Origin of the sequence: Shewanella subflava, assembly GCF_025971955.1 — a bacterium.
Lineage (GTDB): Bacteria > Pseudomonadota > Gammaproteobacteria > Enterobacterales > Shewanellaceae > Shewanella > Shewanella subflava.
The window spans coordinates 1-57,671 of sequence record NZ_JAPDMX010000011.1; the positions used below are offsets into that span (position 1 = coordinate 1).

Below are 57,671 nucleotides of genomic sequence, written 5' to 3' on the forward strand. Positions count from 1 at the left end.
CGCACTCTTAATAAAAGCAGGCGTGCCAGTTCAAGTCTGGCCTCGGGTACCATTATTAAACTTGCTTGCAAGTGATGGATAAATAAGCCTCAACTTAGTTGGGGCTTTTTTATGTCCGCAATTTAACGATACAAAATCCCTCGCACTCTTGATAAAAGCAGGCGTGCCAGTTCAAGTCTGGCCTCGGGTACCATTATTAAACTTGCTTGCAAGTGATGGATAAAATAGCCTCGACATTATCTGGGCTTTTTTATGGCTCAAATTTGATTTGGCTCAACGTCAGCCATTGCTCATTTTCACAAGCGATATCATTAATAGTTTGTCTTTCAATGGCGACTAATGTGATTAATGTTAAGACAAATATAAACAGGCCTGAAACAATTAATGTTGCAGGCCTGTTATTGTGTTAAATATTTTACTGACTATCAGTAAAATGACGACTTAACTTGTCAGCGGATTTTGGCTAGCAAGGTATTCGTCAAATGTACCCTGAAAATTGATCAATTTTTTATCTTTGACGTCAATGATGCGTGTCGCTAGCGAAGAGACAAATTCTCTATCGTGGCTGACAAATATCAAAGTGCCTTCAAACAGTTTTAGGGCTTGGTTGAGCGCCTCAATCGCTTCCATATCCATATGGTTTGTTGGCTCATCCATGACTAGCACGTTGATATCCATCATCATGAGTTTACCGAATAACAGGCGGTTCTTTTCACCACCAGAGCAGTTGCGGACTTTTTTGTTGGCATCGTCTTCGGTAAATAACAAACGGCCTAACATACCGCGAACCATTAAATCGTTATGCTTGGGTGTGCGCCATAATGACATCCAATCAAAGAGACTCATGTCATTGTCGAAATCGGCGCTGCTGTCTTGTGGGCAATAACCAATCGCGGCATTTTCAGACCACTTAATGCGGCCATGATTATGGGATATTTCATTAACTAAGCAACGAAGCAGGGTGGTTTTACCTACGCCATTTTCACCAATAATTGCGAGCTTTGAACCGGCTTCGAGAATGAGGTTACCATGTTCGAATAACACTTCGTCAAAACCATGGCCTAATTCCTCTAAAACAAGTGCTTGACGGTGTAGTTTTTTACTTTCAGTAAAGCGAATAGACGGGGTGATCCGGCTTGATGATTTCACCTCATCTAATTTAATTTTATCCATCTTTTTGGCGCGTGAGCTGGCTTGTTTAGCTTTTGAAGCATTGGCACCAAAACGATTAACAAAGTCTTGTAGTTCTTCTATTTCAGCACTTTTTTTCGCATTTCCTGCAAGCAATTGCTCGCGCAGTAAGCTGGATTGGGCAAGGAAATATTCATAGTTACCTGGGTAAATCCGCAGTTCGCCATAATCAATATCCGCCATGTGCGTACAAACTGAGTTTAAGAAGTGACGGTCATGTGAAATAATAATCATGGTGCATTTACGTTTATTGAGCTCTGTGCCTAACCAGCTTATGGTATGGATGTCTAAGTTGTTGGTAGGTTCATCCAATAGCAATATATCAGGGTTAGCAAATAGAGCTTGTGCGAGCAACACACGTAATTTCCAGCCGGGCGCTACCTGCTGCATTAACCCAAAGTGAAAAGACTCCTCGATACCAGCTTCTAATAAAATTTCACCGGCACGGCTTTCTGCTGTGTATCCATCCATTTCAGCAAATTGGCTTTCAAGATCGCCTACACGCATGCCGTCCTCATCGGTCATTTCTGCTTTGTTGTAGATGAAATCGCGCTCCTGCTTTACTTTCCAAAGCTTAACATCACCCATGATCACCGCATCTACGACGCTATATTGTTCGAATGCAAATTGGTCTTGGCTTAGCGTGCCGACTTTTAACCCTGGTGAAATGGAAACATTACCCGAGGTTGGGGCAAGCTCGCCGCTAAGGATTTTCATGAAGGTAGATTTACCACATCCATTAGCGCCGATTAAGCCATAACGATTGCCATGTCCGAACTGAGCAGAGATGTTTTCAAACAATGGTTCAGGACCAAATTGCATAGTAATATTTGCGGTAGAAATCAAAGCAAGTTTCCAAATGAGTGGTACAGAATATTTATCGACAAGCGGCTAGGTTTAGCATTGTGAGAATAAAACTGATATGAAAGAGTATTTAGGGCGCGAATTATACAGGTAAGTGGTCAATTGTCGATTTATAATGCAATAGAACAATATGGCATGAGATAAATCAAAGCCCTAAATTGATAGGGCTTTATGCTGATGGAGATATTGATAAGGTTATTTCGCGGTGTTCATTGCCGTTTCGCGATCTATTGTCACATCTAAATCAGTTAACAGGCCGTTATCGATTCCGTAAATCCAGCCATGAACTGAAACATTCTGGCCTCTTTCCCAAGCTTCTTGCAATATGGGCGAAGAGGTGACGTTAGCTACCTGCTCAATAACGTTTAATTCACATAAACGATTAAATTTAGTTTTCTCATCTAACTCGGCTAACTCAGCCTGATGCATACGGTAAATGTCTCGCAAATGTCCTAACCAATTATCAATTAATCCCAGACGTTGATTCTTCATTGCCGCTTTTACACCACCGCAGCCATAATGACCGACGACCATGATATGTTTTACATTCAAAACATCAATGGCATATTGCAATACGGATAAGCAATTTAAATCAGTGTGGATGACCATATTGGCAATATTACGGTGTACGAAAACTTCACCAGGCATCAAATCGATAATTTGATTGGACGGAACGCGGCTATCTGAGCAACCAATCCAAAGGTATTCAGGATTTTGTTGTTTTGCGAGTTTTTCAAAAAATGATGGGTCTTCTTGATTTATGCGTTGTGCCCAACGACGATTATTATCGAAAAGCGGTTTAAGCAGTTTCATAGTCACTCACATGGCAATAGCACGATAAAATGACGTGCTTATTGTAATTTTCTTACGAGTATATCAGTAAAGTTGGCAGATCTGGTCTATCCAATTTAAGTTAATTTTAATCATTGTGAAAATCAGCTCAAGTAAAATATGCTTAACAAAGAGTGCAATGCTTATTACTGAATCATCCGGCTTCTATTAACTGAGGTACCCCAAATAAGGTCTGATTGAAAGTTAAACAGCATATAAAAAAGCGAAGTAATATGATTACTTCGCTTTTTATAGTCAACCTAAGCACTAATTATGGTTGAGCGGGTTGCCATTCTTCCCATTCGGGTTTCATACGGTTTTGTAACTTAAACTCGCTTGATGGGCTTATGCCATTGATATTGGTTGTGATGTCTTTTGTTATTACAGATATACCACCCGATAACAAGGTTTCTAACGAGCCTGTTTCAATTTGTGCACCTGAGAATATACCTACTTCAAGTTTAATCCCAGATGCATCCCAGAATTGGCTACTGGTATTGACTAAATGCGTATATTCAGAGCGTATATGTGCAAACATTAATACCTGTTGGCCTGTTTGGGATAGGTTATATCCATCAATTTGACCAATTGCAATCCCTCTAAAAAAGATAGGTGTACCCACTTTTATTGACCCTAATTGTTTGTCAATTAAGGTAAAAGTGAGTGCATCTTTAGGCGTGTTAGCATCATAACGCGCGGCTAGTTTCGCCTCAAACTGGTGTGTCATTGATTCGCTATCTCCGGGTAATACCCCAATGTAAGCGCCAGTAATTAGAGTATCTACATCTCTAATGCCCGCTAAAGAGACTTGCGCGTCAACGACAAAGTACTCGGTATTTTGTTTACTAAAATGTGTAGCATATTCACCATATAAATAGGCACTGGCAATTTGTTTTGACAAATCTTTTGCCAGCTTAACTTGTTTTACTTCACCTATTTTGTGGCCTCTAAAACGAATAGGGGAATTAGCTTCAATCTTGGCACTTGCAGGTAGAGTGATGGTAATCGGTTTAGCCTGAGTTAAGGCTAGATGCTGGTTATCATAAAGCTGATCATTAATGGTGATACCCGCTTGAGAGGATAAACTGTCAATATTGACCGATTTGAAAATTTCGTCATCGATAAATCCTAACGAGATACTGCCTTTAATGGCACCTGCAAGCGGCGCAACATCAATTTTAACCCCGGCTAAACTGGCGTTAACTGACATGGCTTCATTACGCCAAAAAACGGTGTTAGCTTGGAGTAACTGCTCGAATTGTTTATCGATTGCTAAATTGAGCGAAAATAGATCTGTTGTGGCTTGCCACTCTATTTTTGTAATTTGGCCAATTTGCATTTTCTTATAGTAAATGGGGGCACCTTCACTCAGGCTTGCACCATCAAGGCTGTTCAACACCAATTTAATTTTTTGCTGTTCGGTAAAAAGTTTCTGTGCGGATTCAATACTGTCATAAATTTTAAATTGACTGCCTGATTTGGCTAATTTTTTCGACTGATTCGGTACTAATGATACCGCCCCTTCAAGTAGCGTGGTGACATCACGGGTTTCAAACTTAATATTGTCAAGAGAGGCATCTAATTTAATCGCTTTCTCACTGATGAAATAACTTCCTTCAGTGACAAGCGATTTAAATTCAGGAAAAATCTCTACTTGATATTGCACCGCTGAAAAATCATCCGTCAATTGACTTGATATAACTGTACCTATTGGTAACTGCTTGTATCTCACTTGAGCGCCAATAGACATACCTGTGTGTGAGTCAGATAATAAGGTTAAAGACAGTTTTTGTTGAGTGAACAAATCGGGTGGTGTCTGTTCTAATAAGAAGCTTGTCGGCAATTCATCGGAAGCCGTTCCTGGAAGTATATTGATTACATTCCCCGTGACTAAGCGTGATAAATGTTTCATGCCAGACAGTGATATGTCAGCACCAGAAATCCAAAAACGACTATCTGAAGTCAGTAACGAACGATATTGTTTTTCAAGCGATACCTGTAACGATACACCTGAATCGGTTAAAGATACTTTTTCGACTTTACCGACCACGACACCGCGATAAATCACACTAGCGTTAATATTAATATCTTCTGCTTGATCGAGATGTAAATTAAAAACTAAACCACCATTTGCTTGTTCTTCATCAGCATATAATGTGAATACATCACCGTTTTCGGCCTGCTCAATCTCTGTCCCAGTATTAAAACTGATCCCGCCAGCCAGAATGGATGCCAGACTCTCGCTATTGATTTTTACCCCCGCTAAAGAAGCATCAATTTTTAATCCTGATGCATTCCAAAAATGCGAGTCAGTATGAACAAGGTGGGCGTATTGTTCTTGAATAAAGGCACTGATGATGACATTTTCACTGCCAGATAGGCGATAACCTACAACACTTCCCACGGGGATCTGACGATAAAAAATCGATGAGCCTACGTCAATTGAGCCTAATTTTTCTGCGTGTAACTCTATTACAATGCCTTCGCTGCCAGGAGTGATTGCAGGCGCTTCTCTTTGGGCTTCAAAATGAGAACGTGATTTGCCATCACCTGGTTGTATGGCGATATAATTACCTGAAAAAAGCGTTTCTAAGCCTTCAACGCCTGTAATGCTGGCTTTGGGTTTGACCAGCCAGAATTGGGTGTTGTCATTTAAAAACGGATCTGCGCGATAATCCATCACGACTTTAACATTTACGCCATTCAAATCTTTATCAAGGCTCACATCAGTGACTTTACCTACCGTTAGACCCTGATATTTTACTAAGGTTTTACCCACATCAATACCGGTAGCACTAGGAAAATGAATAGTGATTTCTACACCAGATTCTTTAATGCTTTTTATGCCTAACCAAGCACCGAGCATTAACGCGACAATCGGCAATAACCATATGGGCGAGAAAAGTTTTTTCTTTACAACTTTTGGTGATTCAATTTGTGTCATTATGCGTTTCCAAACGGTCCCATAGTAAGCGTGTGTCTAACACTTTTGCTGCGAGTTGAGTGAGTAAAATAACTAATGCAAATGCCGTTGCTGCTGGTGCAGGCTTTGCGTCTAACAATTGCCCCATATTAACTAATGCTACGGTCAAAGAGATAACAAATAAATCTAACATTGACCAGCGGCCAATCCACTCAATAATGTGAAAGCCGACCATCATTTTGCGTTTTGAGATTGGGATATTAAAACTGATCGCACATAAATAGAGTCCAAGACCAAATATTTTTAGCCAAGGAACAAGAATACTGGCGGTAAATACGATGATGGCAATTGGGAACATACCTGATTTAACCAAATGTGATATTCCACTAAAGATAGTGTCATTGGTAACCACACCTCGATTGGTTAATAACGTGATGGGATAAATATTTGCCAATATCAATAAAATTGTCGCCGTTACCAGTAAGGCCCAGCTCTGTTGAACACTTGCATAATTACGCGCACTTAATGGCGATTGGCAGCGGCTACAGTTTTGCTCTGTTAGCGCATTAACTTTTTTACAGGTCGCACAAAGGCACAGTCCCATTTTGAGCCCCTGCGGAGTGTCATTCAGGTTTTCATCAATGGCCATGGGATGCTGAGTATCTGGATCAGAGGGTAAAGTATCATTTTTCAACATGGACATAACTCCACATATGCTCGAGGTTGTATTCTCGCTGTAAAAAAAGGATCGCTAAAAAAAGTAAGGTAAAACTTAATGTGCCCATACCAAAATAGACATCAGAAAAGTCTGATAATTGAAATGCGGAAACAAGAAAGCTGATCACATAAATTTCTAACATGGTCATTTGTGACAACAAACCATGATTTTTAAGCAAACGACGATAAAAATTTTGCCAAAAAAGGGTCGTTAAATTCAATTTAATGATTAAGACTTGCATTAAAACTGACAATATTAATAGTGCTGGAGCAATCACCGCAGAAGCGAGCACGGCCAAGCCTACGACCCAATAACCTTGTCCCCAAACTTCAACCGCTGTTTGGTAAACCGTGGTTGTCCGCACGCTGCCAAGAAAATTGATTTCAAGCACCGGCAAAAGATTAGCAGGAAAAAAAACAATCAGCGCGGTAATGCATAATGCAAGCAACCCGTTTAAGGAACAATAAGGTGTGTCATACAAGGCTGTATCACATCGAGGGCACAGTGCTCTGACATTAGAAGGCAACGCGCGCTTTCTAATAACAAAGTCACAGGAGCGACAAAGTATTGCTGCTTTAAATGATTTGGGTTCAGACATTATCGTTTTTATTAAGGCTATCCATCATCAATAAGTGCTTTATATTATACGAAAATAGCAATTTATATTAATAATATCGAAACAAAAGTGAAAACAAGTCAATTTTCTATTGCATCTGCCCCTTTAACTATGTCAATCTTTTACTGTATATAAAAACAGTGGAGATGCGTTCATGGCAGTAATTACCCAGTTTGTCGTGGTAAGAGAAGGGGTTGAGAAGATGACATTTACATCGAAGAAAGAAGCTGATGCCTACGATAAAATGCTTGATGTAGTAGACAGTTTAGTGCCTTTCCTGTCAGCTTCTGATGTAAATTTAGATGAAAACACTTGCGAACAATTAGCATTTTACCTTGCCAATAACAAAGATGAGTTAAGTAATTTACTGAAAGGTGTCGTCAAAACAAAAGCCGCAGCTGAGCCAAAACCTAAAAAGAAAACGATTAAACAAGATTAATTTTCTTAAGTTACAACTACTGGTAGTCTGTGCAGATTAGTAGATGACGTCGGTTTAGGTTAAAGGAATACAAATGAAAGCAGCGTTTTATGACACACTTATTCGTCAAGCAGAAGCCTTACTGGCAGATGAAGATGATTTAATTGCAGCAATGGCCAATTTTTCTGCATTGATTAACGATAATTTACCGGATTTAAATTGGGCGGGTTTTTATGTTGTTAAAAATGGCGTGTTAGTTCTCGGGCCATTTCAAGGTAAAGTTGCTTGCACCAGAATAGAATTTGGTAAAGGGGTTTGTGGCACTGCAGCTGCATCTAATAAAACGCAAAGAGTGGCAGATGTGCATCAATTTGAAGGACATATTGCATGTGATGCTGCGAGTAATTCCGAAATAGTTGTACCTGTTAGGCAGCATGGTCAGGTAATAGCGGTACTCGATATTGACAGTCCATTACTCAATCGTTTCGATGAAGATGATCAAGTTGGCATTGAAATGTTAGTAAAACAGTTTGAAAATTGCTTATTTGGTTAAAATCCCAGCAATATGAGGCAAATGATTGTCGCAATCGCCGCAGCGAGCTTTATAATAGCCTGCACCAAGGTGTGCTATTTTTTACAATAGCCCCAAAGAGAGACTAGTCTAAACCGCTGCAAATTTGTTAAGCTTTGTTTCCAAGGCTTTAGCAATACAGTTGTTAGTGCTAATTTATAGGTTAAGTGTCAGAAATACTGAAATACTTAGCAAATGATGAACGACTATTGGCTAAATAACTTTTTGCCATCTTTAGTCCCCTTATTTAACGTGGAAGTAAAAATGGAATCAACAGACAAGTTGACCGACACCAACGCAATTTTAGCGTATTTATATGAAACCTTTCCTGCATGTTTCATCGCGGAAGGCGACACAAAGCCATTAAAAATTGGTTTATTTCAAGACTTGGCTGAACGGTTAGCTGATGATTCTAAAGTCAGTAAAACACAACTTCGTGTAGCTTTACGTCGTTACACTAGCAGCTGGAGATACCTCAAAGGTGTTAAAGCTGGCGTGCAACGTGTCGATTTAGATGGCAACGATTGTGGTGAGTTAGAGCAAGAGCATATTGACCATGCTCAATCCACGTTGAAAGAAAGCCAAGATAAAGCCAAAGCAAAGCGTCAAGCGCAAGCGCCAAAGACTGCTAAAAAACCCGTTAAGAAAATGGCTGCTAAGCCTCGCCCAGCAGTTAAGAAAGATAAGCCTGCAGTAGCTGTAGTTGCTGCGCCAGTGGTCAATTTAGTTCCAGCAAAAATGGCAGATTTATCAACTAATCAACGTGTAAACGTTAAATTAGGTGCATCGCCAGTGGCAGGCACGATTACCGACATCAAAAAAGAAGATGTACATGTCCAGTTAGATTCTGGTTTGAGCATCAAAGTACGTGTTGATCACATACTATTATAAACATTAAAGGAGTAACTTGTTGATGCGAAAACTCACATTGGCCGCTTCAATTGCTTGTGCATTAGCAGGTTTCTCTGCATGGGCAATTTCACCAACGATTCAAATCAGCGAGTTACCTAAACTAGCCCAAGAACCTCAACATCAAGTCGCTAGTAAACGAGTCACTAACTTATTTACCCGTGCTCATTACCATCGTTTTGATTTAGATGACGCTTTTTCTGAGCAAATCTATGCTCGTTTCTTAGAGCAACTGGATTATCGCCGTAATGTGCTAACACAAGCAGATATCAATGGTTTTGATAAATACAAATACCAGTTTGATGATATGGTCAAAACGGGTGATATTGCTCCTGCTTACGAAATGTTTGATGTTTTGCAGGCGCGTCGTTATGAGCGATTTGCTTACGCGTTAACGCTACTAGAAAACGAGTTTGATTTTAGCCAACAAGGCGACGCTTACGAATTTGATCGTAAAGAGGCCGCTTGGCCAAAAGATGATGCAGAGCTAAATGAGCTATGGCGTCAACGTGTAAAATACGATGCGCTAAACCTTAAGCTTACCGGTAAAAAGTGGGATGAAATTGTTGATATTCTTAGTAAAAGATACAACAACGCAATCAAACGTTTAAGCCAAACCCATAGCGAAGATGTCTTCCAAACCGTGATGAATTCGTTTGCTAGAACGGTTGAGCCTCACACTAGTTATTTATCGCCACGTAATGCGGAACGTTTCCAAATGGAGATGAACCTCAGCCTTGAAGGTATTGGTGCCGTATTGCAAATGGATGACGATTATACCGTCATTAAAAGTTTGGTTGCTGGCGGGCCTGCCGCTTTAAGTGAAAAATTGTCTCCCGATGATAAAATTGTCGGAGTGGGTCAAAAAGGTAAAGAAATCGTTGATGTAATTGGCTGGCGATTAGATGATGTTGTTGAACTGATTAAAGGGCCCAAGGGCAGTGAAGTTGTACTGCAAATTTTGCCTAAAAAAGGTGGCGCTAATGCCCAACCTTTTAATGTCACAATCGTTCGAGATAAAATCCGTTTAGAAGATCGCGCAGCAACATCTAAAGTGGTTGAGCCTAAAGAAGGTGAATTTGCCAACCGCAAAGTGGGGGTTATTCAGATCCCAGGTTTTTATATGAACCTTTCTGAAGATGTCGCCAAAGAACTGACCAAATTGAAAGAGCAACAGGTTGAAGGCGTAATAATCGATTTACGTGGCAATGGTGGCGGTGCATTAACTGAAGCAACATTGCTTACGGGTTTATTTATCGACATGGGACCTGTTGTTCAAATCCGTGATGCAAACGGTAGAGTGAACCAGAACAGAGATAATGATGGTAAGAGTGCTTACGATGGTCCGTTAACCGTGATGGTTGATCGTTACAGTGCTTCTGCTTCCGAAATTTTTGCTGCAGCACTTCAGGATTACGAACGAGCCTTGATTGTAGGTGAACCGACCTTTGGTAAGGGAACAGTACAACAACATAAGAGCTTAGGGCGAATCTATGACATGTATGAGAAACCTATCGGCCATGTTCAATATACGATTGCAAAGTTTTATCGAATCAACGGCGGCAGTACGCAGCTTAAAGGCGTCACCCCAGATATTCTTTACCCAAGTGCACTCGAGCCTGGTGAGTATGGTGAGTCTGAAGAAAAAAATGCGTTACCTTGGGATAAAGTGCCTGTTGCGCAGTACAGTACTTTAGGCAATATTAGACCTGAGTTAGTCACTCAGCTCACGACTAAGCATCATCAACGTATTAGTAATGATGTTGAATTTGGTTATATTAATGAAGATATCGCTGAATTTAAAAAGCACCATGATGATAAGACTATCTCACTAGTCGAAAGTGAACGTATTAAATCTCGTGAAGATGACGACAAACGAGCACTTGATAGAACAAATGAACGTCGCGTGGCTGATGGGCTTGCAGTGGTTAAGTCATTAGATGATATTGAAGATGATAAGGATGCAAAAATTCCGGATCCGTTCTTAGATGAAACAGCACTTATCATGTTGGATATGGTTGATGCAGAAAAGCTAGCCAAAGCGCCTATTCAATAGTTAAGCATAATCAATTAAAAACGCGCATTAGCGCGTTTTTTGTTATAAAAAATAAATTTTAAAGGGATGATAATGTCTGAAGCTCAAGTCAAACATTTAAAAGACTACACTGCACCAACGTTTACAATTAATCATATTGATTTAAATGTCATTTTAGATGGTGAAAATACCAAGGTTGTTGCTTTAAGCAAGGTAATTCGACGCAATGCGCAGCCATTAGAGCTGATTCTGGATGGGGAGCAGCTTAATTTAGTTTCTGTAAAATTGAATGGTAAAGGCTGTGAATATCGTCAAACTGATAGCCAATTGATCATTAAAACCAATGAGTCTGAGTTTGAATTAGAAATCATCACCGCACTCAACCCTGAGGCAAATACCAGTCTAGAAGGTTTGTACATGTCGGATGGCGCATATTGTACTCAATGTGAAGCTGAGGGGTTTAGACGAATCACATACTTTTTAGACCGTCCTGATGTATTAGCTACCTATTCGGTAAGAATTGAAGCGGATAAAGCTGAGTTTCCCTTTTTGTTAAGTAACGGAAATTTAATAGAGCAGGGAGAGATGCCTCGCTCTGGACGTCACTTTGTTCGTTGGGCGGATCCATTTCCAAAACCATGTTATTTATTCGCTTTAGTGGCAGGAGATTTTGATTTACTGGAAGATCATTTCATCACTATGTCAGGCCGCAATGTCACCTTGCAGGTATTCGTGGATAAAGGCAATTTACATAAAGCCGATCATGCAATGGTTTCGCTTAAAAAGTCGATGAAATGGGATGAAGAACGCTTCGGTCTAGAATACGATCTTGATATTTATATGATTGTTGCTGTTGATTTTTTCAATATGGGAGCGATGGAAAATAAAGGCTTAAACGTTTTCAATACCAAATATGTTTTAGCGGATAAAGCCAGCGCAACAGATGAGGATTACCATGGTATCGAATCTGTAGTAGGTCATGAATATTTTCATAACTGGACAGGTAACCGTGTTACCTGCAGAGACTGGTTTCAACTTAGTTTAAAAGAAGGGCTAACCGTTTTCCGAGACCAAGAATTCAGCTCTGATTTAGGTTCGCGAGCGGTGAATCGTATTCATGCCATTAAAGTGATGAAAAACCAACAGTTTGCGGAAGATTCTGGTCCAATGTCGCATCCAATTCGTCCGGAATCAGTTATTGAGATGAATAATTTTTATACTGTGACAGTATATAACAAGGGTGCTGAAGTCATAAGAATGCTGCATACCATTTTAGGCGAAACGGCTTTCCAGGCTGGCATGAAGTGTTACTTTGAACGCCATGATGGACAAGCCGTAACCTGCGATGATTTTGTTAATGCAATGGAAGAGGCGAGTGGTAAAGACTTACAACAGTTCCGTCGTTGGTATTCTCAAGCAGGCACGCCCTTAGTGATTGTTGAAGATGAGTTTAATGCAGAGTCAGGGCAATATACCTTGACGATAAAGCAATCCGTTGAGAGCCAAGGCGTTAAAGGACAAACACTGCATATTCCTTTTAGCCTCGAGTTATTAAATGTTGATGGTGATTCAGTCATTAATCAGGTACTACACGTAAAAAAAGCCACACAGCAATTTACGTTTGACGGATTCAAAGCCAAACCTGTTGCATCATTACTGCAAGATTTCTCTGCGCCAGTTAAACTTCAATATGAATTCGGTTTTGATCAGCTGGTTCATACTATGCGTTTTGCAAGCAGTGAAGTTGCTCGTTGGGAAGCGTCTGTGCAATTGTTCAGTCAGTCAGTGTGGGAGAATGTCGCTCAACTTTCAGCGAAAGAAGTAATGTCGGTTGACTCGCGAGTGATTGAAGCATTCAGAGGTGTCATTCTTGATGCAGGTTTAGATCAAGCTTTAGTGTCTGAGATTTTAAATTTTCCAGCGGCTTCGGCTTTAATTGAACAAGTATCATCGGTCGATCTAGATGGTTTGCAAATGGCACGTGAATTTGTTGTCGAAGAAATTGCGAGTGCAACACAGGATGAATTACTTGCACGATACCGTGAATTATCTGTTATAGATAACCCATCCGCGCGTGCTTTTAAGAACGTTGCTTTATGCTTACTGTCCGCGGTGTCTCAAGAATATGAAACACTGGTTATTGAACAGTTTAACGCCTCCAACAATATGACCGACAGCCTAGCCGCCCTTAAAGCTGCAACGACAGGACAGTTCGATTGCCTTGACACATTGTTATCTGATTTTGAAACCACTTGGCACACCACACCATTAGTGATGGATAAATGGTTTACATTACAGGCTTTATCAAATACAGATGATGTGATTGATTCGATAAAACATCTCACTCACCACAGTAGCTTTAGCTTTAGTAATCCCAATCGCGTGCGTTCGCTAATTGGTGCATTTGCTTCAGGAAATACTTATCAATTCCATCGTAAAGACGGTTCTGGCTACGCGTATTTAACCCAGATTCTGATCAAGCTAAATAAATCCAATCCGCAAGTGGCATCTCGTATGATCACGCCGTTGATCCAATTTGCGAAATTTGACCGAGCAAGGCAAGATTTAATGAAGCAGGCTCTTGTTACATTACAAAAATTACCAGACTTATCGAAAGATCTTTATGAGAAGGTGAATAAAGCTCTACACTAATTCGTCATAAATCTATTGAGGGGAGAGTTTTTCTCTCCCTTTTAACTAACTGACTTAATGCCAACAGTAACAAAAAATGTTCATTCTAGTGTGAAATATTTGATAGCAACGTTTCACTTTTAGACTGAAAAATGACACCTGATCATAACAATCTGACTTGTTGTCGTGCATTTCTGCTTGGCTATTTCTGATCACTTATTGAGTGTAATTGGTATCACTTAAAAGGTATGTATTGAGGACGATGTACAATGGAGTTTTATTTCAATATATTTATTAGTTATAGAAAGTTTTCTTCATACTATCAGGGTTATAGTGATTCAGTTGCGTTAACAGATGTTAACGGTCGGCATTTACAAATTAATGCAAAGTACTTTAGACCATTTTTGACCGTAAACGGCATTCGAGGCCATTTTAAATTAGAGTTAGACAGTAAAGGAGCCTATAAATCGCTAACTAAATTAGAGTAATTACTTCAAACGTTTGATTTATTGGTTTTAATAAAAGGTGACTATTGTTTTTTTTAATAAACTACTGAAATAAAATGTTTTTAATCCCTCACTTCCCATCTGTTTTTACGCCTCATTAGTTAATTCAAATATCAGCCCAATCCCACTTGTAACAATATGGTTAACCACGTTAATTTTATTGTATATTTTCTCTGTTTTGGCCTTGCTCAACAAGGTTAAATGCTGTAACAATGGTGTTGCCTGTGGGCTAACAAGATGTTGGTTTAAATTCCTATAACAACGATTCCAGCAGGTTACGGAGATGAGCTAAAATGAATATTGTTAAGAAAAAATTTAACAAGTCGGCAATTACTTTGGGGGTAATGTCGGCTTTGTGTTTAGGAATGAGTCCAAATGTTTCCGCTTTCTCATTCAATTGGGGAGAGGTAGATGGAGCATTCGATTCTACCTGGACCGTTGGGGCTAGCTGGCGTGTTGGAGAGCGTGATTGGGAAGGCCAGATTGGTAAGGTTAACCAGCCGCAATTTGATTGGTCGGGCTACTCAGCGTTCTCAAACACTAAATACACTTCAGCAGAAATCTGGGCTCAACCGGGCTCATATTCAAGTAATAACGATTTAAGTAACTTACTTTACTCTCAAGGTGACACTACATCTGAAATCGTTAAAGGGCTTCATGAGTTATCATTAAAATACGAAAACTATGGTTTGTTTGTTCGTGGTATGTATTTTTACGACCGTAAATTGAATGATGGTAATTATGATTTTAATGACCCATTAACAGGCAAAGAATTCGATCCTTGTGCTGATAACCGTGCCTCTGAAGTTCAGTGTAAAGATATTCGATTGTTAGATGCCTTTGTTTACGCTAACTGGGATTTAAACGATGGTCAAAACCCATTATCAGTCCGTGTGGGTAATCAGGTTGTCTCATGGGGTGAAAGTACTTTAATTCCGCATGGTATTGGTGAAATTAACCCTGTTGATTTAAATATTCTCAACGCACCAGGTGCAGAACTCAAAGAAGCTTTCCGCCCACAAGGCATGGTATGGGCATCTTTAGGATTGACTGAAAACCTGAATATTGAAGCTTTTTATCAATATCAATGGGAGCCAATATGGGTGCCTACGCCGGGCTCTAATTTTGCCACTAACGATTTTGCAGGTTTTGGTGGTTATAACCAAAATGCCCAGTTAGGCTTTAACTCTAACCCAGATATAAATTTAGACTTCTTAATTTCTGAATATCAAGCGCTTTACAAAAATGCAGCAGCAACAGGGTTCAATCCTGCATTGGCTTCATCAATGCTTGCTTATTCAACAAAAGCTGCGTTAATTCAAGATGAAGCTAAACCCAGTGATGATGGTCAGTATGGTGTGAAATTAGGTTTTTACTCACCTGAACTCAACGAAACTGAATTTGGTTTGTACTATATGAATTATCATAGTCGCCGCCCATTAATCAGTGGTACCGCGTCTAACTTTACTGCTGCATCTATTGGTGGTGATTACGCAAAATTAGCAGCAAGTCAAGGTCAGATTGACCGTGAACTGCTGCTCAGTATGGAAACCTTCACTAAAGCACAAATTGTTTACCCTGAGGATATTCAATTATATGGTTTTAGTTTTAACACGTTAGTTGGTGATACCTCTGTTGCAGGTGAAATTGCACATCGTGTTGATGAACCATTCCAAATCGATGACGTAGAGCTCCTTTTCGCAGCAATGCCTCAGCAATTAGCTAATGCAGGTTTGCGCCCAGATTTGGATGGCATTTCACAAATGGATGTGGTGGCACCGGGAGAGACGGTTGATGGTTTTATTCAATTAGATACGACTCAAGCCCAGATGACATTGACCCATTTATTTGGTCCTACTTTGGGTACCGATAACCTGACTATGCTAGCAGAAGTCGGCGGGGTATGGGTTCATGATATGCCAGGCTTTGACGAGCTGCGCTTAAATGGCCCTGGAACAGGTCGTTCGGGTGGTAACCCTGATATGCCTGGTATCATCCAAGCTTTACACAATGGTCCAGAAACGAATCCATTCCCGACTGATTTTGCTTGGGGATATCGTTTAGTGGCTAAAGCCGATTTTAATAACGTATTTGCAGGTGTGAACATGGCACCACGCGTTATTTTCTCTCACGATGTTGATGGTATTACACCTGACCCAATGTTCTTGTTCACTGAAGGTAAAAAATCGGTAGCATTAGGTTTAAATTTTGACTATCAAAACCGCTGGGGTGTTGATTTTTCTTACAACAGCTTCTTTGGTGGTGTAGGAACAACGAACGTGATGGAAGACCGAGATTATGTCTCGTTTAACGTCAAGTATTCGATTTAAAAGGATAATAATAATGAAAAAACTGACGATATTATCGGCAGCAGTGATTATGGCGCTAGGCGCACCTGTTGCGATGGCGAAAGTATCAGAAGCTGATGCTGCTAAATTAGGTACAAGCTTAACACCCATGGGTGCTGAAAAAGCGGCAAACGCCGATGGCTCTATTCCAGCATGGGATGGTGGTATTACTAAGCCTGTTGCTGGTTATGAAAAAGGCATGCATCACTTAAATCCTTTTCCTAACGATAAAATTTTATTCACTATTACTAATGCTAATAAAGCGCAGTACGCAGAGTACTTAACGCCAGGTCAAAATAAACTGTTTGAATTGTATCCAGATACCTATCAAATGAATGTTTATGAAACTCGTAGAACGGCATCTGTACCTCAATATGTTTATGATGCCATTAAAGTCAATGCCACTTCAGCTGAATTGGTTGCTCAAGGTAATGGTATTTCCGGCGCAACAATTGGCGTGCCATTTCCTATCCCTAAAGACGGTCTAGAGGTGATTTGGAACCATATTTTGCGTTTTCGTGGCGTAGATGTAGAAACCTACCGTAGTCAAGCTGCTCCAACTTCAAGTGGTTCATACACTTTAGTTGAAAACGCTGAAGAAATTCGTTTTGAGTATACTCGTCCGGAAATCACATTGGATAAGTTAAAAGAAACCAATACCTTATTCTACTTCAAGCAAGTTGTTACTCAACCTGCGCGTCTAGCAGGTACAGCGTTACTTGTTAAAGAAACCATGGATCAAGAGGCCTTACCGCGTCAAGCATGGACTTATAACACTGGACAGCGTCGTGTTCGCAAAGCGCCAAATGTGGCTTTCGATACACCAGGTACTGTATCTGATGGTTTAAGAACAACCGATGATTTCGATATGTTTAACGGTTCTCCAGTGCGCTATAACTGGGAGCTTGTTGGCAAGAAAGAAATCTTTATTCCTTACAATGATTACAAGTTACATTCAAACGAGCTTAAGTATGACCAAATTCTAAAACCTGGTCACATTAATCCAGAATATGCTCGTTGGGAAAAACACCGTGTTTGGGAAGTGAAGGCAACCTTAAAAGAGGGTATGCGTCATATTTATAAAACCCGTGTCTTTTATATCGATGAAGATTCATGGCAAGTATCATTAACGGACATGTATGATAACCGTGACGAGTTGTACCGTGTAGGCACCGCGCACAGTATTAACTATTACGAAGTCCCTACGCATTGGAGTACGCTAGAAATATTCCATGATCTACAATCTCGCCGCTATTTAGCAATGGGATTAGATAACGAAGGTCGCATGTATAATTTTGATGCAAACTTATCAGAATCAAACTTTACCCCAGATGCATTGCGTCGTGCAGGTATTCGTTAATTCATTCGTTTAAATCGAATCTGTTAAATAAAGGGCGCTTAGCGCCCTTAAATCTAAGGAAGTTTGTATGAAGGTTAGCATGCTTCGCAGTGCTGTCGCGATAGGATTAAGTGCATGTTTATATACTGCTTCGGTTTACGCACAACTTGATCCCTTAACGGTACAGATACAACCCCAAGCACAATCATCATTATTGGTCGATATTGCTCCGGCGGGTGATAAATTAGTGGCAGTAGGTCAACGCGGCCATGTATTAGTTTTAGACCAACAATGGCAACAAGTTGCGACGCCTGTAGCAACTCAATTGACTAGCGTGTTTTTTTTGAATGAAAAATTAGGTTGGGCCGTCGGCCATGATGCGACGATTATTCATACTAATGATGGTGGATTAACTTGGTCTTTACAGATGGCGTCCACTGATTTAGAAAAACCCTTTTTAGATTTGCGTTTTTTTACCGATAAACACGGTGTTGCCATCGGGGCTTACGGGTTGTTTTATCGAACCGAAGACGGCGGGAAAACTTGGCAAGATGAGTTTCATCAAGAATTACTATTTGAAGAAGATGTTGCTTATCTGAATGAACTAAAAAGTGAAGATGAACAATTATATTTGTCTGAACGTGCTGCATTACTCCCTCATTTTAATCGAATAATTAGTTTAAACGATGATCGTTTACTCATGGTGGGTGAACTGGGTTTAGTCGCTGTATCTGATGATATGGGACGTACTTTTAAGCGTGTAGATTTTGATTATGATGGTTCAATGTTTAATGCCATTACCCATGGTGATGATGTGTATGTTATGGGGTTACGAGGTCATGTCTTTAAGGCTTCGAATTTATTAAATGACTGGCAACAAATTGAATTACCAGTTGAATCATCTATCAATGGTGCGTTAGTTGAGGGCGATGATTTATATCTTGTTGGCAATGCTGGAATTATTTTAAAAATTGTTGGCGACACAGCAGAGTTAGTCGCTCGCCGTCAAGGGGAAAATATTGTTGCAGTGGCCAAGAATAATAAAGGTGAAATTTGGTTCGCGGGTACTAAAGGGCTTTTCCAACTGCCAAAGTAACTGTGTTTATGGGTAAGCGTTGATGCTGTTTTATTAAAGCACTCGATGTTTATATCCACTATTCCAAATTGCACAGCGACAATAATAACCTGTTATCTGAGTCATTTGGATAACATAAAAGATGATTTTATCATCCTCAAAGCTACTGTTTTTTAGTAGACACTATTAAGATTAAAACAACAATAATAGGGCCGACAAGATGTTAGAAAAACTGGTCAATAGTTTCGAAACGCACTTATTCCGCAATCGAATGTGGGTGATCATTTCATTTATATTTATTACGGTATTTTTAGGATACCAAGCCAGCCAGCTTAAAATGGATGCGGCCTTTAGTAAAAATATTCCGCTCAATCATACTTACATGCAAACCTACACTAAGCACCAAAAAGAGTTCGGTGGTGCCAATGGCATAATGGTGGCAGTCGAAGATACTAGCGGTAATATTTTTAACCCAGTATTTTTTGATACCTTGAAAAAAGTTCACGACGAGCTGTTTTTTATCGATGGTGTCGAACGTTCGCAGGTTAAATCACTTTATTCACCTTCAACTCGCTTTACTGAAGTTGTTGAAGATGGTTTTGCTGGCGGCCCAGTGATCCCCGCCGACTTCAGAACCGACGAATACGGTTTAGCTGTAGTACGCGATAATATTGAAAAAGCAGGAATTGTTGGGCGTTTAATTGCAAATGACTATTCTGCTGCAATGGTATCGGCACAATTGATGGATTTTAATCCTGATACTGGTGAAGCATTAAATACCATTGAATTTGCTAACCAACTCGAAGAAAAGCTTCGTGGTCAATTTGAAAACGATAATATTAAAATCCACATTATCGGCTTTGCTAAAATGGCAGGTGATGTTGCAGACGGTGCTAAAGGGGTTTTACTGTTTTTCCTCATTGCCATCGTCATTACCGCAGTGATGGTTTATCTTTTCTCCAAATCAATAATGCTTACCATTTTACCATTAATGTGCAGTTTAATGGCGGTCATTTGGCAATTAGGCTTATTAACCGTTGTTGGTTTTGGCCTTGATCCGATGTCGATTTTAGTGCCATTTTTGGTGTTTGCTATTGGCGTTAGTCATGGCGTACAAATGATCAATGCTGTGCGTCGTCGAGTGATTGATGGACAAGCCACTAAAGCCGCTGCGGCTTCAGCTTTCCGTAGCTTATTAGTGCCTGGTGGCGTTGCGCTGCTTTCCGATACGGTAGGATTTATAACCTTACTTGCCATTGATATTGGAATCATTCGTGAATTGGCAATTTCAGCTTCTTTAGGGGTTGGGGTGATCATCCTTACTAACCTTATTTTGCTGCCTTTGGTGATTTCTTATACCAATCTATCTAATGCAGAAGAAAACCTTGCTCAAAAGCAAAAAGTTGAAAATATTTGGCGTAGCTTGTCAAAGTTTGCCACACCCAAATATGCAGTGGTTGTATTGTCGTGTACAGCCGTTTTATATGGTGTGGGTTTTATGAAAGCCACCGAAATGAAAATTGGTGATTTAAAAGGCGGTGCACCTGCACTCCATCAAGATTCACGTTATAACCTTGATACGTTTTTTATTACCGACCATTTTTCAATTACCACAGATGTGATGACAGTGATTGTTGAAGCAGAACCGGAAGCCTGTACTTACCATTCAATGCTCAGCCAAATTGACCAATTTGAATGGATGGTGGGAAATACCCCTGGTGTCGAATCAACAGCTAGCTTAGCTTCCATTGCAAAAGCGGTGAATGCCGGTTTTAATGAAGGTAATCCTAAATGGCAAATCTTACCTCGTACAACAGCCAGTTTAGTACAAGCCGTAGGTCAAGTTCCTACTACTTCTGGTTTATTAAATGGTAACTGTTCAGTGATGCCTGTGTATCTTTTCTTAAAAGATCATAAAGCAGAAACCATTGAGGTTGTTGTTAATAAAGTGAAACAAGTGGCTGCAGAGCTTAATAACGACAAATTACAGTTTAAGTTAGCTTCTGGCCCGGTAGGTGTAATGGCAGCGACAAACGAAGCCGTTAGTGAAGCGCAACTCCCTATGATGATTTATGTATATGGGGCCGTGTTCTTTCTATGTTTAATTAGCTTTAAATCACTCAAAGCCACTATTGCGGTCATTATTCCTTTATATGTGGTTTCGACTTTAGCTCAAGCGCTAATGACCATGCTTGATATTGGTCTTGCGGTAAGTACGTTACCGGTAATTGCACTGGGTGTGGGAATAGGGGTGGACTACGGAATTTATATTTTGTCCACCATGTCTAATAAGCTCAGCAATGGTATGGCAGTACAACAAGCCTATTTTGAAGCATTGGTCGAACGTGGCAGCGCGGTTATCTTTACCGGGTTAACTTTAGCTATCGGGGTGAGTACTTGGTTCTTCTCAGCGCTTAAATTCCAAATGGATATGGGAATTTTGTTAACATTTATGTTTTTAGTGAATATGTTGGGAGCGATTATTATTCTGCCTGCACTTTCAGCACTATTTTGGCGTAAAGCTAATTAAAAACAATGGTTTAATTTAAATGGAGAGCATTGCTCTCCATTTTTTTTTGCATAGTTAATCTAAATTGGCGCGTTTAATTGCATATTAAACAAAATAACAGTTATGAAATTGGATATTTAGAGGATCTACCACTAAAATTTTCCTCGATATAGCAGCAATTTAGTAATAAACTTTGCCGCAGATCTTAGTAATTAGATTACTGAGTAAAACAAGCCGAAGCATCCATATAATGATAAAAGCGCTGCCATAGACGCTTAAGGAATCTGCAACATGGCCTTTAAAGATGCAATGCCTTCTGTACTACTAGAAAATGTAGTCAATTTGATTCATTCAAAAATCCCTAATTCACAAGCCAAACAAGTTGAGCAGTTTGCCCAATGCCTGTACACCCATATGTCACGTGACGACCTCAATGTCCGAAATGACAGTGATTTATATGGAGCGGTAGTCAGTCTTTGGAATGCCTTAAATAAAACTGCACCAACAGACACTCATATTCGAGTTTTTAACCCAACACAATCTAAGCATGGCTGGCAATCAAGCCACAGTGTGATTGAAGTGATCCAACCTGATATGCCTTTTCTAGTCGATTCTTTGACTATGGCATTAAACAGAATGGGAATTACTGCTCATGTCATGCTGCATACACCATTAGCGGTTGTGCGTGATAAAAAGTCTGTTACAGAAGTGAATTTTGTAAATAACGCACCGAAAAATAGTGACAATATTGCTGTTTTCTTAATTGAGATTGATAAGCAAAGTAGCGATGCTGATATAAAAGTAATTGAAAAAGAAATTCAGTCAGTCCTTGCCGATGTTGTTGCTTCAGTCTCCGACTGGGAAAAAATGTCTGCTAAATTAACAGATACCATCCAGCAATTGCCTAAGCGTCCTTTTCCAGGTGATAAAGCAGAGTTAACTGAAGCCGTTAACTATCTAACATATTTAAATAATCATCACTTCACTTTATTAGGTTATCGATATTACGACTTAAAACGTGTGGAAGGTGATGTCGAGTTAGTTCCGGATTTAGACACTAGCTTAGGTTTAATGAGCCGTTCTAAGAATTCATCTAGTGATCGTGGTCTATTGCTATCGTCATTATCAGACAGTGCACGTAAAGAAGCATTGGATTCAAGTTTGCTGGTTTTGACCAAAAGTTCTGCTAAAAGCCGTGTTCACCGTCCTGCATATGTTGATTATATCGGCATCAAACGTTTCGATAAAAAAGGTAATGTGGTTGGTGAAGACCGTTTCATTGGTTTATATGCCTCTAATCTGTATAACCGTAGCCCACGTGAAATACCATTGCTTGCTGAGAAGGTACAACGAGTACTTGACAGTTCAGCGCTAGCACCACGTTCACACGATTATAAAGCGTTACTAAATATCCTCGAAAATTTACCTCGTGATGAGCTAATACAAGCAAAAGTTGAAGAGCTTTCGCATATGGCTCATGGTGTTTTGCAGATGCAAGACCGAGATAAGTTGAAGTTGTTTGTTCGTAAAGATGGTTTTGGTCGTTTCTTATCGTGTTTAGTGTATGTGTCTAAAGATCGTTATAACACTAAGTTCCGTCAAGATACACAACGCATTCTTGCTCAGCATTTTAATAGTAATGAAGATGTTGAATTTACGACATATTTCTCAGAGTCAACTTTGGCTCGTACGCATTACATTATCAAAGTCGACAACAATAATATGGACGTAGATGTGGCCGCTATAGAACACAATCTGATTGAAGCTGCTCGCTCATGGGATGATAAATTACATTCGGCATTAAACAATGCCTTAGGTGAGCAGGCAGGTACAGGCTTAACTAAACGTTACTCTAATGCTTTTCCACAGAGCTATAAAGATGATGTCTTACCAAGCTCTGCAGTGGTCGATCTTCAGCACCTTGAAGCCTTAGACGACGAACATAAATTGGGAATGTTGTTCTATCAACCCCAAGAAACCGCATTGAATGACAACAAAGTGCGTTTAAAACTTTTTCATAAAGATGAACCAATTCATTTATCTGATGTATTACCAATGCTTGAAAACTTTGGTTTACGTGTGATCAATGAGCGTCCTTATGAAGTTAAAACCACTGATGGCAATACATTTTGGATCCTTGACTTCTTAATGACAGTGCAAGGTGCTGCAATTGAAAACCTAGCGGATAGCCAAGAACGTTTCCAAACAGCATTATCACTTGTTTGGCAGAAAAAACTGGAAGACGATGGTTTCAACCGCATGGTGCTTTCAACGGGCTTAAATGGCCGTGAAGTGTCTATTTTACGTGCCTATGCTAAATATATGCGTCAAATTGATGCCACATTCAGCCAGTCATATATTGAAGAAACCTTCAGCCGTTATCCAAAAATTGCTGATTTGCTTGTGAAGATGTTTATTCGCAAGTTTAATCCTAAATTAAAAACGCGCACATTAAGCAAGTTTTTAGAGCAAGTAAACAAACAGCTTGACGATGTTTCAAGTCTTGATGATGACCGTATTATTCGTCGTTATTTAGATTTGATTAACGCAACCTTACGGACAAACTTCTATCAGACTGACGCCAAGGGTGACAATAAAGCTTATACCTCATTTAAATTTGCTCCAAATTTAATTCCGGAAATGCCAAAGCCATTGCCAAAGTTTGAGATCTTCGTCTACTCGCCAAGAGTTGAAGGTGTGCATTTACGTGGTGGTAAAGTGGCTCGTGGTGGTTTACGTTGGTCAGATAGACGAGAAGATTTCCGTACTGAAGTGTTAGGTCTAGTGAAAGCACAGCAAGTGAAAAACACCGTAATTGTTCCTGTAGGAGCAAAAGGTGGCTTTGTGTGTAAGCAGCTGCCGACAGAGGGCGGACGTGAAGCATTCTTTACTGAAGGTCAAGAATGTTACCGTTTATTCATTCGTGGCTTGTTAGATATTTCTGACAACATTAAAAATGGCGAAGTTGTGCCACCAGTTGATGTCGTTCGTCACGATGAAGATGATCCATACCTAGTGGTTGCAGCAGACAAAGGTACTGCAACTTTCTCAGATATCGCTAACTCAATCGCAATAGAATATGATTTCTGGTTAGGTGATGCGTTTGCCTCTGGTGGTAGTAATGGTTATGACCACAAGAAAATGGGCATTACCGCTAAAGGCGGATGGGAATCGGTTAAGCGCCATTTCCGCGAAATTGGTGTTGATTGTCAAACCACCGATTTTACCTGTCTAGGTATAGGTGATATGGCGGGTGACGTATTTGGTAATGGTATGTTGTTATCAGAACACACCAAGCTAGTGGCTGCTTTTAACCATATGCATATCTTTATCGACCCTAATCCAAATGTTGCTCAAAGCTACATTGAACGTAAGCGTTTATTTGAATTACCACGTTCAAGCTGGGAAGATTATAACGCCAAATTAATTTCTAAAGGCGGTGGGATCTTCTTACGTTCGGCTAAATCATTAAAATTAACACCTGAAATCAAAGCTATGTTGTCTACAGATAAAGACACCATGAATCCGATTGAGTTGTTAAAAGAACTACTGAAAATGCCTGTCGATCTGTTATGGAATGGCGGTATTGGCACGTACGTTAAATCAAGCAAAGAATCCCATGTTGAAGTGGGCGATCGCGCCAATGATGCACTGCGTGTTAACGGTAATGAAGTGCGTGCAAAAATTATCGGTGAGGGCGGTAACTTAGGTTGTACCCAGCTTGGTCGTATTGAATATGCTGCTAATGGCGGGCGTATGAATACTGACTTCGTGGATAACGTGGGTGGTGTTGACTGTTCAGATAACGAAGTAAACATCAAGATTTTCTTAAACACATTAGTCGCTGCCGGTGAGTTAACCGTAAAACAACGTAATCGTGTTCTCGAAGAAATGACCGATGAAGTAAGTGAAATTGTACTTCAAGACTGTAAAGACCAAACGCGCACTATTTCTGTGACGCAGGTACATGGGGTATCACAGTTAAAAGAGCAAATTCGTTTCATTCATTATCTGGAAAAAGAAGGTAAATTAGACCGCGCTTTAGAATTTTTACCCACCGATGATGATCTTGCTGAACGTTTGGCAAATGGCCGTGCATTAACCCGCCCAGAGTTATCGGTATTAGTTGCTTACGCTAAAATGGTATTGAAAGAGCAGTTAGTCACACCAGAAATTACTGAAGACAGTTTCTTGAGTAAATTATTGGTGGCTTACTTCCCTAAAAAATTACAAGCTAAGTATGCTGATAAGATGGTAAACCATCCGCTACGTGGTGAAATTATTGCAACTTCATTGGCTAATGAATTAGTCAATGACATGGGCTTTAATTTTGTTCAACGTATGCAAGATGAGACAGGTGCCTCAGTTGCTGAAGCCGCCATTTGCTACACTATGGCACGCGAAGTATTTGGACTAGATGAGTTAACTAAATCAATAACCGATTTGAACGGTATTATTCCTGCAATCGTTCAAGGTGAGATGCTTCATCAATTACGCCGTAATATGCGTCGTGCTTGTCGTTGGTTTATTCGTCATCGTAATCGCAGTCATAATATTGAACAAACCGTTGAGTTCTTTAAGCCTGTTTTTGAAAAGCTAAAAGTCAACGTTGACCAATACATGATTGCAGCTGAAGTTAAAGCGATTTCTGCAGAGATTAACTCTTTAACTAAAGAAAATGTCCCTATGGCAGTCGCTCAAGTCGTTGCTAAAATGAGTACGTTATTCTCAGCGTTAGATATTGCTCAAATTGCTGAAATTGAGAACAAATCAGTAGATTTAGTCTCTGAAACTTACTTTAAGTTAGGTGCCAAGGTGGAACTGCATTGGTTCTTAGAGCAAATTAGTGCTCAACCCGTTGCTAACCATTGGCAAGCACTAGCACGTGCCGCATTCCGTGAAGAATTAGACTGGCAACAACGTGCTTTAAGTTCAGCGGTACTGCGTACTTGTAGTGATACCTGTGATGCAGACTCTGTTATCAATGAATGGATTAAGAGTAATAAAGCCTTACTCCAACGTTGGTATCACATGTTAGCAGACTTTAAAGTGTCTCAAACCCATGAATTTGCTAAGTTCTCAGTCGCCTTACGTGAACTTAACTTGCTGATTTTGCATTGCGAAGGTCAGAAGTAATTCTTTATAATATGAACTAGCCCTGGCGATTGCCGGGGCTTTTTTTAGGCCAAGGAGAAACCATGTTTTACAAACTCGCACAAAAAGTCATGTTTCAGATTGATCCTGAGCTGGCTCATAATGTCGCTATTGGCAGTTTGAAAATGACTGGCAATACGCCGCTTAATTGCTTTTATCGTCAAAATGTTGCCCATGTACCGGTTGAATGTATGGGGATTACCTTTCCAAACCCCGTTGGATTAGCGGCAGGATTAGATAAAGACGGCGAGTCTATTGATGCTTTTCATGCCATGGGTTTTGGTCATGTTGAAGTCGGAACCGTCACACCTCGTCCACAGCCTGGTAACGACCAACCACGACTATTTCGTCTAAAGCCTGCACAAGGTATCATTAATCGAATGGGTTTCAACAATAAAGGTGTTGATAATTTAGTTCGTAATTTGATGGCCAAAAAATCGGATATCTTAGTGGGTGTCAATATCGGTAAAAACAAAGATACTCCCGTAGAGCAGGGTAAAGAAGATTATTTGATATGCATGGATAAGGTCTATCTCTACAGTGCTTATATTGCAGTGAATATTTCATCACCTAATACACCGGGTTTACGTACCTTACAGTATGGTGAATTGTTAGATGATTTATTGGGTTCAATTAAAGCTAAGCAAACAGAACTAGCCGCAAAACATGGTAAGTATGTGCCAGTTGCATTGAAAATTGCGCCAGATTTAACCAATGAAGAAATTAAGTCTATTGCTGATTCACTTGTTAAAAACCAATTTGATGGTGTAATCGCAACCAATACTACACTCAGTCGTGACGCAGTAACGGGACTTGAACATGCTGAAGAGATGGGGGGACTAAGCGGTAAGCCTTTAACCGATCTTTCAACTAAAGTGATCAAGACGTTAGCGGGATATTTAAATGGTCAAATCCCGATCATTGGTGTTGGTGGGATCAATTCTGCAAAGGATGCAAATGATAAATTTGCTGCAGGATCAACGCTAGTACAGATATACAGTGGTTTTATCTATCAAGGACCCAAATTAGTTTCAGAGATCGTTTCCGCTTATCGTTCAAAATAAAGACTGATTGGTCAAATTACTGATCAAAAATCATGCCGCGATCGCGATGGAGCGATCGCACTTAATTCTAACATGATGAAATATAGATAAAAATTTATAAAATAATTTTGATATTGAACGAAATATCATCTATTATCAAAAAGTATTCAATTTTTAGGTGAAATTGCATCATGTTATTAATGCCAAATAAGGACTGGCATTGGGAATTTAACACAAGATATCAGCAGCTAAGTATATCGTTAGGTTCCGAGATGGAGTTCTTAACCCCATATAAGACAAAATTACTTATTCCTGATGCGCTAGGAATGACAGAATTTAGTGTTGAACACGCTAAATATTACATTCGCTTGCTTGAAATTTTACCTAAGGTGTTACACATTTCAGATGCGGGGGTTGTTCAAACAGCGCTCAACGCTACAGCAGTACACTTCTTACTCAAACCACAAATGCCAAAGTCTTGGTTTTTCAGTGTCAGTGATGAATGTGTATTTTGCAGTACGGGTAAATTATTTCAACTCAATTGTAATGGTGTAGGTGTGTTAGTTTTAGTCGTTGAAGACAGCCTGCAAGCTGCTACAGTGATGCTTCTTTCTAAGTCTTGTGCTTTATCGGACACCAAGACACTTAATCAATTTGATACCATTAAAGTCATGCATAATCGCTTGCATCCATTACGTAAAGCTAAGCAGGTTGTCGCAGCTTAGGTGTGGTTTATGTTTTCCTTTGTTGATAAAAAATAATCACTTAATAGCAGCTAAATCATAACAAAAAACCAAACAGCAATGTTTGGTTTTTTGTTATGGTTGCCATGAAGAAAGCTGTTAACTCATTTTTCTCATCAGGTTTGAAGGCGCAATACGAATTAGCCAATGTAAAAAAGCCCAAGGGAAGCTGGGTACATATGCATTTGCTTTTTCTTTATCGATAGCTTTCACTATTGCTTTACAGCCTGTTTCTAAATCTACCCTAAAAGGAACTGTTTTGACGTTTTCATTTATCTCTGTTCGAATAAAACCTGGGTGAATGCAAGTCACTTTAATCGGAGTGTGCATCACATCAATTCTTATTCCTTCAGTTAAAGAGGTGAGCCCAGCTTTGGTTGCTGCATATACAGTCATAGCGCGTCTAAATCCTCTGACGGCACTGATAGAAGAGATTGTCACTAAATGACCATTATTTTGTTGTCTAAATATTTCCATCGCAGCTTCGCACTGAGCAATGGCTGCAACAAAATTGGTTTGAGCTGTGGCCAAATTTGCTTTGAAGAAACCTGTTCCAATCGAAGCCCCTTTACCTATACCTGCATTGACAATGATTCTATCAATTGATCCCATGTCTTTTTGGCATTGTTTAAATACAGAAAAAACTGCCTGATGGTCATTTACATCCAATTGATAAATTTGCACTTTAATATTTGGATTAATTGTGAGCAGTTCTTCTTTGAGTGAAGTGAGCAGCTCTATACGACGTGCACATAAAGCCAGATTATGGTTTTTCAGGGCAAATTGTTTTGCCATTCCAAGACCAAGACCTGAACTTGCACCAGTGATAACAACGTTGCGTCTGTGCATGATTATTCCCTTATTATTTTTATTTTAAAGTGATAGCCAAAAATCTTTGTACGCGTTACATAATAAATGTTAACTCTACCACTTTAGAGTTAACTAACGTACTGATTTATTGAGTTTTACATTTGACAAACTGCCGTTATTGACCCAGATTTAGATTGAACATAATGATGATAAGAACAATACATCAGACTAAAGTTGACTTTAATTATTACGGTATAGCCTTTAGCGTGTCAGCATTTTTAAAGATATAAAACATTTATTTAGTTAATATTGTCAGGTGGTTATATGAATACTATAAATCTTCAACTACGAAAAATGAGCATTTCGAAGCGATTATTTTCAATGTTAGTACTCAGCATTGCTGCCACTATTTTAATGTTTCTATTTGCGCTTAGCCGTATTGATAACGTACTTATTGCCGAAAAAGAAGCCAAATTACATTCATTAGTTGATGCCGCAGTCGCGGTAGTCGATCAATATTATCAACGCAGTGTAAAAGGTGAATTAAGTGTCGAAGAAGCGCAAATAACAGCACTCGCGGCGCTCGATCATTTACGTTACTCAGGGCAAGAATACTATTTTACCATTGATACTCAAGGTATGATGATTCAACATGCATTTGCCAAAAAACTGGTTAATACCAGTGTGGTAGGAATGAAAGATCCTGACGGGATTAAACTGTTCCAATTGATGATTGATAGAACTCAAACTCAAGATTCCGCCAGAGTTGATTACATGTGGAATAAGCCTAATCAAGAAAACCCAAGTCCTAAAATGTCGGTGGTTAAAAAGTTCACTCCTTGGAATTGGATAATTGGAACCGGTATTTATGTTGATGATATTCATGCCCAAGAACTTGAGTTTGTTTATGATTACATGTTGTTACTCGCGCTAGTTTGGCTGCCAGTGGTTATTTTTCTTTATATTATTATTCAGAGTGTTTCAGTGCCGATGCGCTCGACAATCACGGCATTTGAAAATGTGGCAAAAGGTGAGGGAGATTTAACGCTACGATTATCAGAAGAAGGTGGGGACGAGTTAAAAGAGATCGCCACTCACTTCAATATGTTTACGTCCAAAATTCAGAATGTCATTACTTCAGTGGGAGAGTCTATTCACCATAGTACAAGGTTAGCGGGCGGCATGTCAGCTATTGCCGAAAAAGCCAATCAGGTTTCTACCAATGTACAAATGGAAACCGAAAATGTAGCGACAGCAATTAATCAGATGTCGATGACGGCCTCTGAGGTGGCTTCTAATGCACAACTTGCAGCCCAAAGTGCGCATGCTGCTGATGCTGAAGCGGATAAAACGGCTGCCGTGGTTGATAATGCCATGAGCAAAATTAATGCGCTTTCAAGTGAACTTATTCATACTGAAGAAGTGGTTAATGGCCTGCAAATAAGTTCGAGCAAAATTGGCCAAATATTAGATGTGATCGTCGGGATTGCCGAGCAAACCAACTTATTAGCACTTAATGCTGCAATTGAAGCAGCTAGAGCGGGTGAAGCAGGGCGAGGGTTTGCTGTTGTGGCAGATGAAGTGCGCACCCTTGCAAGCCGAACGCAAGATTCAACCCGAGAAATTAACGGTATTATCGATGCTATTCGTCAGGCCATTGACAGTGTTAATGCTTCGGTTGAGAGAGCGAAAATCAAATCAAATGAAACGGTTTCAGAAACTGGCCAAGTCGTTGGTGCACTTGATGTGATCAAAAATTCAATTGAGCAAATATCACAAATGAATATTCAAATTGCATCGGCAACAGAACAACAAAGCGCAGTGATAGCTGAGTTAAATATGAATATTACTCGCATAAACGACATGTCTGTTGAGAACAGAGAATATAATCAGGACATTAATCAAAATAGTAGTCAAATTGAACAAGGGTCTGAAAAGCTTGCTAAATTAGTCGCACATTTTAAAATCTAATTGATCCAGCACAAACATCTTAGCAGTCGCATTAGGCTTAAAAGGTCATGCGGCTATAGTTGGATAGACGTCAGTTCATTTTAGTTCACTTAAGGCCATTTATGATGAACATAAGGCTTTAACTAACTTCAACTCGGGTTAAGTGTTAGGCTCAATAAGCACAATTCAAGAGGTTGAGCTTATTTTTAGCAAACTTGTCATTTTTTAAAATCAAAGTGGATTAACACGTCAATAGCTGGCCTATTGCACGTTAATGAAACGCAGTTAGCAAAACAAAGGACTGTTTGCTGAGCGTTTATTATGCCCAGCTGATGTTAACTATTGTTTTTATGGCAATAGTGTACTGGCTATAATGCACAATGATATAGTCACTCACTCAACCATTCGTGATGAAATCCAATGAACCCACATTGCCCAAGTGATTTACAGCTGATTCATTTATTTGTCCATTTGGTCAGCGCTGGCGGTTTTTCACAGGTAAGCCAGTTACAAAATATTCCTGTGGCAACGGTGAGTCGCAAAATAGCTAAATTAGAGAGCAGCTTAAATACTCAATTGATCATGCGCAGTACCCGTAAGCTGCGTTTAACTGAAGAGGGGGCTGAGTTATTTGAACGATATTATCAATTGATTAATCAGTTTGATGATTTAACTCAGCAAACCGCATCTACCCCTAGTGGAACTTTAAGAATTGCGACGCCGATTTCAATTACCTCGATGATCTTGATGCAAACGTTGAATGATTTTTCTAAGTTATATCCTGATATTAATTTACATATTAGCCAAAATAATCAAACAGTTGATTTAATTGACCAAGGGGTTGATGTGGCAATTGTAGGTGGTGCCCAGCCCGATTCCTCTTGGGTGTCACAATCATTGGGTGTATTGCATTATGGCTTATACGCTTCAACCAAGTACCTTAATCAATCTGATGAAATAATTCATCCCAACCAACTGCATCAACACCGCTTAATTAAGGTATGGCCATTATTTAATTGGACATTAAAACACGGTGAACAAGAATATTATTACGAAGGTGAGGCCAAAATGACATTGGCTGATTTACATGGCGCTATTAAGGCATGTGTTGATGATGGCGGGATTATGTATGGGCCATCATTGTTTGTAAAACAGCAATTGCATCAGGGGGATTTGATCCGGGTGTTGCCGCATTGGCAGGGCGAAAGTCGCCGAATTTGTATGCTGTATCATCAGCGAAAACAGCAGCCTAGAAAGGTACAATTATTTATCGAATTTATGCTCAGTCGCGCAGAAGCGATTTTCGCAATGGATTAATCATCAACTGAGGTTGAGTTAATCCAATGCGAACGGAGCATTTACGCAACGTTTAAACTAAATAGACCTTTAAACTAAACGCACCATGTGCGCCCACCACTAGGGCTTGTTCGATATCGGCTGTTTTACTAGGACCTGCAATAAAAGTCCCAAAGTCACCGGCATGTAAGTGCATTTTTGCTGGTGCATCATGCATGGTGGCAATAATATTGTCTTTATTCAGTACTATGACTAGGTTCTCGCAGATAAAGGGCAGTACCCTGTGAGTATTCACATTTTTGCCATTCAGTTGCTCACTGTCTACCCATATCGCACCATTTTCTGCCACCGCAAACCTTGCTTGTATAATTGCGTAATCAATGTGTTTGAGGTCATGTGGCTGTGTTGGCATCAGTTGATTTCCTTCAATGCCATCCACTAATGATATCACTTGCATTCCTTGGCTTATCAGTTGCGCAACATTGCCTTTAAGTATGTCGATGCTATTGCCATTGTCTGGATAAATTAATTCACCTGTAACCGAGTTAAGACCTTTTTCAAATCGTTTAATTAAATCTGTCTGTAAAAAGCGAGTACTTTTTAAACCTGATAAATCAGGTTTTTGATTTAATTGGTTAATAGAAGAATGGCCTAAGGCTGCCAAAATGGCTTGTTTGCTCGTGGTATTTTGAGACATTATTTGGTCTCCTTATTTGCTGCTTTATGGTGTTTATACCAAGTATCGAAACTCGATTTTGGTGCAACGGGCAACTCACGGTAATGTCCCCAAGCACCAGATAAGGGCTTGATTAGAGTGTGTGGAATGACTTTTAATGCCAATCGTGCACTGGACATAGTACAGTTTAATAAGGTTGGCGAGCTCATCAATTTACCCACTGCTGGCATATAGAACTTTTTCCCAAATGGCAGTTTTCCCTGTTCGGCTTTTAATCGGCGGTGGTGGGCAATAATTTTATCCAATGGGACTTTTGTTGGGCAAACATAACTGCAGCTCCCGCACAGCGTGCAAGCCCAAGGGATAGTGTTGCTATCATCATGCTGCGCGCCAACGGCAATACCAATAGGACCTGGAATGGTGTAGTTATAACTGAACCCACCAGAACGACGATAAACTGGACAAGTGTTTAAACAACCACCACATCGGATACATTTTAACGATTCAGCAAGAATGTTATCTTGCATGATGTCTGTTCGGCCATTATCGACAATGATAATGTGCATTTCGCCATCAACTTTACTGCCGCGATAGAAAGACGAATAAGTGGTAATGGGTTGGCCGATAGCATTTCTGGCTAACATACGTAGCAATACCATGGCACTGTCTGCATCTGGGACGATTTTATCTATGCCCATTGAGTGAATTTGCAGTTTAGGTAAATTTGCGCCCATATCGGCATTGCCTTCATTGGTACATACCACTACCGCACCTAAATCAGCGATGGCCATGTTTACGCCTGTCATGGCGGCATCGGCACTGAGAAATTGATCGCGTAAGTGTTTACGGGCGGCACGGGTGAGGCGTGTGGGATCGGATTCGCCTTTTGGGGTATTCAGCTTTTGATGAAACAGTTCACCGACCTCTTCTTTTTTCATATGGATGGCAGGCACCACAATATGCGAAGGAGGTTGGTTATTTAGCTGAATAATGCGCTCTCCTAAATCAGTATCGATGACTTCAATGCCATGTTTTTCAAGAAAAGGATTTAAGTGACATTCTTCAGTCAACATCGACTTAGATTTAACTAACTTTTTAACCGAGTGTGTAGTTAAAATATTTAATGCAATTTGATTGTGTTCACTGGCATCTTTAGCCCAGTGAACTTGAATGCCATTTTCAATACATTTTTGCTCAAACTGGCAAAGATAGTCGCCAAGATGACTCAAGGTATGTAATTTAATTTCTGATCCGAGTTGGCGAAGCTGTTCCCATTCAGGCACGCTTGCAGCTGCTCTGTCACGTTTTTCACGTAAATTCCATAAGGCTTTAGAGTGCCAGTCGACGCGATTCTCATCACGGCAAAAGATAGTGGCATTGTCGGCATGACTTTTAGATTGATACATTTAAAGTCTCCTTATAAAGCAGCATCGATGATTTGAGCAATATGACGGGTTTGAATAGGTAGCAGCTGTCTGCGGATCATGCCATCAAGATGCAGTAAACATGAGGGATCAAAACCGACCACATATTGTGCATGTGTGGCGGCATGAGCATGGGCTTTATCTTTACCCATTTTGGCAGATACGGCGCCTTCATCAACGGCAAAGGTCCCACCAAATCCACAACATTCATCTCGTGGTGCAGGGTAAACAATCTTGATACCAGGAATATTTTGTAGCACTGCCTCGACTTTATTGAACTGTGGCCCCATAGACTCACTTGGCGTAGCTAAATTCAGCATACGTAAACCATGGCAACTCATTTGAAGGCTGATAGTGTGTTCAAATTTGTACTTAAATGCGGGTATTGGTGCGATGTCGTGTAAGAATTCCGTTAGTTCATACAATTTATCTATGACATCTTGCGCGGCTTGGCTTTGATCAAATTCGTGAAAGTTTTCCTTGGCGGCCACTAAACAAGACGCCGCAGGACAGACGATTGCGTCGCATTCTACGCCTTTAAATGCATTTAATAATTTGAGTGTAGTATTGCGGGCTTCATTAAAGCAGCCAGAGTTAGTCATAGGTTGACCACAACAAGTTTGACCTTCTGGAAATATCACTTCATGGCCTAATTTTTCTAGCAACGATAAGGTTGCAATCGCCACATCAGGCATCATTTGGTTGACCAAACAAGGAATAAACAGTGCAATTTTCATATTCATAAACTTCGATAGCGACGGATACGCATAATTTACTCGTCAAAACGGCAGAGTGATACAGACAAAACTGTAATGAACCTTCAGGATATTTTCATTTTTGAAAAATATCTTTAAGGATTGTCGACTAAATTTAAAATAGCTTGTTTGTCCTTATCCATTAGTCGTAATTAACCCTAAAATCGCCTTTTGTCGACAATATGTGACTATTTTAAGTTGTTAATTCCGTATTTATTGCTATATTGTCGACATAATGATGCTTGATTGAGTTAATAAATATGCTACTCGCCAATGAACAGCCGGTAACAGCTGCAGATAAAACCTTTATTTTGCTAAGAGACGATATTGTGGAAGGCAGAATTGTGGCTGGTTCTAAACTCAGTGAAACCGAATTGTCGACAAAATATGCTGTCAGTCGCGCCATTATTCGTGAAGCGATCAATCGTCTTGAAGCTTGTCATATCGTTGAACGTAAAGCCAATGTTGGGGCGAGAGTCGTGGCACTGAGTCAGCAAGGCTTGATAGAGCTTTATCAAGTGCGTGAGTCATTAGAGGGAATGGCCGCAAGATTAGCCGCTGTAAATATGACCCATGAAGAAATTGATGATTTGATGGGGTTACTTAAGCGTCATTTTGATGAAATTAAAGATGGTCAGTCTTATTACCAAGAAGCCGGCGATGTCGACTTTCATTATCGAATCATATTGGGTAGTAAAAATAAACATTTAATCAGTATGTTATTTGACGGTATTTATCATTTAGTGCGCATGTACCGTGTGCAGCTTGGTATGGCAGGGCCAAGAGTGACCACCGCCTATGATGAGCATAAACATATCGTAAAAGCCATTGCTAACCGTGATGCAGAATTAGCCGAAATGCTAATGCGTCGCCATATTATGTATTCAAAAAATAGTATTGAAGCCAAATTAAGTTAGTCATCGATAAATTTGATGACCGATTATCAATTGAACATTGTTAACACAAGGAAAGAATATGAGCGCAGGTAAAAAATTTCGCCAAGCACTTATGGCCAATAAACCACTGCAAATCGTTGGTACCATCAATGCTTACTCAGCCATGATGGCAAAACAAATTGGTCATCAAGCCATTTATTTGTCAGGGGGGGGCGTTGCCAACGCTTCATATGGATTGCCAGATCTGGGCATGACTTCTTTAAATGATGTGTTAGTGGATGTGCAGCGGATTACCTCTGCGTGTGATTTACCTTTGTTAGTGGATATCGATACCGGTTGGGGCGGGGCATTTAATATTGCCAAAACAATCCGCGATATGGAAAAAGCCGGTGCTGCAGCTGTGCATATGGAAGATCAAGTGGCACAAAAGCGTTGTGGTCATCGTCCTAATAAAGAGATCGTGTCTGTCGAAGAAATGGTTGATCGTATCAAAGCGGCTGTTGATGCTCGAACTGATCCAGATTTCTTCATTATGGCTCGTACCGATTCATTTGCACAAGAAGGTTTAGAAGCTGCAATTGAGCGCGCTAAAGCCTATGTTGCTGCAGGTGCCGATGGCATTTTTGCAGAGGCGGTGAAAACCGAAGCACATTACCGTGCTTTTGCATCAGCACTGGATGTGCCAATTTTGGCTAATATTACTGAGTTTGGCCAAACAGAATTGTGGAATAAACAGCAATTAGGTGAGTGGGGTGCTGCGATGGTCTTATATCCACTGAGTGCATTCCGCGCGATGAACAAAGCGGCTGAAATGGTTTATACCTCGATTTTAGCACAAGGCGATCAGAAAGCGGTTGTCGATATGATGCAAACGCGGATGGAACTATATGACTATCTTGGTTATCACGAATACGAGCAGAAATTAGATAGTTTATTTGCCGAAGGCAAAAACAAATAAATTCGGCATCATGCGGTTTAATCGCTGAGATACTTTATTTAATTGATGCTTGTATCAAATCAGTTATTCCGAGTTAAGGCTAAAAAAAGTAACAGTTTTCAATGTGCTCTGACTACAACAATGTGTTTATAAGCTTGATGTGCCAGAGTGATGACATACCCTACAGCCAAAAAAATAAAAATGGCGGCAATAATAATAGGAAGACAATCATGGTAGATAAAAAATTAGCAGGTGCAGGATTACGTGGACAAAGTGCAGGTGAAACAGCTTTATGTACAGTAGGTAAAACCGGTTCTGGTTTAACTTATTGCGGATACGACGTAAAAGATTTAGCTGACAATGCCACCTTTGAAGAAGTCGCTTATTTATTGTTTAACGGTGAATTACCCAATACTGAACAGCTACAGGCATATAAGGCAACGTTGTTAACACTACGCGATTTACCTCAAGCGTTGAAAGAAGTGCTGAAATTAATTCCTGCCGATGCACACCCAATGGACGTAATGCGCACAGGTTGTTCGTTTTTAGGTAATCTTGAACCCGAAACCGATTTCTCAATGCAACAGCAAGCAGCAAACCGTTTATTAGCTGCTTTTCCTGCCATTATGTGTTTTTGGTATCGTTATAGCCACGATGGTGTTGAAATTGATTGTGTAACGGATGAAGATTCTCTTGGTGGACATTTTCTTAAATTGCTTAATGGTGAAACGCCTTCAGAACAGCACCGTCGAGTCATTGATGTTTCACTGATCCTCTATGCAGAACATGAATTCAACGCATCAACCTTCACTGCAAGAGTTTGTGCTTCAACACTGTCTGATATGTATTCATGTATTACTGGCGCAATCGGTTCATTGCGTGGTCCACTGCACGGTGGTGCGAATGAAGCGGCAATGGATATGATCCAGAAATTCAAATCACCCGAAGATGCCAAAGAACAAATGGCAGGCATGTTAGCGCGTAAAGAAAAAATTATGGGCTTTGGCCATGCAATTTACCGTGAGTCAGATCCTCGCAATGTGATTATTAAACAATGGTCTGAAAAATTGGCAAAAGAACATGGTGATACATCACTTTATGATATTTCAGTTGCCTGTGAAGAATACATGTGGGACACCAAAAAGCTATTCTGTAACGCTGACTTTTTCCATGCGTCGGCTTACCATTTTATGGGGATTCCAACTAAATTGTTTACGCCAATATTTGTGTGTTCACGTTTAACTGGCTGGGCTGCTCATGTGATGGAGCAACGTTCAAATAACCGTATTATCCGTCCAAGTGCAGATTATATTGGCAGCGAGCCACGTAAAGTGATGCCAATTAGTCAGCGTTAATCAACACAAAGCCAATTACAAAACCCACATCAGGGTCACCTTGCTGTGGGTAAATCAAGGTTTGGATTAAGTTATGAATACACAATATCGTAAATCCCTTGCTGGAACCTCTTTAGATTACTTTGATACCCGTGAAGCAGTCGAAGCCATTGCTCCGGGTAGTTATGCAAAATTACCTTATACCTCCAGAGTGCTAGCCGAAAACTTAGTGCGACGTTGTCCAGCAGATCAATTAACCGATTCTTTAAAACAGATAATCGAACGTAAACGTGATTTGGACTTTCCATGGTTCCCGGCTCGTGTAGTTTGTCATGATATTTTAGGGCAAACGGCGCTGGTGGACTTAGCTGGTTTACGGGATGCTATTGCTGAGAAAGGCGGTGACCCATCAAAAGTGAATCCGGTTGTGCCAACACAATTAATTGTTGATCACTCTTTAGCCGTTGAGCATGCCGGTTTTGAAAAAGATGCCTTTGCCAAAAACCGTGCTATTGAAGATCGCCGTAATGATGACCGTTTCCATTTTATTAACTGGACGAAAACGGCCTTTAAAAACGTCGATGTTATTCCGCCGGGAAACGGCATCATGCATCAAATTAACTTAGAGCGTATGTCACCCGTCATCCAAGCGCGAGATGGTGTAGCGTTTCCAGATACTCTAGTGGGCACAGACAGTCATACGCCAATGGTAGATGCCCTTGGTGTTATAGCGATTGGTGTTGGCGGTTTAGAAGCAGAAAGCGTGATGTTAGGCCGTGCTTCTTATATGCGGCTACCGGACATATTTGGTGTTGAGGTGGTCGGTAAACCACATCCTGGCATTACCGCGACCGATATCGTATTGGCGTTAACTGAATATCTGCGTGCTGAAAAAGTAGTTTCTTCGTATCTAGAGTTTTATGGCGAAGGCACCAAACACCTGACTTTAGGCGATCGCGCGACAATATCGAACATGACGCCAGAATATGGCGCCACAGCGGCTATGTTCTCGATAGATGAACAAACGATTGATTATTTACGTTTAACTGGGCGCGAAGATGCACAAGTCGCGCTAGTTGAACATTATGCAAAAACAACAGGTTTGTGGTCGGATAGCCTTAAAGATGCGCAATATGATCGCGTATTACGCTTCGATTTATCGAGTGTTACCCGAAATATTGCGGGTCCTTCGAATCCCCATAACAGAGTCGCCACCTCAGAATTAGCCGCCAGAGGGATCAGTGGTGTTGTTGAAAATGAACCCGGAAAAATGCCAGATGGTGCGGTGATCATTGCTGCGATCACGAGCTGTACTAATACCAGTAATCCACGCAACATGATAGCCGCGGGTTTAATTGCCCGTAATGCAAATGCCAAAGGTCTATTACGAAAATCTTGGGTGAAATCGTCTTTAGCGCCAGGCTCTAAAGCGGTACAAATGTACTTAGAGCAGGCCAATTTACTGCCTGAACTTGAGCAGCTTGGTTTTGGTATCGTCGCGTTTGCTTGCACCACCTGTAATGGTATGAGTGGCGCGCTTGATCCTGTTATTCAGCAAGAAGTGCTCGAGCGCAAACTCTATACCACCGCGGTATTATCGGGTAACCGTAACTTTGATGGCCGAATTCATCCCCATGCCAATCAAGCATTTTTAGCCTCACCGCCTTTAGTGGTGGCTTATGCCCTAGCAGGTACAATTCGTTTTGATATCGAAAAAGATGTTTTAGGCTTAGATCAACAAGGCAATGAAGTTCGCCTTAAAGATATTTGGCCAACGGATGAAGAAATTAACGCGATTGTGGCAAGTAGTGTTAAACCTGAGCAGTTTAGACAAGTGTATAACCCAATGTTCGATATCAAAGTTGAATATGGCTCACACATCAATCCGCAATATGAATGGCGACCACAAAGCACTTATATTCGTCGTCCACCATATTGGGAAGGCGCATTAGCTGGGGAACGTACCATGAAAGGTATGCGTCCTTTAGCGGTTCTTGGTGACAACATCACTACCGATCATTTGTCGCCATCAAATGCAATTATGTTAGACAGTGCAGCAGGGGCTTATTTAGCCAAAATGGGCTTGCCTGAGGAAGACTTTAATTCTTACGCAACCCATCGCGGTGACCATTTAACTGCACAGCGCGCGACATTTGCTAACCCAAAACTGTTTAATGAAATGGTCAAAGAAGATGGCAAGGTTAAGCAAGGCTCATTAGCGCGAATTGAACCTGAGGGTAAAGTGAGTCGCATGTGGGAAGCCATTGAAACTTACATGGAGCGTAAACAGCCGTTAATCATTATTGCTGGTGCCGATTACGGTCAAGGCTCCTCACGTGATTGGGCAGCAAAAGGTGTACGTCTTGCAGGGGTTGAAGTGATTGTTGCGGAAGGATTTGAGCGTATTCACCGCACTAACTTAGTGGGTATGGGCGTATTACCTCTTGAATTTATCAATGGTGAAAATCGGCATACTTATGCCATTGACGGTACTGAAACCTTTGATGTGATAGGTGATCGTATCCCAGGTGCGCAGCTGACACTGATCATCCACAGATCAAATGGGGAGCAGGTGAATGTTACTGTCAAATGCCGCTTAGATACCGCAGAAGAAGTTTCTATTTACGAAGCGGGTGGCGTATTACAGCGTTTTGCACAGGACTTTTTAGAGTCTAGTGCGAATAAGTAATTTATCCTAATTCAATTAATAATCAAATAGGCGATGTATGGATAATCCAACGTCGCCTTTTTTAAGGAACAGCTTTAAGGACAAACCATGACCTTTAAACCACAGTTAAAAATTCCTGCAACTTATATGCGTGGTGGTACCAGTAAAGGGGTATTTTTTAATGTCAGTGATTTACCCTTAGCGGCACAACCCCCCGGGCCAGCACGCGATAAATTATTGTTACGCGTGATTGGCAGTCCAGATCCCTATGGAAAACACACTGACGGTATGGGGGGAGCGACATCCAGTACCAGTAAAACAGTGTTGTTATCTAAAAGTAGTCAAGCTGATCATGACGTCGATTATTTGTTTGGGCAGGTTGCTATTGATAAGCCTTTTATTGATTGGAGTGGCAATTGCGGTAATTTAACTGCAGCTGTAGGCTCATTTGCCATCAGTAACGGGCTAATAGATCCAAGCCGAGTAGTGGCTAACGGTATTACCGTTGTACGAATTTGGCAAGCCAATATTAAAAAGACCATTATCGCCCATGTACCAATGACTGATGGTGAGGTACAGGAAACTGGCGACTTTGAATTAGATGGCGTGACTTTTCCTGCCGCAGAAGTGCAAGTTGAATTTATCGATCCCGCTGATGCTGAAGGGGCTATGTTCCCAACTGGCAATGTGGTAGATGAATTAGATGTGCCAAACATAGGTAAATTTACCGTAACTATGATTAATGCGGGGATTCCCACGATATTTTTAAATGCGGCAGATATTGGATACAGCGGCATAGAGTTACAAGACGTGATTAATAACGATGATTTGGCATTAAATCGTTTTGAAACTATCCGCGCATATGGTGCACTAAAAATGGGTTTAATAACGGATATAGACGAAGCCAAAGTTCGCCAGCATACCCCAAAAGTTGCCTTTGTTGCTCCTGCCGCAGATTATGTTAGTTCAAGTGGTAAAATGATCAGTGCTGCAGAGATTGATTTATCTGTAAGAGCGTTATCAATGGGCAAACTTCATCATGCAATGATGGGTACTGCAGCGGTTGCAATAGGCACTGCGGCTGCCATTCCTGGCACTTTGGTTAATCTTGCCGCGGGTGGTGTGGAACGTCACTCTGTTGTATTTGGTCATCCATCTGGAACTTTACGTGTTGGCGCAGAAGCCAAAATGTTAAAGGGGAGCTGGCAAGTGACTAAAGCGATAATGAGCCGAAGTGCTAGAGTGTTGATGGAAGGACATGTCAGAGTTCCTCAATCAGATTGAATCGAATTGAATTGAAAATGTCCTTTTTTGAAAACCTGAATTATCTTCAGGTTTTTTATTTTTACCTACAAATAATAATTCAATAAAAACAGAGGCTTAAATGATTATTTTGAAATATTAATATTTTGTGATAATGATCAAAAAAATACTTGATCATCTTCTTTAATTAGTATTTTATATGCTGAATTTACAATGAAAAGTTACATTGAGATTAAATAATTTAATAATAAGTGTTGAGTCTTAAATTGTGTATGATTTACTGATAAAGGAGATAGTTACAAAGTCACAATTAATTCATTTTAAATGCTGTTAAGTGTTTTGTTACTTTGGTTATGACGCTGAATAATTTTATCGGATTTTCAAGTCATCGAATACGCTGAATGACTTCATTACTTTAACATTTCGCGTAAAGATAAATCAGAAGCTGCGTTAGCTAGCTGATATATAGAAAAGGAAAATATTATGGTTGAACACATCACGGGCATGCTGGCGTTAATTGGTGTGCTATCGCTTTTGTGTCAATGGGCGGGTTGGAAACTTCGATTACCGGCTATTTTACCGCTACTACTGTGTGGATTATTACTCGGACCTGGATTGAACATTCTTAATCCAGATGAAATTTTTGGTGATTTATTGTTCCCTATTATTTCATTAGGGGTAGCAGTGATTCTCTTTGAGGGAGCATTAACGCTCAATTTTAAAGAAATTAAAGATCATAGTCGCATGGTGACTAATCTAGTCACCATAGGCGCAATCATTACTTGGGCATGTATTACTCCAGCGGCACATTATTTTATGGGCTTTGATTGGCCAGTTGCATTTTTGTTTGGCGCGTTAGTTGTTGTGACTGGACCGACGGTAATTGTACCCATGTTGCGTACCGTTCAACCCAAATCGAACCTTTCAAGTATTCTACGTTGGGAAGGTATTGTTATCGACCCTATCGGCGCATTGTTTGCCGTTTTAGTTTACGAATATGTTGCCGTGACGGCTGATCCGACAACACACGTACTTTATGCATTGGGCCTCACGTTAGTGATTGGTTTTAGCATTGGCGCGGCAGCGGGCTATTTTATTGGTATTGCACTAAGAAATAACGTCTTCCCACATTATTTGCGTAACACCGCGGTGTTAACAATTATGTTGGGGGTTTTTGTTGGTTCTAACTTACTGCAACATGAATCTGGGTTATTAACTGTGACCGTAATGGGCATTTGGCTTGCCAATATGCGCGGTGTAGACATTGCCGATATCCTAGAATTTAAAGAAACCTTAACCGTACTGCTTATTTCGGCACTGTTTATCTTACTTGCTGCACGTTTAGACTCTAATGCCATGTTAGGATTGGGAATAGGCGCATTTGGTGTGTTGTTTGTGGTGATGTTGATTGCTCGTCCACTCAGTATTTGGACATCGGCATTAGGTACCAGTCTCACATCAAAAGACAAGTGGTTTCTTAGTTGGGTAGCGCCAAGGGGTATTGTTGCTGCCGCTATTTCTTCATTATTTGCTATTAAACTTGAAGAATTAGGTGTGCACGGCGCTAGTTCAATTGTGCCTTTGGTGTTCTTTATTATCATTGGTACGGTTGTTATCCAAAGTTTAACAGCAGGCCCATGGGCTAAATTTTTGGGTGTGAAAGAAGGTTCAAACCAAGGTCTACTGATCTTTGGTGCTTCAAAGTTTTCACGTGAATTAGCTTCACAATTATTAGCCAAAAATATTAAAGTCATTTTGGCTGACAGCAACTGGGACAGTATTCGCCAAGCGAGAATGGAGAACATCCCCGTATATTTTGGTAATCCGGCATCAGAACATGCTGCAAACTTTATGGATTTAAGTGGTATTGGCCGTGTGTTAGTGATGTCGCCTTACCGTCAGTTAAATCCTTTGGTGAGTTTCCATTTCCAAGATTTGTACGGCACTGAAAAGGTATTTGGCCTAAATAATAATGAAGCTAACGTGGGTAGCGGTAGGCACCAGCTGTCTGAATCGTATTTAAAACGATTATGTTTATTTGGAGAAAATATCAGTTATGCCAAAATTGCCAGCTTGATGGCAAAGGGCGCTGTGTTGAAAGTCACCAACATTACTGAAAACTTTAGCTATGAAAAGTTCCGTCAGCGTTATGGTGAAACCGCTATGCCTTTGGTGTATATCACTAAAGAAGCAAAGCTTAAAATTATCACAGGTGAAACTGATAAACTGCCAGTAGGAATTGAATTAATCAGTTTATTACCCCAAGAAGCTCAGGAACAAGCCATTTTGCAGCGTGCTTTAGATGAAGAAGCAGCGCGTCTAGCTAAGATTAAAGCGGAAGAGGAAGCCAAAGCAGCTGCAGAAGCTAGAGCTATCCGTGAAGCGGAAGAAGCTGAGCAACGCGCGATTGAAAAAGCGCGTCGCAAAGAAGAGGAGTTAGCTAAATTTGAAGCCGAAGAAAAGCAAAGGTTATTAGAAGAAGAGCAAGCTGCTCTGATTGAAGAAGCCCGGGCAGAAAAAGAGGCTGAAGAGATAAAAGCAAAACTGATACAAGAAAGTACCCAAGCGGCTTCAGATCTTGCTCCTGAACAAAGCACCGATGAAGAAGAGAAAGTGAAATCGGACAAACAGTAATCTGTTTGATATGAGCACGAAGATAATACAAAAAATGGCTTAGTGAAAAACTAAGCCATTTTTATTATTGCGTAAATCAGATTAATTATTTGAGTAGGCTAAGCACGACTTCGTGATGGTCTTTAGTTTTAAACTTATTGATGAAATGACTGATTTTTCCATCGGTACCCACAATAAAACTTAAACGATGAATACCGTCATAGATTTTACCCATAAACTTCTTTTCGCCCCAAACACCAAAAGCATCTGCAACGGCGTGGTCTTCATCGCTGAGTAAATGAAAGTTCAATGCTTGCTTGTCTGAAAATCGTTGAAGCTTAGCAACAGGATCTGGGCTAATGCCAAGTACTGTGACATGTAATCCGTCTAAAGTCTCTTTTATGTCGCGTAATCCTTGTGCTTGTACAGTGCAGCCAGGAGTTGACGCTTTAGGGTAAAAGTAAACTAATACTGGCCCTTTTTTTAAACAATCTTGTAATGAAATTGCTTCATCAAATTGATTCTGTAAAGTGAAATTAGGTGCTGTATCACCGGCTGTTAAGGTGTTCATATTCATTCCTTAATAAAAATAAAAAAGGGCACAAGGCCCTTGAATAATATACGAATACTAATCGTAATAAGATCAGTTCAATTCAAATAAATCGTTATTGAGGCGAGGTTGTACCTTGCATTAATTTAATGCTGCATTCAAGGTTCATGTCTTCTGCCAATTGATAAATTGTCGATTCAAGTTTAGCCAAATCGACCTTTTCTGGAATATTGATGGCTAAAAATATCGACTGAGTTTGCAGACCTTCGTTATCTTCTGCATGTGATCTTACCGCGGCAAGATCAAGTGATCGATCTGCTAAAAATTGGGTAATTGATTTCATGGTTCCGCGTTGATCTTCGCCCGTAAAGGTGACCTCAATGCGTGAAACGAAGTTTTTGGGGACATGTTTTGAGGTACGTTTCATAACGGTCATCAGTTCCAATTCCACACTGAGACTCGGTAGTAAGGTTTCGATTTTGGTGATTGCTGACCACGAGCCAGAAATCATCATAATCAGGGTAAATTCATTACCAAATAAAGCCATACGGCTATCAACGATGTCACAATCGCAATCACTGGCCAGTCTTGCTAAACGACTTACTAAGCCAGGGCGATCAGCACCCATTGCGGTAACGACCAGATAGTTGGTCATGGATTTTCCTCATTGTTCGAGTGAATGGCGCAAATCAATTTACACCAGCAAAAACATGCGACTGTAAATTGGATAATATTATCATATGATGACTATAAACCATCCTAATTCTACATAATTAAATCAATGCGGTGAGTAATTGGTTAAATTTACAACACTACAATCAAAGTTAACCAATAAATTGGCCTTTTATATGTAATCTGGCTGATAGAAAGCATAAAATGCTATGGCCTTGCAGCCAGTTAGCATGATCTGGCTTTTTAGGGTAATTTTGATTTGAACACTGCTAAAGCTTGTCATTACTTGATAGCATCAGTAACATAGCGAGTCCTGAAAACTTGGGGAAAATAGATGATAAACGGAAGCATCGTAGCCTTAATCACACCAATGAATAGTGATGGCACAATAGACTATGTAAGTCTTGAAAGACTGGTAGATTTTCATATTAATCAAGGTACAGATGCCATTGTTGCCGTTGGGACGACGGGTGAGTCTGCCACGTTACCGATGAAAGAACATATTGCTGTCGTTAAACAAACCGTAAGTTTTGCTGCCGGCAGAGTACCCATCATTGGTGGAAATGGCGCAAACGCAACGGCTGAGGCCATTGAGTTGACCAAAGGCATGCAAGATTCAGGGATCAGTGCCATGTTAGGCGTCACACCTTATTATAATAAACCCACGCCTAAAGGGTTAATTGCGCACTACAAAGCTGTGGCCGCAAGTACTGACATTCCGCAAATTTTATATAATGTTCCTGGCCGCACAGCGGTTGATATGAAACCTGAAACCGTTGCTGAGCTATGTAATGTAAGTAACATTATCGGCGTGAAAGAAGCAACAGGTGATGTGAGCCGTGTAGCCCGATTACGTGAGCTATGTGGTAATGACTTTTTACTTTACAGCGGTGATGACGCGACTGCCCGCGAGTTCCTTCTTGCTGGCGGGAACGGAGTCATCTCTGTTGCTAACAATATTGTGCCACATGCTTTTAAAGCAATGTGTGACGCTGCGTTAGCGGGTGAAACACAACGTGCTGCAGAAATTGATGAGCCTTTGCGTGGTTTATACAGTTCATTATTTTGTGAAGCGAATCCAATCCCTGTAAAATGGGCGGTTCATCGTATGGGGTTAATAAGCGATGGACATATTCGTTTGCCATTGACTGAACTTTCTGAACAATTTCATGGTCTGTTAATAGAGACTATGAAAAATGCGCAAATTGAGGTGCAATAATACATGTTTAAAAAAGTCACCCCTATATTAATTATTACTACATTAACGGCTTGTAGTACTCCGATTGATCGTCGACAAGCCAATGGTAATGACGAATATACTCAGGCTGAGTCCGTTGCTTTATTAAAAATCCCTGATTCATTAAAACAGCCGCCCTACAGTAAAGAATACGATATTCCTCCTGTTGGCAGTCAAGTTGATTTAAATGTGATTGGTAAGCGATTAGACATTCGCCCACCATTGCAAGTTATCGCAATGGCTGAAGGAACTCATGTCGAAGAAAGCAGCAATAATATTAAAATTATCATCGAATCTATTGATAATAATACCGATCTTAAACAAGAAATCTTTAATGTTATTAATGGTTATTTAACCCAAAATAATATTGCAAAACGCTCAGAAGATTTTTCAGCAGGCGTGGTTGAAACTGATTGGATTGATAGCCAAGAAGTTTTAGATACGAGTTGGTTTGGTGACGATAAAGTTTATTTACTGCGCCAACGTTATCGTTTTGATATTAACGTTAAACCCCATGGTCGAACAGGTGATGTCACTATTAACCTTATCGAGCACGAAGAGTATTATGATGAAGATCAACAAGATATATTCTTAACTGGTGAAGACAAACGTCGTTATACCATCGACATGCTGAACAATACCGTGGCCTATATGAGTATCGAGCGTGAGCGTAAGATCCGAGCAGAACGTATCGAACAAAGCCTAGGTATTGATATTGATTTAGTTGAACCAGGAGAAGGTGCTGAGTCATACTGGTTGGCGAAAGCTGACTTTAAGAAAACATGGGAACGACTACGTTTAGTGCTTCCTGAATTGGGCTTTGACGTTGTCGATATGGACACAAGCAAAGGTCTGTTCTACATCAATTTAGAAGAAAGTGGTGGATTTTGGAGTTCCTTATGGGGCGAAGAAAAATTATCACTGCAAAAAGGTAACTATCGTTTATTGTTGAAAAATACCGATAATAAAGAAGAAACCAAAATTTTACTGCATGATGTAACGGATGAACCACTGAAGAACGAAGCGATTGCTGAAGTTTACAATCGTATCGCAGAACAAATGAGAGAAGATCGTAAAATACGATAACTCAAATGGTTTAAAAAGAGATGCTTTGCATCTCTTTTTGTTTTCAGCCCCAAAACCAGCTACTTCGGTAGGGGGTTATCATCAATTAGGCTCTGCCTGAGGTTCCTTCCACGGACGCTCGCTTATCGCATCCATGGGATGCACGGCTTATCAGTTCATTTGAACATAGCTGATTAACTCAAGTGATACCTAAGCTTTGCTAATGGTGCGGTACAAGCTTCTAAATCAGGGATGATTTATTAGAGCCTATAGGGATATATTTACGGCTTCTTGTTAACGCACGTTATGAAAGCTTCCATTTATGACGTTATATCAGAATCACCTTCTTCAGAAGGTGGATCTTTTACTTCAAGATTTCGGGTTGAGACCTTTGCAGTGTCATTTTGTTCAAATAAAAACGAGTTTAGCGGCGCTCTCTTTTGCGATATTTTTGGCCATTTTTACATCGTTATCAATTTTTCCTATCAATAAGCCAACCTAATACTTTGTCTTGTAAAAAAGACAACAATTTGTTGCAAATATCCGCTTGAAAGTTCAACAGGTTCAAAAAAGGCACTAGCGCACTTTTAATAATTTGTAAGCAAAGGTAAAACGCCTTGCAGACGCAGTGGTGCTGAGTAAAATCAATGTTAATCGATTACACACAGTGTAATGAGGTTTTCTGTTCGACTTTAAGCAAAGATGTTCGAATAAAATAGTGATCTAAATGTATTCCTTTTCACTATAACTACCCTAAACCCTACAATGGCTAAATAAAACCGCATATTTATTTAGCCAATTAAAGCTTGATTATAATATTCCTAAAGGGAATGGACACCGATGAAAAAAATTATACTAATAATCGTAGTTTGCGGCATTGCTGCATTGAGTTATGTTCAAATGAAGCCGAAAAAGGCTCAATTGCAACGTGCTAAACCCATGACTAACGTGGTATTTGCAACGACAAAGCTAATGCCTATCCGTGATGAAGTAGAAGCCATTGGAACTGGTAAAGCATATGAATCTATTACAGTGACTTCAAAAATCACTGAAGTCATCACTAAAGTTAACTTTAAAGATGGAGACCTAGTAGATAAAGACGATTTACTTATTCAACTGCAAGATGCGGAACAGCAAGCTAAAGTAAAAGTGGCAAAGGTGAAGCTTACTGAGCATTTGCGAGAGTATGATCGAATTAGCTCTTTAGTGACCAGTAAAACAGTGGCTGAGTTAGAGCGTGATAGATTACAAAGCTTAATAGATTTAGCTCGGGCAGAAATAGAACAAACCACATCAGCATTGACTGACCGTCGTATCACAGCGCCTTTCTCGGGCCGTTTAGGTTTACGTCAGGTGAGTTTGGGTAGTCTAGTCACAACGGGTGAACAAATCACCACGTTAGATGATGTGAGTAAAATCAAATTAGACTTCTCTATTCCAGAGCGTTTTATTCAAGAGTTACAAGAGGGTAAACAAGTAGAGGCACACGCTGTTGCTTTCCCTAATCGTGTATTTACGGGCACTGTGACGTCTATTGATAGCCGTGTCAATCCAGATACCAGAGCCGTTGTAGTACGTGCTGTTTTGGCCAATGAAGATTTCGCGTTGTTGCCCGGAATGTTGATGAAGGTGAAATTAATTAAGCAAAGTAGAGAAGGGTTGTTATTACCTGAATCTGCCATTATCCCCATTCAAGACAAGCATTATGTATACAGCACAAATGCTGACGATGAAATTATACAACTCCCCGTTAAGCTTGGTGTTCGTACCCGTGGTTGGGTTGAAATTGTTGAAGGATTAGAAGTTAATCAACAGGTTATTATTCGTGGGATTTTAAAAGTGCGCCCTGGCGATAAAGTGAAGCTACAAGAAGCCGAGAACTTCCATTTTGCTCAAATCGATCAGGCGGAGATTGCAGCATGATCTTAACGGATTTATCAGTAAAGCGTCCGGTATTAGCCTCGGTCATCAGTATTTTGCTTATTGTGCTTGGCTTAGTTTCGTTTGGAAAATTGCCCTTACGTGAATACCCCAACATCGACCCGCCTATTGTTTCAGTTGAAACCAGTTATCGTGGTGCGAGTAGCTCGGTCGTCGAAAGTCGAATTACTCAGCTGATTGAAGATCAAATTAGTGGTGTTGAAGGCATTCGCCATATCAGTTCATCAAGTTCCGATGGCCGTTCAAGTGTTACCATTGAATTTGATATAGGCCGAGATATTGAAGCCGCCACTAACGATGTGCGCGACCGTATTTCAGGTCTGTTAGAACAGCTGCCAGAAGAAGCGGATTCACCATCCATTTATAAAGCAAATGGCAGTGATGAAGTGATCATGTGGCTTAACTTAGTCTCTGATCAAATGGATATTTTGCAGTTAACAGATTACGCAAACCGTTATTTAGTCGATCGTTTTTCTGTAATTGATGGTGTGTCTACACTTCGCTTAGGCGGTGGCAAGGTCTATGCCATGCGTATTTGGATAGACAGACAAGCTTTAGCTGCAAGAAACCTAACAGTGACCGACATTGAAGCTGCGTTGCGCTCTGAAAACGTCGAGTTACCTGCAGGTTCAATTGAGTCACAAGACCGTCATTTCACCGTGCGTTTAGAGCGGGTATATCGGACTGCGGAAGACTTCTCAAATCTCGTTATTACCCAAGGTGAAGATGGTTATTTAGTTAAATTAGGTGATGTTGCCAAAGTGGAAATTGGCAGCGAAGAAGAACGTATTGTGTTCCGTGGTAACAAAGAAGCAATGATTGGTCTAGGGGTCAGTAAACAATCAACGGCGAATACACTTGAAGTCGCTCGCGCTGCTAACGCGTTGGTGGATAAAATCAATCCAACCCTGCCAGCAGGTATGGAGATAAAGCGCTCCTATGATAGCTCAGTATTTATTGAGCGCTCAATCGAAGAGGTGTATCAAACACTCTTTATCGCCATGATACTTGTGACCATTGTGATTTATTTGTTCTTAGGTAGCGTAAGAGCAATGTTGATCCCTGCGATTACGGTTCCTGTCTCTTTGTTAGCGACATTTACCGTGTTATATGCACTTGGGTATACCATCAACCTGTTAACTTTGTTAGCGATGATCCTCGCAATTGGTATGGTGGTAGATGATGCGATTGTTATGCTTGAAAACATTCACCGCCGAATAGAAGACGGTGATTCACCACTTAAAGCCGCATTTTTAGGCAGTAGAGAAGTGGCATTTGCCGTTGTTGCCACCACTTTGGTATTAGTCGCGGTATTTATGCCCATCACCTTTTTAGAAGGTGATCTCGGAAAATTGTTTAAAGAATTTGCGGTTACCATGAGTGCTGCGGTGATTTTCTCAAGTATTGTTGCGTTAACATTAAGTCCAATGATGTGTTCAAAGTTACTCAAACCAGCTGAGCAAGACTCATGGTTAGTTAAACAAATTGATAAGCTGATGTTGAAGTTATCAAATCACTATCAGCGCACATTAAGCACGGCATTCAAACAGCCGTTATTAGTCAGTTTACTGGTGTTAATTGCCTTCGGTTTAAGTGGTTACTTATTACAAAAAGTGCCACAAGAGTTTGCACCTCAAGAAGATCGCGGCTCAATGTTCTTGATGGTCAATGGCCCTCAGGGCGCCAGTTTTGAATATATCGAAAAATACATGGACGAAGTTGAAGGTCGTTTGATGCCATTAGTCGACAGTGGTGATATTAAACGTTTGCTTATTCGAGCTCCGCGTGGATTTGGAACCGCAACTGATTTTTCTAATGGTATGGCAATTATTGTGCTTGAAGATTGGGGCCAGCGTCGAAGTGCAAATGAAATCATTGTCGATATACGCAACCGTTTATCTGATTTAGCCGGTATTCGTGCGTTTCCTATTATGCGCCAAGCATTTGGGCGAGGGGTAGGTAAACCTGTGCAATTTGTTCTGGGCGGACCAAGTTATGAAGAGTTGGCTGAGTGGCGGGACATCATCATTGAAAAGGCAAAAGAAAATCCTAATTTAGTCGGGCTAGACCATGATTATCAAGAAACCAAGCCTCAGTTACGGGTTGTGATTGATAGAGTGCGCGCTGCCGATCTAGGAGTGTCGATTTCGCATATAGGCCGTACTCTTGAAACCATGTTAGGGTCTAAATTAGCGACCACCTTCATGCGCGATGGCGAAGAGTACGATGTGATAATTGAAGGTAATCGGGAAAATCAAAGTACCGCTAGCGACATGGAAAATCTTTATGTTCGCTCAGCGCGAACCAATGAGCTTATTCCACTATCAAACTTGGTTACGATTGAAGAGTTTGCTGATGCTAGCTCGCTAAATCGCTACAATCGTATGCGTTCAATTACCCTTGAGGCTAATTTAGCCGATGGATACAGCTTAGGTGAAGCACTTGATTACCTGAATGATTTAACCTTGACCTATTTACCAGCAGAAGCGGTGATCAGTTACAAAGGACCGTCTTTAGATTATCAAGAATCCGGTAATTCAATGAACTTCGTGTTTGTTTTGGCTCTCGGTATTGTCTTCTTGGTACTTGCGGCGCAATTTGAAAGTTATATACATCCGATGATCATCATGCTGACGGTACCATTGGCGACCTTAGGCGCATTACTTGGCTTATGGTATACCGGACAAAGCATTAATATTTATAGCCAGATTGGCATTATCATGCTGGTTGGTTTAGCGGCTAAAAACGGTATTTTGATTGTTGAATTCGCCAATCAATTACGTGACAGAGGCATGGAGTTTAATGAGGCGATATTGCAAGCATCAGTGCAGCGTTTACGTCCAATTCTCATGACAGGTATTACTACTGCTGCAGGGGCATTACCTTTAGTGATGGCACAAGGGGCGGGATCAGAAACGCGCTATGTTATTGGTGTTGTTGTGCTATCGGGTATCACGCTGGCGACCTTCTTTACGCTGGTAGTTGTACCTGTGGCTTACAGCTTGTTTGCTAAGAATAGTCATTCCCCAGATGCAGTTGCAAAACAGTTGGCAATAGAACTCAATAAGTAGATAGCAGTTTATAAAAGCCCGTCAGTGACGGGCTTTTTTGTGCTTGATAATCCACCTTTGTGTATGAGTGGTAACGCATTACATGTCAACGGCCAGAATTTGCAGTGTTGAAGCGTTATCGACTAACCATACAGCTTGCGCTAGCGGTTGCCAGTAATCGACCTTGTTTGTCAGTTAATGTGGCATCGGCAATGGCTAAACTGGTTGATAAATTGATCAGTTTTCCTGTAGCAAAAACGGCTTGATTTTTAGGAACGGGTCGCACCATTTTAACGTTTAAATCTATAGTGGCATAACTTGCACCAGCAGGCAGAGCAGAATGCACTGCGCAGGCCGTTGCTGAATCTAATACCGTGGCAGCAAAACCACCATGTACACCCCCCATGGGATTCAAATGTCTTTCATCCGCTTGGGCTTCAAATGTTATCTCACCTTCAGAGACATTAATGGCTTTCATTGGCATGGTTTGGGTAATTGAAGGAGCAGGAATGTGGCCATCGAGCATGGCCTGCATTATTTGTAATCCGGTCATTTCGCGTAGAATCATTTTTTGTGTCCTTAAATAACCTCAGCTTGGGATAATAAACGCTTACCAAACAGGCTGTTGTCTTACTAACTGCATCCATTAATATGCAATAGGCTAGCTATGACGTATTAATGCGTTTTATTTTCAAAACAAAAGACAAGTTCGCTACAAAATAAGCTTAATCTGTTGAGTTCAGCTTATTGAGCCCATCTCTTGACCCAAGAAGAGGTGAAATAAAAAAGGGTAAAGCAATGCTTTACCCTTTTTATCATTAAATGTGTTTATTATGCTGCTTTTTCTTGCTTTACAGAGCCTTTAATATTGGCACGAAGTACTTCAGTATCAAAATCATCAACATTGATAGACTTCATACGGCCTATTTCTGCACGTTCAAGTAAGGCGACTTCTGCTTCGCTTAGTATACCTAACGCTTTACCTTCTGCCGCTACTTTATCTAACCACATGAACGGTAAACGCTTTCCTGCAGCTTTACAGACTTTATCGTATAAAGGCTCACAGGCTAGGATATCAATAAATGTTTGCTCTTGAATACCAACTGCATTGTGCTCGCTATTAGTAAAGAATTGACCTTTACCTAAGCGATCTCGGCTAGCGCAAGGTGTTTGCATTATTTGAGCAACTTTATGATCTAGCGTATCAGTAGGGCGCTTAACAGGGCGACCAAATGGGAAGATAATCCAACGCAAAGCGTGGCCCAATCCCATAGGGAAGTTGTTAAGTAAATCATCTAAAGAATCTTGTAATTTATACAATGAATCTTCAACAGCCCATTGAACTAACGGCAAATCTTCAGTTAGACGACCTTCATCTTGATAACGCTTTAACGTTGCAGATACAAGGTATAACTGGCTCAGTAAATCACCTAAACGAGCCGAAATACGTTCTTTACGTTTTAGGTTGCCACCCAAAGTTCCCATTGCTAAGTCAGATAATAACGCTAAGTTAGCACTGAAACGGTTCATTTGTTGGTAGTAGCGCTTAGTCTTATCAGAGTAGGGCGCATTGGAGAAACGTGCTCCAGTTAATCCCATCCAGAAGCTGCGCGTGAAGTTAGAGATTGCAAAACCAATATGACCAAAAATTGCATCATCAAAGTTCATTAAACCACGGCTAGCATCGGTGTCGAATGCCGATTCCATTTCAGCCAATACATATGGATGACAACGAATAGCACCTTGACCATAGATGATCATTGAACGGGTGAGAATATTTGCCCCTTCAACAGTAATTGCAATTGGTGCAGCCTGGTATCCACGGCCTAAGTAGTTATTAGGGCCTAAACACACCCCTTTACCACCATGGATATCCATTGCATCAATAATACATTTTTGCATTCTGTCAGTGAGGTGGAATTTAACGATAGCAGAGATAACCGACGGTTTTTCACCTAAATCGATTGCCGTGGTGGTTAAACTGGTTACTGCATCCATAAGATATGCGTTACCACCAATTCGTGCCATTGGTTCTTCAATACCTTCTAACTTACCGATAGGTAATTTAAACTGACGACGAATACGAGCATAAGCGCCTGTTGCAATCGCTGCCGTTTTTACACCACCTGCTGAGTTTGACGGCAAAGTAATACCACGACCCACAGATAAACACTCAACCAGCATACGCCAGCCTTGGCCAGCCATTTCTGGGCCGCCAATAATAAAGCTTAATGGCACGAATACTTCATTACCGCGTGTTGGTCCATTTTGGAACATACAATTAAGTGGGAAGTGACGACGGCCGGTTTCAACGCCAGGAATATCAGTTGGAATGAGGGCACAGGTAATACCTAACTCTTCGTCGCCACCTAATAAACGATCTGGATCGCGTAATTTAAAGGCTAAACCGAGAACTGTTGCCACTGGGGCTAGGGTAATGTATCGCTTGTTCCAAGTTAGTTTCATTCCAAGGACTTCTTCACCTTGGAATTCACCTTTACATACAATACCAAAATCAGGAATAGAACCCGCATCACTTCCAGCTTCAGGGCTTGTTAAGGCAAAACATGGTACCTCTAAACCTTTGGCTAAACGTGGCAGGTAATGAGCTTGTTGCTCTGGCGTACCATAGTGTTGCAATAACTCACCAGGTCCTAATGAGTTAGGCACACCAACAGTAGAGGCAAGTTCGCTGCTTAATCCGGCCAATTTTTGTAATACACGGGATTGAGCATAAGCAGAATACTCTAAACCACCATATTTCTTTTTGATAATCATCGCAAAGAAACCATGGTCTTTTAGGTATTGCCATACTTCTTGTGGTAAATCACCAAGTTCATGTGCTACTTGATGTTGATTAACCATTTTACACACTTCTTCAACAGGGCCATCAAGAAACGCCTGTTCTTCAGCTGTAAGGCGAGATTGAGGATAGTTGTGTAACTTGCTCCAGTTAGGGTTACCTGCGAATAAATCCGCTTCCCACCAGGTTGTACCCGCTTCAATGGCTTCTTTTTCTGTTGAAGACATTTCAGGCATGATACCGCGATACACTTTAAGCAGCGGACGGCTGATAAAATTCTGTCTGAATGATTTAATGTTAAAAGGCAATGCTAATACGAGGAATACTATCCAAGTAGCAGAACCAACGATGTCCATTGCGCTACCAACACCCAGAACAACAGCCGCAGCTATTGTGGTGGTGACAAGCGATACCCTGAGGTAAGACATTGTGCCGAGCACAAAGATCATCGCGATGATCAGTAGTAGGGTGGTCACTTTACTCTCTCCTTAAAGCCAGTTCCATTGTGTGAAAAGGCTAATTCTTATTGATCTCAATCACAAGTATAGACCGTGGTCAGACCTGTGCCACATAAAATTTAACCTTATGCAGTGATGAATACAAGTATTTTTCAAACAATTGTTTAAATTTTATTGTGTCAATCTTGTTCCACTGATTTGCCAGTAAAGATACAATATGTGGATGAGTAAAAATTTGATCAATTTGTAACGAAAAAGGCTTAATAAATGTGCGAATTACTTGCCATGAGTGCCAATGTTCCAACAGATATTGTATTTAGTTTCACAGGCTTGGCAGAACGAGGTGGCGTGACAGGTCCCCATGTTGATGGTTGGGGAATCACTTTTTATGAAGGCAAGGGCAGTCGTACATTCAAAGATGCTTGCCCAAGTAGCCAATCTCATATTGCACAGTTAATCAAATCTTATCCGATTAAAAGTGAGATCGTTGTCAGCCATATTCGCCAGGCTAACCGAGGCTGTGTATCCCTAGAAAATACCCACCCTTTCACACGTGAGTTATGGGGCCGTTATTGGACCTATGCCCATAATGGTCAGTTAACTGATTACGAGAGCAAATTTAATCTCAATCGCTTTCAAGCGGTAGGCGATACTGATAGCGAAATGGCTTTTTGTTGGATACTTGAAAAAGTCGTGCTGCAGTTTGGTGACACGGCACCAGCTGATATGAAACCTGTTTTTGAATATATCGCATCACTTGCTGATGAAATTCGAGCTCTTGGTGTGTTCAATATGATCCTCAGTGATGGCATTGATTTAATGGTCTATTGCACTAACAATCTATGTCAT

The 57,671-nt window shown here is 40.5% G+C and carries 39 protein-coding genes (1 of these 39 running past the window's edge); 26 read left to right on the plus strand and 13 right to left on the minus strand.

Going from position 1 to position 57,671, the window contains the following annotated elements:
* Window positions 1-441: 441 nt before the first annotated feature.
* The 5 genes from OHT75_RS05900 to OHT75_RS05920 form a co-directional block, all read right to left on the minus strand.
* The gene (locus OHT75_RS05900) at window positions 442-2,037 is read right to left on the minus strand and encodes an ABC-F family ATPase (RefSeq protein ID WP_264725557.1); all 1,596 of its coding nucleotides are present in this window, start codon (window positions 2,035-2,037) and stop codon (window positions 442-444) included.
* Between the two features lie 213 nt (window positions 2,038-2,250).
* Window positions 2,251-2,868 carry a carbonate dehydratase gene (gene can / locus OHT75_RS05905; protein ID WP_264725558.1) on the minus strand — a complete coding sequence of 206 codons (618 nt, stop codon included), beginning with the start codon at window positions 2,866-2,868 and terminating at the stop codon, window positions 2,251-2,253.
* Window positions 2,869-3,157: 289 nt separating this feature from the next.
* Window positions 3,158-5,830 (minus strand): MlaD family protein, encoded by a 2,673-nt coding sequence (locus tag OHT75_RS05910; protein ID WP_264725559.1) that lies wholly within the window; start codon window positions 5,828-5,830, stop codon window positions 3,158-3,160.
* Window positions 5,817-6,458 carry a paraquat-inducible protein A gene (locus tag OHT75_RS05915; protein ID WP_264725604.1) on the minus strand — a complete coding sequence of 214 codons (642 nt, stop codon included), beginning with the start codon at window positions 6,456-6,458 and terminating at the stop codon, window positions 5,817-5,819. The genes OHT75_RS05910 and OHT75_RS05915 overlap by 14 nt, the downstream gene beginning before the upstream one ends.
* Window positions 6,459-6,492: 34 nt before the next feature.
* Complete coding sequence (locus OHT75_RS05920) at window positions 6,493-7,125, minus strand: paraquat-inducible protein A (RefSeq protein ID WP_264725561.1); 633 nt, start codon at window positions 7,123-7,125, stop codon at window positions 6,493-6,495.
* A gap of 172 nt (window positions 7,126-7,297) precedes the next feature.
* Between OHT75_RS05920 and OHT75_RS05925 the strand changes: the two genes are divergently transcribed.
* The 13 genes from OHT75_RS05925 to OHT75_RS05985 all read left to right on the plus strand — a co-directional run bounded on the left by OHT75_RS05925 (window position 7,298) and on the right by OHT75_RS05985 (window position 28,406).
* On the plus strand, window positions 7,298-7,582 hold the full coding sequence (locus tag OHT75_RS05925) for a YebG family protein (protein WP_264725562.1): 285 nt from the start codon (window positions 7,298-7,300) through the stop codon (window positions 7,580-7,582).
* Window positions 7,583-7,655: 73 nt separating this feature from the next.
* Window positions 7,656-8,114: a GAF domain-containing protein gene (locus tag OHT75_RS05930; protein WP_264725563.1), complete on the plus strand. Its 459-nt coding sequence runs from the start codon at window positions 7,656-7,658 to the stop codon at window positions 8,112-8,114.
* Between the two features lie 282 nt (window positions 8,115-8,396).
* Window positions 8,397-9,023, plus strand: coding sequence for an RNA chaperone ProQ (gene proQ / locus OHT75_RS05935; protein ID WP_264725564.1), 627 nt, complete (start codon window positions 8,397-8,399; stop codon window positions 9,021-9,023).
* A 22-nt stretch (window positions 9,024-9,045) separates the two neighbouring features.
* A complete protein-coding gene (gene prc, locus OHT75_RS05940) occupies window positions 9,046-11,097 on the plus strand; it encodes a carboxy terminal-processing peptidase (RefSeq protein WP_264725565.1) in 2,052 nt (683 codons plus the stop codon).
* Window positions 11,098-11,169: 72 nt separating this feature from the next.
* On the plus strand, window positions 11,170-13,728 hold the full coding sequence (gene pepN / locus OHT75_RS05945) for an aminopeptidase N (RefSeq protein WP_264725566.1): 2,559 nt from the start codon (window positions 11,170-11,172) through the stop codon (window positions 13,726-13,728).
* A gap of 248 nt (window positions 13,729-13,976) precedes the next feature.
* Window positions 13,977-14,195: a DUF2835 domain-containing protein gene (locus OHT75_RS05950; RefSeq protein ID WP_264725567.1), complete on the plus strand. Its 219-nt coding sequence runs from the start codon at window positions 13,977-13,979 to the stop codon at window positions 14,193-14,195.
* Window positions 14,196-14,506: 311 nt separating this feature from the next.
* On the plus strand, window positions 14,507-16,543 hold the full coding sequence (locus OHT75_RS05955; protein WP_264725568.1) for a DUF1302 domain-containing protein: 2,037 nt from the start codon (window positions 14,507-14,509) through the stop codon (window positions 16,541-16,543).
* A 13-nt stretch (window positions 16,544-16,556) separates the two neighbouring features.
* Complete coding sequence (locus OHT75_RS05960; protein WP_264725569.1) at window positions 16,557-17,921, plus strand: DUF1329 domain-containing protein; 1,365 nt, start codon at window positions 16,557-16,559, stop codon at window positions 17,919-17,921.
* A gap of 67 nt (window positions 17,922-17,988) precedes the next feature.
* The gene (locus OHT75_RS05965; RefSeq protein ID WP_264725570.1) at window positions 17,989-18,996 is read left to right on the plus strand and encodes a WD40/YVTN/BNR-like repeat-containing protein; all 1,008 of its coding nucleotides are present in this window, start codon (window positions 17,989-17,991) and stop codon (window positions 18,994-18,996) included.
* Window positions 18,997-19,195: 199 nt separating this feature from the next.
* Complete coding sequence (locus OHT75_RS05970) at window positions 19,196-21,505, plus strand: efflux RND transporter permease subunit (RefSeq protein WP_264725571.1); 2,310 nt, start codon at window positions 19,196-19,198, stop codon at window positions 21,503-21,505.
* A gap of 270 nt (window positions 21,506-21,775) precedes the next feature.
* A complete protein-coding gene (locus OHT75_RS05975; protein WP_264725572.1) occupies window positions 21,776-26,620 on the plus strand; it encodes an NAD-glutamate dehydrogenase in 4,845 nt (1,614 codons plus the stop codon).
* A gap of 62 nt (window positions 26,621-26,682) precedes the next feature.
* On the plus strand, window positions 26,683-27,702 hold the full coding sequence (pyrD, locus tag OHT75_RS05980; RefSeq protein ID WP_264725573.1) for a quinone-dependent dihydroorotate dehydrogenase: 1,020 nt from the start codon (window positions 26,683-26,685) through the stop codon (window positions 27,700-27,702).
* A gap of 170 nt (window positions 27,703-27,872) precedes the next feature.
* The gene (locus OHT75_RS05985; protein ID WP_264725574.1) at window positions 27,873-28,406 is read left to right on the plus strand and encodes a cell division protein ZapC; all 534 of its coding nucleotides are present in this window, start codon (window positions 27,873-27,875) and stop codon (window positions 28,404-28,406) included.
* 117 nt (window positions 28,407-28,523) lie between these two features.
* Here OHT75_RS05985 and OHT75_RS05990 read toward each other — a convergent pair whose 3' ends face one another.
* Window positions 28,524-29,273, minus strand: coding sequence for an SDR family oxidoreductase (locus tag OHT75_RS05990; protein WP_264725575.1), 750 nt, complete (start codon window positions 29,271-29,273; stop codon window positions 28,524-28,526).
* A gap of 285 nt (window positions 29,274-29,558) precedes the next feature.
* Here OHT75_RS05990 and OHT75_RS05995 point away from each other — a divergent pair, with 285 nt between their 5' ends.
* Together OHT75_RS05995 and OHT75_RS06000 are read left to right on the plus strand one after the other, a co-directional pair.
* On the plus strand, window positions 29,559-31,205 hold the full coding sequence (locus OHT75_RS05995) for a methyl-accepting chemotaxis protein (protein WP_264725576.1): 1,647 nt from the start codon (window positions 29,559-29,561) through the stop codon (window positions 31,203-31,205).
* A 399-nt stretch (window positions 31,206-31,604) separates the two neighbouring features.
* Window positions 31,605-32,501, plus strand: coding sequence for a LysR family transcriptional regulator (locus tag OHT75_RS06000; RefSeq protein WP_264725577.1), 897 nt, complete (start codon window positions 31,605-31,607; stop codon window positions 32,499-32,501).
* A gap of 52 nt (window positions 32,502-32,553) precedes the next feature.
* Here OHT75_RS06000 and OHT75_RS06005 read toward each other — a convergent pair whose 3' ends face one another.
* The 3 genes from OHT75_RS06005 to OHT75_RS06015 are packed head-to-tail and all read right to left on the minus strand — an operon-like array spanning window position 32,554 to window position 35,317.
* Window positions 32,554-33,177 carry a LutC/YkgG family protein gene (locus OHT75_RS06005; RefSeq protein WP_264725578.1) on the minus strand — a complete coding sequence of 208 codons (624 nt, stop codon included), beginning with the start codon at window positions 33,175-33,177 and terminating at the stop codon, window positions 32,554-32,556.
* On the minus strand, window positions 33,177-34,562 hold the full coding sequence (locus OHT75_RS06010) for a lactate utilization protein B (protein WP_264725579.1): 1,386 nt from the start codon (window positions 34,560-34,562) through the stop codon (window positions 33,177-33,179). The genes OHT75_RS06005 and OHT75_RS06010 overlap by 1 nt, the downstream gene beginning before the upstream one ends.
* A gap of 11 nt (window positions 34,563-34,573) precedes the next feature.
* Window positions 34,574-35,317 carry a (Fe-S)-binding protein gene (locus OHT75_RS06015; protein WP_264725605.1) on the minus strand — a complete coding sequence of 248 codons (744 nt, stop codon included), beginning with the start codon at window positions 35,315-35,317 and terminating at the stop codon, window positions 34,574-34,576.
* Window positions 35,318-35,595: 278 nt separating this feature from the next.
* Between OHT75_RS06015 and OHT75_RS06020 the strand changes: the two genes are divergently transcribed.
* From OHT75_RS06020 to OHT75_RS06045, 6 genes are all read left to right on the plus strand, one after another.
* A complete protein-coding gene (locus OHT75_RS06020) occupies window positions 35,596-36,252 on the plus strand; it encodes a GntR family transcriptional regulator (RefSeq protein WP_264725580.1) in 657 nt (218 codons plus the stop codon).
* A 58-nt stretch (window positions 36,253-36,310) separates the two neighbouring features.
* The gene (prpB, locus tag OHT75_RS06025) at window positions 36,311-37,189 is read left to right on the plus strand and encodes a methylisocitrate lyase (RefSeq protein WP_264725581.1); all 879 of its coding nucleotides are present in this window, start codon (window positions 36,311-36,313) and stop codon (window positions 37,187-37,189) included.
* Between the two features lie 209 nt (window positions 37,190-37,398).
* Window positions 37,399-38,523 carry a bifunctional 2-methylcitrate synthase/citrate synthase gene (prpC, locus tag OHT75_RS06030; protein ID WP_264725582.1) on the plus strand — a complete coding sequence of 375 codons (1,125 nt, stop codon included), beginning with the start codon at window positions 37,399-37,401 and terminating at the stop codon, window positions 38,521-38,523.
* Between the two features lie 73 nt (window positions 38,524-38,596).
* Window positions 38,597-41,191 (plus strand): Fe/S-dependent 2-methylisocitrate dehydratase AcnD, encoded by a 2,595-nt coding sequence (acnD, locus tag OHT75_RS06035; protein WP_264725583.1) that lies wholly within the window; start codon window positions 38,597-38,599, stop codon window positions 41,189-41,191.
* Window positions 41,192-41,278: 87 nt separating this feature from the next.
* Window positions 41,279-42,454: a 2-methylaconitate cis-trans isomerase PrpF gene (gene prpF / locus OHT75_RS06040; protein WP_264725584.1), complete on the plus strand. Its 1,176-nt coding sequence runs from the start codon at window positions 41,279-41,281 to the stop codon at window positions 42,452-42,454.
* Between the two features lie 462 nt (window positions 42,455-42,916).
* Window positions 42,917-45,067 (plus strand): cation:proton antiporter, encoded by a 2,151-nt coding sequence (locus OHT75_RS06045; protein ID WP_264725585.1) that lies wholly within the window; start codon window positions 42,917-42,919, stop codon window positions 45,065-45,067.
* An 85-nt stretch (window positions 45,068-45,152) separates the two neighbouring features.
* Here OHT75_RS06045 and bcp read toward each other — a convergent pair whose 3' ends face one another.
* A complete protein-coding gene (gene bcp, locus OHT75_RS06050; protein WP_264725587.1) occupies window positions 45,153-45,617 on the minus strand; it encodes a thioredoxin-dependent thiol peroxidase in 465 nt (154 codons plus the stop codon).
* Between the two features lie 94 nt (window positions 45,618-45,711).
* Window positions 45,712-46,251 carry a glycine cleavage system protein R gene (locus tag OHT75_RS06055; RefSeq protein WP_264725588.1) on the minus strand — a complete coding sequence of 180 codons (540 nt, stop codon included), beginning with the start codon at window positions 46,249-46,251 and terminating at the stop codon, window positions 45,712-45,714.
* Window positions 46,252-46,602: 351 nt separating this feature from the next.
* Here OHT75_RS06055 and dapA point away from each other — a divergent pair, with 351 nt between their 5' ends.
* The 4 genes from dapA (at window position 46,603) to OHT75_RS06075 (ending at window position 53,582) form a co-directional block, all read left to right on the plus strand.
* Window positions 46,603-47,487 (plus strand): 4-hydroxy-tetrahydrodipicolinate synthase, encoded by an 885-nt coding sequence (gene dapA / locus OHT75_RS06060; RefSeq protein ID WP_264725589.1) that lies wholly within the window; start codon window positions 46,603-46,605, stop codon window positions 47,485-47,487.
* A gap of 3 nt (window positions 47,488-47,490) precedes the next feature.
* Window positions 47,491-48,591, plus strand: a complete 1,101-nt coding sequence (gene bamC / locus OHT75_RS06065) for an outer membrane protein assembly factor BamC (protein WP_264725590.1) — start codon at window positions 47,491-47,493, stop codon at window positions 48,589-48,591.
* An 819-nt stretch (window positions 48,592-49,410) separates the two neighbouring features.
* Entirely contained in the window at window positions 49,411-50,493 is a 1,083-nt protein-coding gene (locus tag OHT75_RS06070; protein ID WP_264725591.1) for an efflux RND transporter periplasmic adaptor subunit, read from the plus strand.
* Window positions 50,490-53,582, plus strand: coding sequence for an efflux RND transporter permease subunit (locus tag OHT75_RS06075; protein ID WP_264725592.1), 3,093 nt, complete (start codon window positions 50,490-50,492; stop codon window positions 53,580-53,582). Before OHT75_RS06070 ends, OHT75_RS06075 begins: the two co-directional genes overlap by 4 nt.
* Window positions 53,583-53,697: 115 nt before the next feature.
* On the opposite strand, the gene OHT75_RS06080 is transcribed toward OHT75_RS06075, so the two are convergent.
* Complete coding sequence (locus tag OHT75_RS06080) at window positions 53,698-54,129, minus strand: PaaI family thioesterase (protein ID WP_264725593.1); 432 nt, start codon at window positions 54,127-54,129, stop codon at window positions 53,698-53,700.
* 263 nt (window positions 54,130-54,392) lie between these two features.
* On the minus strand, window positions 54,393-56,840 hold the full coding sequence (gene fadE / locus OHT75_RS06085) for an acyl-CoA dehydrogenase FadE (protein ID WP_264725594.1): 2,448 nt from the start codon (window positions 56,838-56,840) through the stop codon (window positions 54,393-54,395).
* Between the two features lie 249 nt (window positions 56,841-57,089).
* On the opposite strand from fadE, the gene OHT75_RS06090 reads away from it, so the two are divergent.
* On the plus strand, window positions 57,090-57,671 hold the 5' portion of the coding sequence (locus tag OHT75_RS06090) for a class II glutamine amidotransferase (protein ID WP_264725595.1). The gene runs 201 nt beyond the window's last position; only the first 582 of its 783 coding nucleotides appear in the window; it begins with the start codon at window positions 57,090-57,092; its stop codon lies off the right edge, out of view.

Bases quoted from the DNA above. Each gene is read 5' to 3' on its own strand.
- can (WP_264725558.1), bottom strand. From the start codon at position 2,868: ATGAAACTGCTTAAACCGCTTTTCGATAATAATCGTCGTTGGGCACAA.
- OHT75_RS05910 (WP_264725559.1), bottom strand. From the start codon at position 5,830: ATGACACAAATTGAATCACCAAAAGTTGTAAAGAAAAAACTTTTCTCG.
- OHT75_RS05915 (WP_264725604.1), bottom strand. From the start codon at position 6,458: ATGGCCATTGATGAAAACCTGAATGACACTCCGCAGGGGCTCAAAATG.
- OHT75_RS05920 (WP_264725561.1), bottom strand. From the start codon at position 7,125: ATGTCTGAACCCAAATCATTTAAAGCAGCAATACTTTGTCGCTCCTGT.
- OHT75_RS05925 (WP_264725562.1), top strand. From the start codon at position 7,298: ATGGCAGTAATTACCCAGTTTGTCGTGGTAAGAGAAGGGGTTGAGAAG.
- OHT75_RS05930 (WP_264725563.1), top strand. From the start codon at position 7,656: ATGAAAGCAGCGTTTTATGACACACTTATTCGTCAAGCAGAAGCCTTA.
- proQ (WP_264725564.1), top strand. From the start codon at position 8,397: ATGGAATCAACAGACAAGTTGACCGACACCAACGCAATTTTAGCGTAT.
- prc (WP_264725565.1), top strand. From the start codon at position 9,046: ATGCGAAAACTCACATTGGCCGCTTCAATTGCTTGTGCATTAGCAGGT.
- pepN (WP_264725566.1), top strand. From the start codon at position 11,170: ATGTCTGAAGCTCAAGTCAAACATTTAAAAGACTACACTGCACCAACG.
- OHT75_RS05950 (WP_264725567.1), top strand. From the start codon at position 13,977: ATGGAGTTTTATTTCAATATATTTATTAGTTATAGAAAGTTTTCTTCA.
- OHT75_RS05955 (WP_264725568.1), top strand. From the start codon at position 14,507: ATGAATATTGTTAAGAAAAAATTTAACAAGTCGGCAATTACTTTGGGG.
- OHT75_RS05960 (WP_264725569.1), top strand. From the start codon at position 16,557: ATGAAAAAACTGACGATATTATCGGCAGCAGTGATTATGGCGCTAGGC.
- OHT75_RS05965 (WP_264725570.1), top strand. From the start codon at position 17,989: ATGAAGGTTAGCATGCTTCGCAGTGCTGTCGCGATAGGATTAAGTGCA.
- OHT75_RS05970 (WP_264725571.1), top strand. From the start codon at position 19,196: ATGTTAGAAAAACTGGTCAATAGTTTCGAAACGCACTTATTCCGCAAT.
- OHT75_RS05975 (WP_264725572.1), top strand. From the start codon at position 21,776: ATGGCCTTTAAAGATGCAATGCCTTCTGTACTACTAGAAAATGTAGTC.
- pyrD (WP_264725573.1), top strand. From the start codon at position 26,683: ATGTTTTACAAACTCGCACAAAAAGTCATGTTTCAGATTGATCCTGAG.
- OHT75_RS05985 (WP_264725574.1), top strand. From the start codon at position 27,873: ATGTTATTAATGCCAAATAAGGACTGGCATTGGGAATTTAACACAAGA.
- OHT75_RS05990 (WP_264725575.1), bottom strand. From the start codon at position 29,273: ATGCACAGACGCAACGTTGTTATCACTGGTGCAAGTTCAGGTCTTGGT.
- OHT75_RS05995 (WP_264725576.1), top strand. From the start codon at position 29,559: ATGAATACTATAAATCTTCAACTACGAAAAATGAGCATTTCGAAGCGA.
- OHT75_RS06000 (WP_264725577.1), top strand. From the start codon at position 31,605: ATGAACCCACATTGCCCAAGTGATTTACAGCTGATTCATTTATTTGTC.
- OHT75_RS06005 (WP_264725578.1), bottom strand. From the start codon at position 33,177: ATGTCTCAAAATACCACGAGCAAACAAGCCATTTTGGCAGCCTTAGGC.
- OHT75_RS06010 (WP_264725579.1), bottom strand. From the start codon at position 34,562: ATGTATCAATCTAAAAGTCATGCCGACAATGCCACTATCTTTTGCCGT.
- OHT75_RS06015 (WP_264725605.1), bottom strand. From the start codon at position 35,317: ATGAAAATTGCACTGTTTATTCCTTGTTTGGTCAACCAAATGATGCCT.
- OHT75_RS06020 (WP_264725580.1), top strand. From the start codon at position 35,596: ATGCTACTCGCCAATGAACAGCCGGTAACAGCTGCAGATAAAACCTTT.
- prpB (WP_264725581.1), top strand. From the start codon at position 36,311: ATGAGCGCAGGTAAAAAATTTCGCCAAGCACTTATGGCCAATAAACCA.
- prpC (WP_264725582.1), top strand. From the start codon at position 37,399: ATGGTAGATAAAAAATTAGCAGGTGCAGGATTACGTGGACAAAGTGCA.
- acnD (WP_264725583.1), top strand. From the start codon at position 38,597: ATGAATACACAATATCGTAAATCCCTTGCTGGAACCTCTTTAGATTAC.
- prpF (WP_264725584.1), top strand. From the start codon at position 41,279: ATGACCTTTAAACCACAGTTAAAAATTCCTGCAACTTATATGCGTGGT.
- OHT75_RS06045 (WP_264725585.1), top strand. From the start codon at position 42,917: ATGGTTGAACACATCACGGGCATGCTGGCGTTAATTGGTGTGCTATCG.
- bcp (WP_264725587.1), bottom strand. From the start codon at position 45,617: ATGAACACCTTAACAGCCGGTGATACAGCACCTAATTTCACTTTACAG.
- OHT75_RS06055 (WP_264725588.1), bottom strand. From the start codon at position 46,251: ATGACCAACTATCTGGTCGTTACCGCAATGGGTGCTGATCGCCCTGGC.
- dapA (WP_264725589.1), top strand. From the start codon at position 46,603: ATGATAAACGGAAGCATCGTAGCCTTAATCACACCAATGAATAGTGAT.
- bamC (WP_264725590.1), top strand. From the start codon at position 47,491: ATGTTTAAAAAAGTCACCCCTATATTAATTATTACTACATTAACGGCT.
- OHT75_RS06070 (WP_264725591.1), top strand. From the start codon at position 49,411: ATGAAAAAAATTATACTAATAATCGTAGTTTGCGGCATTGCTGCATTG.
- OHT75_RS06075 (WP_264725592.1), top strand. From the start codon at position 50,490: ATGATCTTAACGGATTTATCAGTAAAGCGTCCGGTATTAGCCTCGGTC.
- OHT75_RS06080 (WP_264725593.1), bottom strand. From the start codon at position 54,129: ATGATTCTACGCGAAATGACCGGATTACAAATAATGCAGGCCATGCTC.